54 protein-coding genes (1 of these 54 cut by a window edge) are annotated in these 56746 nt (G+C 70.2%); 23 read left to right on the top strand and 31 right to left on the bottom strand.

From position 1 onward, the window contains the following. Window positions 1-27: the 5' portion of a HAMP domain-containing sensor histidine kinase gene (locus ABZV42_RS33855; protein WP_356055241.1), read on the bottom strand. The gene continues 1308 nt to the left of window position 1, outside the view; 27 of the gene's 1335 nt are visible here — the first part of the coding sequence; it begins with the start codon at window positions 25-27; the stop codon falls past the left edge of the window. A 154-nt stretch (window positions 28-181) separates the two neighbouring features. On the opposite strand from ABZV42_RS33855, the gene ABZV42_RS33850 reads away from it, so the two are divergent. From ABZV42_RS33850 to ABZV42_RS33825, 6 genes are all read left to right on the top strand, one after another. After that, window positions 182-820, top strand: a complete 639-nt coding sequence (locus ABZV42_RS33850) for a hypothetical protein (RefSeq protein ID WP_356055239.1) — start codon at window positions 182-184, stop codon at window positions 818-820. 5 nt (window positions 821-825) lie between these two features. Continuing rightward, entirely contained in the window at window positions 826-1584 is a 759-nt protein-coding gene (locus ABZV42_RS33845; RefSeq protein WP_356055237.1) for an ABC transporter ATP-binding protein, read from the top strand. Beyond that, window positions 1571-2233: an ATP-binding cassette domain-containing protein gene (locus ABZV42_RS33840; protein WP_356055296.1), complete on the top strand. Its 663-nt coding sequence runs from the start codon at window positions 1571-1573 to the stop codon at window positions 2231-2233. Before ABZV42_RS33845 ends, ABZV42_RS33840 begins: the two co-directional genes overlap by 14 nt. Then, on the top strand, window positions 2230-4881 hold the full coding sequence (locus ABZV42_RS33835; protein WP_356055235.1) for an FtsX-like permease family protein: 2652 nt from the start codon (window positions 2230-2232) through the stop codon (window positions 4879-4881). Before ABZV42_RS33840 ends, ABZV42_RS33835 begins: the two co-directional genes overlap by 4 nt. A gap of 59 nt (window positions 4882-4940) precedes the next feature. Continuing rightward, window positions 4941-5669 (top strand): response regulator transcription factor, encoded by a 729-nt coding sequence (locus ABZV42_RS33830; protein WP_355984187.1) that lies wholly within the window; start codon window positions 4941-4943, stop codon window positions 5667-5669. Between the two features lie 106 nt (window positions 5670-5775). Continuing rightward, a complete protein-coding gene (locus tag ABZV42_RS33825; RefSeq protein ID WP_355984186.1) occupies window positions 5776-6162 on the top strand; it encodes a VOC family protein in 387 nt (128 codons plus the stop codon). Between the two features lie 53 nt (window positions 6163-6215). On the opposite strand, the gene ABZV42_RS33820 is transcribed toward ABZV42_RS33825, so the two are convergent. Together ABZV42_RS33820 and ABZV42_RS33815 are read right to left on the bottom strand one after the other, a co-directional pair. Continuing rightward, window positions 6216-6860, bottom strand: a complete 645-nt coding sequence (locus ABZV42_RS33820; RefSeq protein WP_355984185.1) for a GAP family protein — start codon at window positions 6858-6860, stop codon at window positions 6216-6218. 272 nt (window positions 6861-7132) lie between these two features. Next, window positions 7133-7993: a methyltransferase domain-containing protein gene (locus ABZV42_RS33815; RefSeq protein ID WP_356055233.1), complete on the bottom strand. Its 861-nt coding sequence runs from the start codon at window positions 7991-7993 to the stop codon at window positions 7133-7135. Between the two features lie 94 nt (window positions 7994-8087). On the opposite strand from ABZV42_RS33815, the gene ABZV42_RS33810 reads away from it, so the two are divergent. Then, window positions 8088-8696, top strand: a complete 609-nt coding sequence (locus ABZV42_RS33810; RefSeq protein WP_356055231.1) for a TetR/AcrR family transcriptional regulator — start codon at window positions 8088-8090, stop codon at window positions 8694-8696. Between the two features lie 137 nt (window positions 8697-8833). Here ABZV42_RS33810 and ABZV42_RS33805 read toward each other — a convergent pair whose 3' ends face one another. From ABZV42_RS33805 to ABZV42_RS33795, 3 genes are all read right to left on the bottom strand, one after another. Continuing rightward, window positions 8834-9397 (bottom strand): GNAT family N-acetyltransferase, encoded by a 564-nt coding sequence (locus tag ABZV42_RS33805; protein WP_355984182.1) that lies wholly within the window; start codon window positions 9395-9397, stop codon window positions 8834-8836. 157 nt (window positions 9398-9554) lie between these two features. After that, window positions 9555-9953, bottom strand: a complete 399-nt coding sequence (locus ABZV42_RS33800) for a nuclear transport factor 2 family protein (protein ID WP_355984181.1) — start codon at window positions 9951-9953, stop codon at window positions 9555-9557. A 155-nt stretch (window positions 9954-10108) separates the two neighbouring features. Beyond that, entirely contained in the window at window positions 10109-10867 is a 759-nt protein-coding gene (locus ABZV42_RS33795; RefSeq protein WP_356055230.1) for a helix-turn-helix domain-containing protein, read from the bottom strand. A gap of 275 nt (window positions 10868-11142) precedes the next feature. Here ABZV42_RS33795 and ABZV42_RS33790 point away from each other — a divergent pair, with 275 nt between their 5' ends. Continuing rightward, entirely contained in the window at window positions 11143-11958 is an 816-nt protein-coding gene (locus ABZV42_RS33790) for an alpha/beta hydrolase (RefSeq protein WP_355984179.1), read from the top strand. Between the two features lie 386 nt (window positions 11959-12344). Continuing rightward, window positions 12345-12545: a DUF397 domain-containing protein gene (locus ABZV42_RS33785; RefSeq protein ID WP_356055228.1), complete on the top strand. Its 201-nt coding sequence runs from the start codon at window positions 12345-12347 to the stop codon at window positions 12543-12545. Window positions 12546-12812: 267 nt separating this feature from the next. Here the strand turns inward: ABZV42_RS33785 and ABZV42_RS33780 are convergent, their stop codons facing one another. Together ABZV42_RS33780 and ABZV42_RS33775 are read right to left on the bottom strand one after the other, a co-directional pair. Next, entirely contained in the window at window positions 12813-13226 is a 414-nt protein-coding gene (locus tag ABZV42_RS33780; protein WP_356055226.1) for a hypothetical protein, read from the bottom strand. Window positions 13227-13355: 129 nt separating this feature from the next. Beyond that, window positions 13356-14216 carry a helix-turn-helix transcriptional regulator gene (locus ABZV42_RS33775; protein ID WP_355984176.1) on the bottom strand — a complete coding sequence of 287 codons (861 nt, stop codon included), beginning with the start codon at window positions 14214-14216 and terminating at the stop codon, window positions 13356-13358. 587 nt (window positions 14217-14803) lie between these two features. Between ABZV42_RS33775 and ABZV42_RS33770 the strand changes: the two genes are divergently transcribed. Continuing rightward, window positions 14804-15370, top strand: coding sequence for a hypothetical protein (locus ABZV42_RS33770; protein WP_355984175.1), 567 nt, complete (start codon window positions 14804-14806; stop codon window positions 15368-15370). Between the two features lie 34 nt (window positions 15371-15404). Here ABZV42_RS33770 and ABZV42_RS33765 read toward each other — a convergent pair whose 3' ends face one another. Further along, the gene (locus ABZV42_RS33765) at window positions 15405-16187 is read right to left on the bottom strand and encodes a VOC family protein (RefSeq protein WP_355984174.1); all 783 of its coding nucleotides are present in this window, start codon (window positions 16185-16187) and stop codon (window positions 15405-15407) included. Between the two features lie 477 nt (window positions 16188-16664). Between ABZV42_RS33765 and ABZV42_RS33760 the strand changes: the two genes are divergently transcribed. Beyond that, window positions 16665-17333, top strand: coding sequence for a DUF4097 family beta strand repeat-containing protein (locus ABZV42_RS33760; RefSeq protein ID WP_356055224.1), 669 nt, complete (start codon window positions 16665-16667; stop codon window positions 17331-17333). 244 nt (window positions 17334-17577) lie between these two features. On the opposite strand, the gene ABZV42_RS33755 is transcribed toward ABZV42_RS33760, so the two are convergent. From ABZV42_RS33755 to ABZV42_RS33685, 15 genes are all read right to left on the bottom strand, one after another. Then, on the bottom strand, window positions 17578-18570 hold the full coding sequence (locus tag ABZV42_RS33755; RefSeq protein ID WP_356055222.1) for a ScbA/BarX family gamma-butyrolactone biosynthesis protein: 993 nt from the start codon (window positions 18568-18570) through the stop codon (window positions 17578-17580). 52 nt (window positions 18571-18622) lie between these two features. Next, a complete protein-coding gene (locus tag ABZV42_RS33750; protein WP_355984171.1) occupies window positions 18623-19096 on the bottom strand; it encodes a flavin reductase family protein in 474 nt (157 codons plus the stop codon). A 282-nt stretch (window positions 19097-19378) separates the two neighbouring features. Further along, complete coding sequence (locus ABZV42_RS33745; RefSeq protein WP_356055219.1) at window positions 19379-20494, bottom strand: LLM class flavin-dependent oxidoreductase; 1116 nt, start codon at window positions 20492-20494, stop codon at window positions 19379-19381. A 127-nt stretch (window positions 20495-20621) separates the two neighbouring features. Continuing rightward, on the bottom strand, window positions 20622-21905 hold the full coding sequence (locus ABZV42_RS33740; protein WP_356055217.1) for an ATP-grasp domain-containing protein: 1284 nt from the start codon (window positions 21903-21905) through the stop codon (window positions 20622-20624). 253 nt (window positions 21906-22158) lie between these two features. After that, entirely contained in the window at window positions 22159-23511 is a 1353-nt protein-coding gene (locus ABZV42_RS33735; protein ID WP_355984168.1) for a PLP-dependent aminotransferase family protein, read from the bottom strand. Between the two features lie 2 nt (window positions 23512-23513). Continuing rightward, window positions 23514-23807 carry a YciI family protein gene (locus ABZV42_RS33730; RefSeq protein ID WP_355984167.1) on the bottom strand — a complete coding sequence of 98 codons (294 nt, stop codon included), beginning with the start codon at window positions 23805-23807 and terminating at the stop codon, window positions 23514-23516. A 110-nt stretch (window positions 23808-23917) separates the two neighbouring features. Then, window positions 23918-24673: an SDR family NAD(P)-dependent oxidoreductase gene (locus ABZV42_RS33725; protein ID WP_356055215.1), complete on the bottom strand. Its 756-nt coding sequence runs from the start codon at window positions 24671-24673 to the stop codon at window positions 23918-23920. Continuing rightward, the gene (locus ABZV42_RS33720; protein ID WP_356055213.1) at window positions 24670-25971 is read right to left on the bottom strand and encodes an MFS transporter; all 1302 of its coding nucleotides are present in this window, start codon (window positions 25969-25971) and stop codon (window positions 24670-24672) included. The genes ABZV42_RS33725 and ABZV42_RS33720 overlap by 4 nt, the downstream gene beginning before the upstream one ends. Then, window positions 25971-27152 carry a transposase gene (locus ABZV42_RS33715; RefSeq protein WP_355984164.1) on the bottom strand — a complete coding sequence of 394 codons (1182 nt, stop codon included), beginning with the start codon at window positions 27150-27152 and terminating at the stop codon, window positions 25971-25973. Before ABZV42_RS33715 ends, ABZV42_RS33720 begins: the two co-directional genes overlap by 1 nt. 211 nt (window positions 27153-27363) lie before the next feature. Next, window positions 27364-29064, bottom strand: a complete 1701-nt coding sequence (locus ABZV42_RS33710; protein WP_356055211.1) for a hypothetical protein — start codon at window positions 29062-29064, stop codon at window positions 27364-27366. Beyond that, window positions 29061-29984: an FAH family protein gene (locus ABZV42_RS33705; protein ID WP_356055209.1), complete on the bottom strand. Its 924-nt coding sequence runs from the start codon at window positions 29982-29984 to the stop codon at window positions 29061-29063. The genes ABZV42_RS33710 and ABZV42_RS33705 overlap by 4 nt, the downstream gene beginning before the upstream one ends. Window positions 29985-30053: 69 nt before the next feature. Then, window positions 30054-31256, bottom strand: coding sequence for an enolase C-terminal domain-like protein (locus tag ABZV42_RS33700; RefSeq protein ID WP_355984161.1), 1203 nt, complete (start codon window positions 31254-31256; stop codon window positions 30054-30056). Next, the gene (locus ABZV42_RS33695) at window positions 31249-32139 is read right to left on the bottom strand and encodes an alpha/beta fold hydrolase (protein WP_355984160.1); all 891 of its coding nucleotides are present in this window, start codon (window positions 32137-32139) and stop codon (window positions 31249-31251) included. The genes ABZV42_RS33700 and ABZV42_RS33695 overlap by 8 nt, the downstream gene beginning before the upstream one ends. Window positions 32140-32152: 13 nt before the next feature. Continuing rightward, window positions 32153-33979, bottom strand: coding sequence for a GH3 auxin-responsive promoter family protein (locus ABZV42_RS33690; protein WP_355984159.1), 1827 nt, complete (start codon window positions 33977-33979; stop codon window positions 32153-32155). 596 nt (window positions 33980-34575) lie between these two features. Further along, on the bottom strand, window positions 34576-35217 hold the full coding sequence (locus ABZV42_RS33685) for a hypothetical protein (RefSeq protein WP_355984158.1): 642 nt from the start codon (window positions 35215-35217) through the stop codon (window positions 34576-34578). A 642-nt stretch (window positions 35218-35859) separates the two neighbouring features. On the opposite strand from ABZV42_RS33685, the gene coaD reads away from it, so the two are divergent. Then, a complete protein-coding gene (gene coaD, locus ABZV42_RS33680; protein ID WP_355984157.1) occupies window positions 35860-36417 on the top strand; it encodes a pantetheine-phosphate adenylyltransferase in 558 nt (185 codons plus the stop codon). Window positions 36418-36667: 250 nt separating this feature from the next. Here the strand turns inward: coaD and ABZV42_RS33675 are convergent, their stop codons facing one another. The 6 genes from ABZV42_RS33675 to ABZV42_RS33650 all read right to left on the bottom strand — a co-directional run bounded on the left by ABZV42_RS33675 (window position 36668) and on the right by ABZV42_RS33650 (window position 42468). After that, a complete protein-coding gene (locus ABZV42_RS33675) occupies window positions 36668-37198 on the bottom strand; it encodes an SRPBCC family protein (protein WP_355984156.1) in 531 nt (176 codons plus the stop codon). Window positions 37199-37774: 576 nt separating this feature from the next. Beyond that, window positions 37775-38578, bottom strand: coding sequence for a carbon-nitrogen family hydrolase (locus tag ABZV42_RS33670; RefSeq protein WP_355984249.1), 804 nt, complete (start codon window positions 38576-38578; stop codon window positions 37775-37777). A gap of 49 nt (window positions 38579-38627) precedes the next feature. Continuing rightward, complete coding sequence (locus ABZV42_RS33665; protein WP_355984155.1) at window positions 38628-39395, bottom strand: SDR family NAD(P)-dependent oxidoreductase; 768 nt, start codon at window positions 39393-39395, stop codon at window positions 38628-38630. A gap of 219 nt (window positions 39396-39614) precedes the next feature. Then, window positions 39615-40358 (bottom strand): TetR family transcriptional regulator, encoded by a 744-nt coding sequence (locus ABZV42_RS33660; protein WP_355984154.1) that lies wholly within the window; start codon window positions 40356-40358, stop codon window positions 39615-39617. Window positions 40359-40831: 473 nt separating this feature from the next. Continuing rightward, entirely contained in the window at window positions 40832-41791 is a 960-nt protein-coding gene (locus ABZV42_RS33655; protein WP_355984153.1) for an NAD-dependent epimerase/dehydratase family protein, read from the bottom strand. Next, on the bottom strand, window positions 41788-42468 hold the full coding sequence (locus ABZV42_RS33650) for a ScbR family autoregulator-binding transcription factor (RefSeq protein WP_356055207.1): 681 nt from the start codon (window positions 42466-42468) through the stop codon (window positions 41788-41790). Before ABZV42_RS33650 ends, ABZV42_RS33655 begins: the two co-directional genes overlap by 4 nt. Window positions 42469-42590: 122 nt before the next feature. Here ABZV42_RS33650 and ABZV42_RS33645 point away from each other — a divergent pair, with 122 nt between their 5' ends. From ABZV42_RS33645 to ABZV42_RS33635, 3 genes are all read left to right on the top strand, one after another. Next, window positions 42591-43751, top strand: coding sequence for a ScbA/BarX family gamma-butyrolactone biosynthesis protein (locus tag ABZV42_RS33645; RefSeq protein ID WP_355984151.1), 1161 nt, complete (start codon window positions 42591-42593; stop codon window positions 43749-43751). A gap of 565 nt (window positions 43752-44316) precedes the next feature. Continuing rightward, window positions 44317-44694 (top strand): hypothetical protein, encoded by a 378-nt coding sequence (locus ABZV42_RS33640; RefSeq protein ID WP_355984150.1) that lies wholly within the window; start codon window positions 44317-44319, stop codon window positions 44692-44694. A gap of 438 nt (window positions 44695-45132) precedes the next feature. Next, complete coding sequence (locus ABZV42_RS33635) at window positions 45133-45942, top strand: hypothetical protein (RefSeq protein ID WP_355984149.1); 810 nt, start codon at window positions 45133-45135, stop codon at window positions 45940-45942. Between the two features lie 157 nt (window positions 45943-46099). On the opposite strand, the gene ABZV42_RS33630 is transcribed toward ABZV42_RS33635, so the two are convergent. Beyond that, window positions 46100-47437, bottom strand: a complete 1338-nt coding sequence (locus ABZV42_RS33630) for an MFS transporter (protein WP_355984148.1) — start codon at window positions 47435-47437, stop codon at window positions 46100-46102. Window positions 47438-47583: 146 nt separating this feature from the next. On the opposite strand from ABZV42_RS33630, the gene ABZV42_RS33625 reads away from it, so the two are divergent. The 8 genes from ABZV42_RS33625 (at window position 47584) to ABZV42_RS33590 (ending at window position 56657) form a co-directional block, all read left to right on the top strand. Next, on the top strand, window positions 47584-48189 hold the full coding sequence (locus ABZV42_RS33625) for an ABATE domain-containing protein (RefSeq protein ID WP_355984147.1): 606 nt from the start codon (window positions 47584-47586) through the stop codon (window positions 48187-48189). A gap of 228 nt (window positions 48190-48417) precedes the next feature. Beyond that, on the top strand, window positions 48418-48963 hold the full coding sequence (locus ABZV42_RS33620) for a putative immunity protein (RefSeq protein WP_355984146.1): 546 nt from the start codon (window positions 48418-48420) through the stop codon (window positions 48961-48963). 1804 nt (window positions 48964-50767) lie between these two features. Further along, window positions 50768-52993 (top strand): glycoside hydrolase domain-containing protein, encoded by a 2226-nt coding sequence (locus ABZV42_RS33615; protein ID WP_356055205.1) that lies wholly within the window; start codon window positions 50768-50770, stop codon window positions 52991-52993. Between the two features lie 24 nt (window positions 52994-53017). Next, window positions 53018-53494 (top strand): hypothetical protein, encoded by a 477-nt coding sequence (locus ABZV42_RS33610; protein WP_355984145.1) that lies wholly within the window; start codon window positions 53018-53020, stop codon window positions 53492-53494. Beyond that, window positions 53491-54249, top strand: a complete 759-nt coding sequence (locus ABZV42_RS33605; RefSeq protein WP_356055203.1) for a twin-arginine translocation signal domain-containing protein — start codon at window positions 53491-53493, stop codon at window positions 54247-54249. Before ABZV42_RS33610 ends, ABZV42_RS33605 begins: the two co-directional genes overlap by 4 nt. 530 nt (window positions 54250-54779) lie before the next feature. Further along, window positions 54780-55019 carry an SDR family oxidoreductase gene (locus ABZV42_RS33600; protein ID WP_355984143.1) on the top strand — a complete coding sequence of 80 codons (240 nt, stop codon included), beginning with the start codon at window positions 54780-54782 and terminating at the stop codon, window positions 55017-55019. Window positions 55020-55308: 289 nt separating this feature from the next. Next, window positions 55309-56268, top strand: coding sequence for a hypothetical protein (locus ABZV42_RS33595; RefSeq protein WP_355984142.1), 960 nt, complete (start codon window positions 55309-55311; stop codon window positions 56266-56268). Beyond that, the gene (locus ABZV42_RS33590) at window positions 56262-56657 is read left to right on the top strand and encodes a GntR family transcriptional regulator (RefSeq protein WP_355984141.1); all 396 of its coding nucleotides are present in this window, start codon (window positions 56262-56264) and stop codon (window positions 56655-56657) included. The genes ABZV42_RS33595 and ABZV42_RS33590 overlap by 7 nt, the downstream gene beginning before the upstream one ends. Window positions 56658-56746: the final 89 nt, after the last annotated feature.

Genomic DNA, 56746 nt, shown 5'->3' with positions numbered 1-56746 from the left:
GGCTACGCGCACCACTCGCTGTCTCATGCCTTCATGATGCGGGCGTGCCGGCCGGCTCCATGCGACGCGGCGCCGCTTTTGCCTCCGTCTAACCCTCGCCGGGCGCAACGTTAACCCGCCTTTTCCTAGCGTCGCTCTCATGACCAGCCGGCACGGGCACCTCCTGAGAGGGGCAACAACCATGGGACGACTTGCACGGGCGTTCACTGCCGTCGGGGTGACGGTCGCGGTCGCGGCGATCGCCGGCTGTTCCGGCTCCGGCGCGCAGGGTTCGGCACCGACGGGATCCGCGGCGGGCCGCGGCGGCGGGGCGCAGGCGGCGGCGCCCGCGCCCACCGAGTCCAATCCGCCCGGTGACATCCCCGACAACCAGGTCTACGTCCCCTACCGGCCGACCGGCGGAGCCTTCACCGGTTTCACCGTGAAGGTGCCCGAAGGCTGGGCCCGCACCGTTCAGGGGGACACCACGGTGTTCACGGACAAACTGAACTCCATCACCATCACGCCGGTACCGGCCACCGTCGTTCCGACGACCGGCTCGGTCACCACCACCGTCGTTCCGAAGCTTCGCGCGCGGACATCGAAGTTCGCCGCCCCGAAGGTGTCCGAGGTGAACCGGCACGCGGGACGCGTGGTGCTGCTGACCTATCAGGGCGACTCGGCCAAGGACCCGGTCACCGGCAAAGTGGTGCGCGACGGTTTCGAGCGCTACGCCTACTACCGGTCCGGTCATGGAGTGGACCTCACCCTGTCCGGCCCGGTGAACGCCGACAACGTCGACCCGTGGCGCATCGTCAGCGACTCCGTCACATGGCGGTGAGAACCGTGGCCGAGACCCCACGCGACCCTGCCCGCGTACGACCTGTCGACGACGGCGTTCTCAGCGCACGCGAGCTGTACCGCTTCTACCGGACCGACGAGGAGGAGACGCTCGCACTGCGCGGAGTGTCGCTGACGGTGCGGCGCGGTGAGACAGTCGCCGTCGTAGGCCCCTCGGGAGCGGGCAAGTCCACCCTGCTGGCCTGTCTCGCGGGGCTCGACGAACCCTCCGGCGGCGAAGTCCGCGTCGACGGCATGCGCATCAGCCACCGGCCCGAGGCGGAACGGGCCCGGCTGCGATCCCGTCACATCGGCGTCCTGCTCCAGACCCGCAACCTGCTGCCGCACCTGAGCGTGCGTGACAACATCCGGCTTCCGCAGCGGGCCCGTGGCCGCAGGCCCGCCGTCACGGCCGACGCACTCCTGGCACAGGCGGGAATCACCGAGCGGTCCCACGCCCTGCCCCGCCAGCTGTCCGGCGGAGAACTCGCGCGGGCCGGGCTCGCCGTCGCCCTGGCGAACTCTCCCGCCGTCCTCCTGGCGGACGAACCCACGGGCGAACTCGACGGCGACACCGAGCGACTCGTCCTCGCCATGCTGCGGCAACGCGCGGCCGAGGGCTGCGCGGTGCTGATCGTGACGCACAGCGCGGAGGCCGTCAGGATCGCCGACCGGGTCATCGCGCTGGACGACGGAAAGGCCACCGACCGGCCGACGCCTCCACCCGGTGCCGTCCTGGAGGGAACACATGATGCCGCCCGATGACGCACTCGTGACCTGTGCCGGCACGGCCCTCACCTTCGGCCGGGACGCGCGGGCGGTGGTGGCGGTGCACGGAGCGAACCTGACGATCCGTCCCGGCGATCGGCTCGCGATCGTCGGCTCGTCCGGCTCGGGCAAGACCTCTCTGCTGCACCTGATCGCCGGACTCGAACGGCCCACCACCGGAACCGTCACCCGGGCCGCGGGCCTGGAGCCGAGCGAGATCGGGCTCGTCTTCCAGAACGACAGCCTCATTCCCGCGCTGAACGTGCTCGAGAACGCCGCGCTCCCGATGATCCTCGCCGACCGTCCCGAGACAGAGGCGCAGCAGGCCGCTCTCACGGCACTCGCCCAGGTAGGCGTCCAGAACCTGGCCGACCGGCTGCCCGAGGAGATCTCCGGAGGCCAGGCCCAACGCGTGGCCGTCGCCCGGGTGCTGTCCCAGGCCCCCCGCCTGATCCTCGCCGACGAGCCCACCGGCCGCCTCGACCACGCCAGCGGGGCCCGCGTCCTGGACGCACTGCTGGCGGCCGCGGACCTGACGCGGGCCGCACTCGTCGTCACGACCCACGACCCGTCGGTCGCGGCCCGCCTCGCACAGCGCCGCACCATGCGCGGCGGCCGACTGCTCGCGCCCGAGGAGACGCCATGATCACCGCATGGGTGGCGGGCCTGGCCCGTCACCGCACCGGACGGCTCCTGGCCGCCCTCACTGGCGTCGCGCTGGCCGTCGCCCTGGTCGCCGCCCTCGGCTCCTTCCTCACCGCCTCGCAGGCGACCATGACCCAGCGCGCCCTGCGTTCGGTCGCCGTCGACTGGCAGGTCCAGGTACAGCCCGGTGCCGACCCGAACGCGGTCCTGTCCCTGGTCCGCAAGACCCCCGGCACCCAGACCGCACTCCCGGTCGGCTACGCGCACACCACCGGCTTCAGCGCCCACGCGCAGGGCAGCACCCAGACCACAGGACCCGGAATCGCACTCGGCCTGCCCGACGGCTACCGGAACCGGTTCGCCGACGAGATCCGTACCCTCGCCGGCTCCCCGAACGGCGTCCTGCTCGCCCAGCAGACCGCGTCCAACCTCCACGCGGCCCCGGGAGACACCATCGACATCGGTCTCCCCGGCGTCGGAAGGCGCCAGGTCACCGTGGACGGAGTCGTCGACCTGCCCCAGGCCGACTCCCTCTTCCAGACCGTCGGTGCGCCCAGCCAGTCCCAGCCCACCGCGCCGCCGGACAACGTCGTGCTCCTGCCCGCCGCACAGTTCGCGGCACTCACCCACGGCGCCACCGCGACGACGACGCAGATCCACGTCGCCCGCGACCACACCCACCTGCCCGCGGACCCCGCTGCCGCCTTCACCGACGTCACCGGTGCCGCCCGCAACCTGGAGGCCCACGCCGCGGGCACCGCTCTCGTCGGCGACAACGTCGGCGCCGCCCTCGACTCCGCCCGCCAGGACGCCCTGTACGCGCAGGTCCTCTTCCTCTTCCTCGGCGTACCCGGCGCCGTCCTCGCCGCCGCGCTGACCGTCGCGGTCGCCTCCGCGGGCGGTGAACGCCGCCGCCACGAGCAGGGACTGCTGCGCCTGCGCGGACTGCGCCCCGGGCAGATCACCGCGCTGTCGGCCCTGGAAGCCGCCCTGATCGGCCTGCTCGGCGGCCTCCTCGGGTTGGGGGCAGCCGCCCTGACCGGGCGCCTCGCCTTCGGCGCCGCGTCCTTCGGTGCCGGGGCCGCCACCTGGCCGGCCTGGTACGGCATCGCCTTCGTCCTCGGGGCCGCGGTGGCCTCCGGAGCCGTGCTCATACCCGCGCTGCGTGATCTGCGCACCGTGACCGTCACCGACACCCGTAAGGAAAACGGTCCCCAACGCACCCGCAACCCCTGGTGGATGCGCTACGGCCTGGACTTCGTCCTGCTGATCGGCTCGTGGCTCGTCTTCCGCGCCTCCTCAGGCAACCAGTACGCCCTGGTCCTCGCGCCCGAAGGCGTCCCCACCATCTCCGTGTCGTACTGGGCCTTCCTCGGCCCGGTACTGCTGTGGATCGGCGCCGCCCTGCTCGTCTGGCGCCTCACCCTGCTGGCCCTCACCCACGGCCGCCCCGCACTGGCACGACTCGCCCGCCCGCTGACCGGGAACCTGGCCGGCACGACCGCGGCCACCTTCTCGCGCAGAAGCCGCACGCTCGCCCGGTCGGTGGTGCTGCTGGCCCTCGCCGTCTCCTTCGCCGTGTCCACCGCGGTGTTCAACGCCACCTACCAACAGCAGGCCGAAGTCGACGCCCGGCTGACCAACGGCGCCGACGTCACCGTCACCGAACCCGCGGGCACCCACGTCCCACCCGGTCGGGCATCCACCCTGCGGGTCAGCGGCGTACGACACGTCGAGCCGCTCCAGCACCGCTTCGCCTACGTCGGCTCCGACCTCCAGGACCTCTACGGCGTCCGCCCGGACACCATCACCCGGGCCACCTCGCTACAGAACGCCTACTTCGCCGGCGGCACCGCACAACAGCTCATGCGCAGCCTCGCCCAGCGTCCGGACAATCTGCTGGTCAGCGAGGAGACCGTGCACGACTTCCAGCTCCGGCCGGGCGACACGGTCAACCTCCGCATCCAGGACGCCCGCACCAAGGCCCTGCGCACGGTCCCCTTCCACTACGCCGGAGTGGTCAAGGAATTCCCCACCGCCCCCAAGGACAGCTTCTTCGTCGCCAACGCCTCGTACATCACCAGGACCACCGGCAGCGACGCGGTGGGCGCCTTCCTCATCGACACCGGCGGCAGCCGACAGCACCAGATCGCCGCTCACCTGCACCGACAGCTCGGCAGCAGCGCCACCGTCACCGACCTGACCCAGACACGCGGCACGGTCGGCACCAGCCTGACCTCCGTCGACCTGGCCGGCCTCACCCGCATCGAACTCGCCTTCGCCGTACTGCTGGCCGCCGGTGCCGGCGGACTCGTCCTGGCCCTCGGACTCGCGGAGCGGCGTCGTACCTTCGCCATCGCCACGGTCCTCGGCGCGACGGGACGACAACTGCGCGGCATGGTCATCAGCGAGGCGCTGCTGCTGGCCGCGACCGGCTTGGCCACAGGCGCGCTCATCGGATGGGCCCTGTCACAGATGCTCGTCAAGGTCCTCACCGGTGTCTTCGACCCCCCGCCGGCCACACTGGCCGTCCCCGCCACCTACCTCGCCCTCACCGGGTTCGCCGCCGTCGCCGCCGTACTGGCCGCGGCCCTCAACGGCATCCGCAGCTCCCGGCGCCCCGCCGTGGAGGAACTGCGCGACATGTGAACCACACCCGACAAGCCACAACGATCGAAGAGCTCGCAAAGGGACCTACGCTGTCGCCCATGGGCACGTCCACGACGCCGGACCGAAACCACCTGCGCGTACTCGTCGTCGAGGACGACGAGACCATCGGCCACCACCTCGGCTCCGGCCTGCGCGGCAACGGCTACGCCGCGGTCTGGATCCGCACCGGCGTCGCGGCCCTGACCGAAGCGGGCACCGCCTCCTACGACGCCGTCCTCCTCGATCTCGGTCTGCCCGACATCGACGGGCTCGACGTCGCGCGAGACCTGCGCACCCGCTTCCCGGACCTGCTGATCGTCATCCTCACCGCACGCACCGACGACATCGACATCATCGCCGGCCTGGAGGCAGGAGCCGACGACTACCTGGTCAAGCCCTTCTCCCTGACCGTGCTGCTCGCCCGGCTGCGCGCCCATCTGCGCCGGCGAACGGTCACGTCCACCGAGCAGACACCGCTACGGCTGCACGACCTCGTCGTCGATACGAAGGCCCGCCGGTGCGTCCTCCACGGCGAGGAGGTCAGCCTGCGCCCCAAGGAGTTCGAGCTGCTGGCCACGCTCGCCCGACACCCGGGAGCAGCCGTCGCACGCGAGACCCTGATGGCCGAGGTGTGGGACGAGAACTGGTTCGGCCCCACGAAGACGCTGGACGTCACGATGGCCGGCCTGCGCCGTCGACTCGCCGAGGCGGCCGACGCGTCCGGACGCCCCTGCCGGCTGCCGCGCATCGTCACACTCAGAGGACACGGCTACAGGCTGGAACTCTGATAGTCCGGGATCCCCCCAGGGCCCGTATAAGTTCCACGATCACCACCGAACCGCTTGAGCAGATCGTTGCCCGGTGGCTCAAGCCCGATGCACCGGAGACCGGAAAATGAAGATCCACCTGTCGAGCGTCTGCGTCGACGACCAGGACAAGGCCCTGCACTTCTACACCCAGGTGCTGGGGTTCGTGAAGAAGCACGAGGTCCCGCTCGGCGAGCACCGCTGGCTGACCGTGGTCTCGCCCGACGACCTCGAGGGCACCGAACTGGTGCTGGAGCCGGACAGCCATCCCGCGGTGCGGCCGTACAAGGAGGCACTGGTCAAGGACGGCATCCCGGTCACCTCCTTCGCCGTCGACGACGTCCACGCGGAGTACGCCCGCCTGCGCGAACTCGGGGTGCGGTTCACGCAGGAGCCGGCCGAGATGGGGCCGGTGACCATCGCGGTGCTGGACGACACCTGCGGCAACCTGATCCAGATCGCCCACAGGAACTGAGCTCTCGGTTCCATGCCGCCCGGTCCTTCCGGCCCGTCGGCGCGAACCCCGTGTCAGTCGACCAGTTCGTAGATGCTCCGGGCCACCAGCCACAGGCCGATGAGCAGGGAAAGGGTGACGACCAGTTGCTCCTGGTGCTGCTCCAGCCAGGTGCGCAGGGCGTTCAGCCGGGTGTCGGCGGCCGTGGGCGCCCAGACCGTGTACATCTCCATGACGATGAGGCTGAGCGTGGCCAGCAGACAGTAGCCGGTCAGCGCGAGCCAGTCGGTGAGGGTGGAGAGGTCCGCGTCGACGGCGGTCGCGGCACCGGCACCGACCAGCGCCCATGGCTGGAGCAGCCAGGCCAGGCCCGCCGCCGTGGCCGGGGTGGCGTTGTCGATCCGGCTGGTCCAGCGGGGCGGGCCGTGCGGGCGGGGAGGTCGGCGGTGCCGGTGCGCGCCGTACAGCACCATCGCCAGACCGATGGCGAGTTTCACGGCGATCACGGCGGTCGACGGCACGGTGTGACGGGCCGGGGGCTGACCGCCCGTCAGCAGCACCACACAAGCGATCACCGCGACCAGATTGGCCAGCCAGGACAACAGGAACGCCAGGCCCTGGCGAACACCGCGCCGCGAGGAGAGCAGCAGGATGAACGCGCTGTTGTGCAAAGGCCCCAGGGTGATGGCCGTACCGATCACGAGCAGGTCGAGGACCATCGGATCAATCGCTCCTGGATGAGGCCGTACGCCGCTTGCGGAACGGGCGGCCGGGTCGGCGCGGGCGGGCTTCGTTGCCGGAGTGCGGCAATCTGACCTTGCAGGGGGTGATCCGGCTGGTCAAGCAAGCCACGCCCGCGGCCTTGGCCACGCGGTGAAGGTTTCCCTCCGGCCGCGCGGGCCGGTTGTTCCAGGTCGCTACGGCCTGCCCGCGTCCGCCTTCGCCGCCCCCTTGGTGTCGGACCGGTGCGCCGCGAGGGCGGACGACGAGGTCACCGGCGGACGGCCGTGACCAGCCACGCCCCTGTCCGCATGCGTACACCGGTCGTCTGTTCGTACGGAGCGAGGGCGGCGCGGAGCGCACCCCGCAGACGCTTCGCCCCGTTCATGTCGCCCGCGGAGTCGAGCGTCTCCACCAGGTGCCGCCCGGGCCCGGACCCGAGCAGGTGCTCGGCCGCGTCGTCGGCGTCCTGCCCGAAGGTCCCGAGAGCGTCGACGGCTTCGGCGCGTATGTCGTCGAACCCGGCCTTCCCGAGAACATCTCGCACGACGACCGGGTCGGCGAGCGAGAACATGCCCGGGCCGGCGGAATCGCCGGAGGCTTGCGACGCGGAAGGCAGCGCCGCGCTGACCGAGCCGTACACCTGGGCCCACTCGCAGCGGGCGGGGTCCGCCATGCACACGAAGGCGAGCCGTCCGCCGGGGCGCAGTGCGCGGGCGATGTTGCCGAACGCGGCGGCCGGATCCGCGAAGAACATGATCCCGAAGCGGCTCACCGCCACGTCGAAATCAGCCTCCGGCAAGGGGTGGACCTGGGCGTCGCCCTGGTCGAAGCCGATGTTGACGAGACCCTGCTCCGAGGCCAGCAGGCGTGCCCGTCCGAGCATGGGGCCGGACAGGTCGAGGCCCAGGGCCGAACCCCGGGCGGCGGCGCGGGCGGCCAGCCGGGTGGTCTGGCCGGTCCCGCACCCGACATCGAGCACGCGGTCCTCGGGGCCGATCCCGGCCGCGGTGAGGAGGGGCTCGTTGAAGCCTTCGTTGATGGCGTTCCAGCGGTCGTGGTGGTCGCTCCAGTGTCGGCCCTCGTCGCCGTTCCAGGCCTGGGACTGTGCGGTGTTGACGAGCTCGCGCATGGGATCGCTCCTGCCGGAGAGCTAGTATGGGCGTCTGCCCATACAACGGTATGGGCGTTTGCCCATACTTGCAAGCGTCGTCCGGGAGGACCTGATGTCACCACGCGGTGTAGCGATCCCCGATGTCAGGGAACGGCTCTTCGCCGCGGCGGAGCGGGTGCTGGCCCGGGAAGGCACGGCCGGTCTGACCAACCGGTCCGTCACGGAGGAGGCGGGCTGCGCCAAGGGGCTGCTCTACAACCACTTCGCGGACCTGGACGACTTCGTGGCCCAACTCGTCCTGGACCGGTTCGCGCGGATCGCCGCGGAGGTGGGCCCGCTGCCCGATCGGGCGGGCAGCGGCAGCGTGCACGAGAACCTCGCAGCCGCGGCGCTCGCGATGCTCGGCACGAGCGGCCCCGCGATCGCCGCGGCCGCCGTCTCCCGCCACGAGGTCGCCCAGCGCGTGGCCCGGTCCTGGGCGGACGGCGCTCCCGGACCGGGCGCCGTCGAGGACGCGATGACCCGCTACCTCGAGGCCGAACAGCGCCTGGGCCGCGTGGCCCAGGGCGCCGACTGTCCCATGCTCGCCCTCGCCGTGACCGGCACGGTCCACCACCTTCTGATGCACCCGGGACCGCAACCGCAGGACAGCGCCCCACTGATCCGGCGACTGATCACGGCCCTGGTGGCCACGCCGGACGGTTCCACGGCGTCACCCTGACGTTTCCCGACGGGGAGCACGGACCCTGCGGTGCTGAGGGTCAGTCAAGTCCGGCTACGACCAGGCCACTTGGCTCGGGCTGCCGTCCGCGTACCGATGCGGTGGGCGTAGATGCGGAGCGGCCGTCTTCGCTGTGGCTACCGCCGCTCCCACTGCTCCTTCGTGATCTCGTACCGTACGCCCCCGTGTTCGGAGCCCTCGACCATCTCCATGTCGGGGGGAGTGGGGAGCGTGCCCGCGAGGGACATGTCGAGCTTCTCCATGATGTTGCGTGAGCCGTGGTTCACGGACATCGTCTCGGCCCAGACCATGCGCACACCGAGATCCGTGAACGCCTTGCCCAGCAAGGCTCGCGAGCCCTCTGTCGCGTAACCCCTGCCCCAGGCCGCCTGCCGCAGCCGGTAGCCGAGTTCGACCTCGTCCAGCGGGCCCTGCGGCTCGGGACGCAGGATGAACCAGCCGATGAACGCGCTCCCGTCCTTCTCGTGCGCGGCGAACAGCCCGAGGTCGCCGCCCCACTTCTCGTAGCCGGCGAGGATGTTCGGCACGTAGAGCTCGCGGACGATATCCGGCTCGGTGGGAGTGCCGCCCGTCAGATAGCGCATCACCGCAGGGTCGCTGTCCAGCTCGATCAGCAGCTCCGCGTCATCGGCGGTGAAGCGGCGCAGGGCGAGGCGCTCGGTTTCCAGGTAGGTGTCCACGGGCCGATGATGCCCGAAGCGAGTTGGGCAGCCGAATGGTTTTCTGGGCGACCCAGGGGTGTTGCCCGTGACGTCCGGTCAACTGGGCTCGCTCACGGGGACTTGGCCTTGGGCTTGGACCTGGGCTCGGGCTGGAGTGTGGCGGGAGTGCGTGAGGTCAGGGATGGTCGTGCCAGGCGACTGCCGTGATCTGCCAGCCGTGCGGGGTGCGGACGTACTGGATGGTTTTGGTTCCGCTTCCTTCGAAGGGCTTGCCGTCCAGGGTGCCGGATTTGCGGTACTGGCTGGTTCGGGAGGCGATGTCGCCGGTGGTCTGTGTCTGTTCGGCGGTCTCCCATTCCGTGAATTCGACGAGACGGCCGTCGGCCAGCAGCTGTTCGCGGGGTTCGATGAACTCGTCCACGGTGTAGACGGTGAAGTCCTGGCCGGTCTTGACGATCACGCCGCCGGGGAGCATGAGCCGACGGATCCGGGCCACGTCGGCAGGTTTGCCGCCCCGGTTGTCGAAGGCACCGAAGAACTCGGCGGTCAGCGCGTCTATCTCGGTCTTGGACATGGCAGGACGGTAACAGCGGGGGGTACCGGGCATCCTCTGCCGGGGCCGGGGCCCCGGTGGCCGGCGGCTGTGTGCCGCCCCGGTGTGCGGCCGTGCGGTCCGGCCGCAGCCGCGCGCCCCGCTCTTCGGGCCGTGAGGAGCGGGGCGCTGCCGGGCTAGCCGTGGTCCGCGTCGGTCCGGTCGGTGCTGTCGTCCGGGGTTGTCCTGGGGCTGGTGTGGAGGACTTCGCGGGCCTGTTCGGCGGCGCGGGTGATGCTTTCGCTGATGAAGTCGAGGAAGCGGGCGACATTTTCCAGGCGGGCGGCGGCGGGAGTGTCACGGCCCAGGACGGCGACACCCTGGCGCGCGGTCTTGACGAGTTCGTCGTTGGCCCGGGCGCTGGCGATCGTCGCCTGGTAGAAGAGCTCGTTGTCGACGAGGTAGCGGTCGCGGCGGCCCTCGTCGCGTTCCCGGCGGACCAGGCTCTGGCTCTCCAGGAACGTGATGGCCTTGGAGATGGACGCCGGGCTGACCTGGAGGCGCTGGGCGAGCCCGGAGGCCGTGAGGCTGCCCGTGTCGGCGGTGAACAGGCAGGTCAGCACCCGGGCCGGAATCTTGGGCAGGCCCGAACCCATGAGGACGGTGGTGAAGGTCTCCTCGTACTCGGCCACGGCCTCCGCATCACGTCCGTGCGCCAGCGGTGCCGACTCCTGTCCGTGGGAGGGGGCGGTCCTGCGCCGGTGGGCGCGGCGTTCGGTGGCGCGGTGGGCCAGGTTGGCGCGGTAGGCGGTGGGACCGCCGTTGCGCATCACCTCGCGCGTGACCGTCGAGGTCGGACGGCCCAAACCCCTGGCGATCTCGGCGTAGGGGAGGCTGTCGGCCAGTCCCAGCGCGATCTGCTGGCGTTCCTGCTGGGTGAGTCTGCCTCCCGGCATCGCGGTCTCCTCGGTGATCCCTCGCGGCGGTCCTGATTCCCCTCACTATAGCGTTCACCTCTCACCCATTGCAATGATCGACGTGAGGGATGTTGCGTTACTCCCGCCATCATTGCAACAGTTTTACGTCTTTGAACTGTAGGTCTGTCAATTTGATGCAACGAGTACATTGCCTTGAGGTGGAAAGCAACGTAGCGTTTCCAATGTCAGAAACGAACGCGGGTACCCCGAACACCCCGGGCATCCGAATGCCTCGACGCGAGCAGGAGAAGACCATGAAGAAGAACAGAACCGCCCGGACCGGCTCGACCTGGACCGGTATGGTCCCGGTCGACGACACGGCCCTTGCCGTCACCGACACCGGCGGCCCCGGCATCCCAGTCGTCTACCTCAACGGCCAGTTCGCCACCCAGGGATACTGGCGGCGGGTCATCGCCGAACTGGGGCCCGGCTGGCGCCACATCACGTACGACGAACGGGCCCGCGGCAAATCGAAGCGCTCGGCGGACTACTCCTTCGAGGCGGCGGTGCGGGACGTCGACGCCGTCCTCGCGGCCCGGGGCGTGGACCGTGCGCTGGTGGCGGGCTGGTCCTACGGGGCGTTCGTCGGAGCGCACTGGGCCCACCGCAACCCCGGACGCGCTCTGGGCGCGGTCCTGGTCGACGGCGCCCAGCCCTACGACTGGCTGGACGAGGCCATGGAGCAGCGGATCCGCAAACTCTTCCGCAGGATGGGCTGGTTCCTGCCGCTGCTTCGCCCCACGGGCCTGACCCCGCGGATGAACGCGGAACAGATGGCCGACACCAACATCGAACTCGGCAGGCTCGCCCGCGAGCGCGAACTGGCCCCCGTACTGGACGCCATCACCGTCCCGGTGCGCTACGTGGTCGCCTCGGGCACGTCCCTGGGAAGCAAGGGGGACGAGCAGGAACGGATCCGGGCCGCTCTCGACGGGGTGACCGCCCGCAATCCGAACATCCGGATCAGCGCGAAGGCCGTCAGCAACCACGATGCGATCCTGAAGAAGGACTTCGCGGCAGTCGCGGAGGCCGTACGCGAGGTCGCCGCCCTCGACCGGGGCGGGAACTGAGGGCACGGGCCGGCCGCCGGCAGGATCCTGGTCCGCTCGCGAGAGCAGGGGAGGAGAGCCGCGCCCGCCACCCCGGCCGACACCCCGCAACCTCTGGCTGCGGGGTGTCAACCCTGTTCCAGGGGTGCGCTGTTGCGGATGGCGGGTGGCGGATGGTGCCTAGCGGGGGACGGCCACGCGCTGGTACGCCCACATCGGCCTGTTCCCGTATGGCGCTCCCGTTCAGGCAACCGTAACCTTGGCCGTGGTTGCTGTGGGTAGTCTTTCGTGCGCTGCTTGTTGTGTACGAGCCGAGTAATCCGGCCGTTGCTCTGCGGTAGTGCACAGTCGTCCACTAGCGTTGCCGTGCATCGTCCGGGGCGGATCGGGGGATCGGGGGAACTGAGGTGGTGCATGAGGGGAAACCCTTGTGGCGCAGGAGCAGCAGGTGTGGCAACGAAAGCGAGTGCGTGGAGGTCGCGGTGGAACGTGACGGCGTCCTCGCCCGCGACTCGAAGACACTTGCCGGGCCCCCTTTGACGTTCACCGCCGGTGTCTGGTCCGTGTTTCTGGACGCCGTGAGGGCAGGGGAGTTAGAGAACCCGTGACGTTCTTGACCAGCCGGCTGCAAGGGGGAGGGGGACGGATGGACGCCGGAGCATCGGCCGTTCAGCGTCCGGGCCGAAAGGTCCGCAGCCGGTCTGTGGCGGTGGGCGGAGCGATCGGGTTCACACTCGTCGTCGGCGTTGTCGCCACCTTGGCGGCAGCCGCGGCCACCACGCTGGTCGACAGCGTTGTCCTCAAGAGAATTCTCTGGGTCTCCGTGGCCGTGATCGTGGCGGTCAGCGCCGGCCTGTGGCGCGCGGGCGTTTCTCCTACGGCGCCCCCACCTGATTCTGATCGCCTTCCGTACGGTTCTCAGGCGGGTTCTCCGCGATAGCGCGCGCCGCCCGTCGGCGTATGGACCACGCTTTCAGCGCCCAGACCGCCGCGGTCGACAGGCCGCCGCCGACGACGGTCAGGATGCTCGTGCCGACCGGCCGCCACGACAGTTTCAGCCGGCCCGCCTTGTCCACGACGAACGCGGTGCCGGCCACGACGCCCATCACGACGATCGCCAGCCCCATCAGGGCTATCACCCCGGCGAGAGCGAGCATCCGCAGCCTGTTCGCCCCGTTGAGCTCCGCGAGCTGCCGGTCGCGCTCGGCGCGGGCGTTCTCTATCGCGATCAGGTTCTGTGTCGCGGCCGGGTCCTGGATGGCCTGTGCCTTGAGCACCTCGTCGGTCATGTCGTCCGCCGGATCCGGCCCGCCGGGCGTATTCGTCTGCACCCACTCCAGAAGGCGCTGCCATACAGGCCTGGAGACCACGCTTTGGTCCTCCCCCTGCCGCTCGTCACCGTTGACGGGGCCCGGCTGTTAACGGACGCCGAGGTCCTGCTGGACACGGCTGATCAGGTCGGCCGACTCCGACTCGCCGAGCGCAGCGTCGGTGATCGCCCGGAAGCATTCCTGGTAACGGGCCAGCAGACGCAGGTCCTCACCGCCGGTCATGCTGCCGGCCGCGTGTTCCAGATAGAGCAGATCGTCGTCGTCGGGAAAGCCCAGCAGGACGAAGCTGCCCAGTGTGCTGTAGTGCGCTCCCGCCTCGAACGGCAATACCCGCACGGACACTTCCGGGCGACTTCCGAGATCGAGCAGGTGGCCCAGTTGCTCCTCCAGCACGTCCTTGCCGCCGATCTGACGTCGCACGGCTGCCTCGTCCAGTACGAACACGCAGGCGGGCCTGCCCGAGTCGTCGAACATCCGCTGCTGTCGTTCCATGCGCAGGTCCACGAGCCTTCGGAACGTCTCCTCGTCCAGGTCGCGGGGGGTCAGGAGGGCCTCGGCGTAGCCGCGGGTCTGCAAGTGCCCAGGCACCACGATGGGGTGATAGGTGTGCAGGGATTCCGCCGCACCCTCGTACCCCAGGTACTGGGCGAACTGCGGCCTGATGACCTCGTGGTATCCGGACCACCAGCTCGGCCCCTTGCTGCCTCGCGCGGCCCGCTCCAGATCCTCCACCCGCTCGGGATCCGTGACCTCGTACAAGGCCAGCAGCGCTCGAAGATCACTCACTGACACGCCGACCGTGCCGGTTTCGACCCGGATCAGTTTCGACTGGGACCATTCGATCCGCTCGGCCGCCTCCCGCTGACTCAGTTCCACATGCTCACGCGCCCGCCGCAGCGCAAGGCGCAGCTTGCGTCGGTTCAGGCTGGGGTCAATCTGATGTGTCATGGCCGCTCCTTCTCCGCGCACGTACCCGGATCTTCATCGGCCATGCACAGAAAGTTCTTAGCTCTTCGCCTAGCTCATTATGCTCCGAGCTTTCTGCATAGAGCCAAAAGGCGCAGAGGGTGGAGCGTCGCACCTCGGGAGGGGCTTCGGCGGCCTGTGCTGCGGAACCGCCTGCCTCACCTAACGTCACAGTCCGTTTCTGTGCTCCCGGAAGACACCGCCTTTTTCGCGTGGTTGGCGCACGAGGGAGCGCGCCAAGGGCGCGTAAATCTCGGAACGCGACACTCCGTACGCCGGAGCGCGCGTGACGGCCGGCGTGCGACGTCGATCGGCCGGTGCTGCCTCCCGACGTAGCGTTCACGTTCGCTTCATTGCAATGAAAGGGGTGACGCCTGTTGCGTTAGAAGTGTCATCATTGCAACGAATTATCGGCATCTAGCTGGGATAATGGTGAATGCATGCAAGAACTCTGTTGCTACATCCATGAACGCAACGTAGCGTTTCCAATGTAAGAAACGTCGATCGAGAGGCTTCGTGGGCCGAGGGCGTGCGTTTCGTGGAGCGAGCGGTCAAAAGGGGTGGAGATCATGGAAGCAGCACAGAGTCGACGGCAGGCCGCCGCTCCGCGAGCCTTCGCCGCCTTCGCCCGCTTCGTGCTCTGCGGCGGGGGAGTGGGACTCGCCTCCAGCTTCGCCGTGGCGGCCCTGGCCCGCTGGATTCCCTGGGGCCTGGCCAACGCCCTGATCACCGCGGCTTCCACCGTCCTGGCCACCGAACTGCACGCCCGCTTCACCTTCGGTGCCGGCGGACGCGCTACCTGGCGCCAGCATGTGCAGTCGGCCGGGTCCGCCGCGGCCACGTACGCGGTGACCTGTGGGGCGATGCTCGTCCTGCACCAACTGGTGGCAGGGCCCGGCGCGTTGCTCGATCAGGTCGTCTATCTGTCCGCCTCCGCGCTCGCCGGTGTCGCCCGGTTCGCCGCGCTGCGACTCGTCGTCTTCGCGCGCAACCACACACAGGACGCCCTCGCTACCGTGCACCACGAAGCCGCGCGGGACACCGCCGCCGCCCGCACCTCCCGCCACGTACCCGCGACCGCGGCGGCCCGTGTCCCGGTGCCGGCCGGTCAGGCGACGCTCTGCCGCGCCGCCTGACCGCTTCGCCGGGAGGGTCACGCCGGCCGGAATGCTACATCCGCGGGTTGGGCTTCAGCAGGGCGAACGTCGCACCGAAGGGGTCCGCGAGCCAGGCGATCCGGCCGACGTCCGGGACGTCCGCCGCCGGCATCAGGACGGACCCGCCGTTCGCCGCGGCCGTCGCGGCCGTGGCGTCGGCGTCCTCCGCGTGGAAGTAGGGCACCCAGCGGGGCTGTTCGGCGTCGCCGTCGCCCATCGGCGCGACCCCGCCGAAGGAGGCGTCCTGCTGGTCGCCGTCCTTGGTGCTCAGTACCCGGTACGTCATGCCGGGCACATCCATGTCCTGGCTGCGCCAGCCGAAGAGGCCCTGGTAGAAGCTGATGGCGGCGAGAGGGTCGGCGACGTGCAGCTCCGCCCACAGAAGCGTGTTCGGGGCGGAGGCGATCCCCAGTCCGACCGTCTTGCCGGGCTGCCAGAGCGCGAACTCGGCGCCCTGTGGGTCGGTGGCCTGTGCCAGATGGCCCTCGCCCATGACGTCCATGGGCTCCATCCGGACGGTGCCGCCGCCGGCCGTGATGGCCGAGACGGTGGCCTGGATGTCGTCCGCCTGGAAGTGGATCATCCATGCGGACTTTGCACCCTCCTGGGTCAGCGGACCGAGCGCGGCGACGGTCTTCCCGCCGACCTGGAAGAACCCGTACCCGCCCGCTTCCGGTCCGGCGGAGACGAACTGCCAGCCGAAGACCGCGCTGTAGAACGCGGCGGCCGCCTCGGTGTCGGGGCTGCCGAGGTCGAGCCAGTTGGGCGATCCGAGGCTGAAGTCTGTACCGAGCATGAGGAGTCCTCCGGGGACGACGGTCGATCGGGCGGGGGCAACGATGCCGACCGGGCCCGCGTCAGGCCACCTGTGCGCGTCGGCGGCTCACCCGGTTCACCCGTACGGACCAACCTGCGCGCAGTACCGGGCGCCCGGGGCGCGACCGCTCCACTCATGCCGTGGTCGGTGCCGCGGTCTGGCGCCGTTCGCCCCGGCCGCGGTCCCGCCCGGTGTCGCCGCTTGCGGGCCCGGCGGGACCTGATGCCCCGCCGACCTCGTCAGCCATAGCGTTCACCTTCATTCAATGCAACGGAATCTGTGCAGGGATGTTGCGTTAATCGCGAGTCGGTTGCAACGAAATATAGGCTATGAACTGTACTTATGAGATACTGACGCAACAGTGATGTTGCCGAAACCGTGAATGCAACGTAGCGTTTCTGTCATCGGAAAGCAGCGGGCCAAGCAGGGCGCGCGATGCCTGAGAAGGAGAGCACGATGCAGAAGTTCGACACCCCCGCCCCCGTCTCGGCCGTCGTCGACATCCCCGCGGGGCGAATCCAGTTCATCGCCGCCGACCGCGCCGACACCACCGTCGAGGTCCTGCCCGCCAACCGTTCCAAGAGCCGTGACGTGAAGGCGGCCGGACAGGTCCGGATCGCCTACGCCGACGGCGTCCTGCGGGTCGAGGCCCCCGAGGCGAAGAACCGGATCCTCGGCCCGTCCGGGTCCGTCGAGGTGACGGTGCAACTGCCGGCCGGTTCCCGTGTCGAGGCGAAGGCGGCGGCCGCCGAGTTCCGTGGCGTTGGGCGGCTCGGCGACGTCACCTTCGAGGGCGGCCACCGCTCGGTGAAGCTCGACGAGGCCGACAGCGTCCGCCTGGCCGGCCTGGACGCCGACATCACCGTCGGCCGCCTCAACGGCCCCGCCGAGATCAGCACCCAGAAGGGCGACGTGAGTATCACCGAGGCCGCCCGTGGAGCTCTCACGCTGAGCACCCAGATGGGCGACATCAGCGTGGGCGCCGCCCCCGGCGTCTCCGCGACCCTGGACGCCGGCACCACGTACGGCCGGATCAGCAACACGCTCAAGAACGCCGACGACACCCCCGGCCTGACGATCCGGGCGACCACCGCCCACGGCGACATCACCGCCCACAGTCTCTGACCGGCATCGCCGTCCGGCGACTTCGCCCCGTCGCACCCCACGCCCGGCCGGGTCCAACTGATCGCGCGCTGAAGGCCGTTCGCTTCCTACCGAGGCACCCCCGCCCAGAACGGTTCCGTGACACCTGTCATGCGAAACGGCGTGCGCCAGGCACTGGGAAAGGCGATGTGCCGGTCCTGCGGTCCGCATCGACGCCTGGGGCCTGCTCGGTGGAGTCACCGTCGCCCGCGGGTGACGTCACCTGTCAGTCGCACAGGGCCGCGACCACCAGGCTGTCGAAGACCAGGACTCCGTTCTGGGAGGCGGTCACGCGGACCGCGGTGTCCTCGGCCGCGTCCTGCTGCGGGAGCGGGGTCGCGGCGATCTCGCACGCGATGTCCAGCTCCACGGGACGGTGGAACGCGCTGCGCACCTCGACGGGCAGAACCCGGTACGGGGCGCAGACGGCCTGGGCGGCCTGGCGGGCGGCCTCCAGCAGCAGCATGGCGGGGACGTGGTCGACGGGGTGGTCGAAGAGCGCCGGGTGACTGGGGTCGACCCGCAACTGCCAGACGTGGCCGCCCCGGCCGGAGCGTGCGGTCGGAACGCCGAGCACCACGTCCCGTACGTCGAGGCGCCCCACGACGGGCGGCGGCAGGGCCTCGGGCAGCGGCGGCAGGCTCGTAGGCGGACCGAGACGGTCCCCGCGCAGCCGGGCGTACGCGGCGGGCGGGAGGATGTCGAGGCTGATGCGGCCGGCCCCGACGAAGGCGTCGTCGTCACGCAGCAGTTCGGCCTCCACGGTCATCGCCGTCGCGGCCCCCGCACCGGCGCCCGGGGCCGCGCCCGGGTCGGGGGAGCGGGCCACCTCCAGCCGGATCTCGGCCGGCCGGCTGCCCAGGAGGAGCGCGGCCGGGACGACTTCGATGTCCAGTTCGCCGATGACCCACTGATGGCCGCGGGGAATCCCGTAGTAGGTCTGGCCGACCAGCAAGGACGCCTGTCTCAGCGACTCGGCCGCCAGCAGTGGGTCGTACCAGGCACCGGCGATCGGCGCGTAGAAGGCGTGACCCCGGGGCCACTGGGCGCCGAGGAAGAAGGTGTCGGCACCGGTCCGCTGCCAGTCGGTGATCAGTACGTCGGCGATCGCGCTGCGGTCGACGAGGTGGCGGGGTGCGGTACGCAGGTAGGAGAGCCCGCCCCGGCCGGGACCGTGGTCCGGTGCCAGGAACGCGCGCGAGGGATCGGTCAGAGACACGCGGGTCTGCCCTTCTCGTGGCCGGTGGTGGGGCGGGCGCCGGCGGCCCGGGTCAGGCGACCAGTTCGGCGAAGCGTCCGGCGTGGAAGACCAACGGGCCCTCACCGTCGGTGACGGCGCCCTCGACGGCGTCGGCGATGACCAGTTCGTGGTCGCCGGCCTGGTGGATGGCGGTGATACGGCAGTCCAGCCAGCCCAGGCCGTCCCCGGGTATGGGGTGCCCGGCCCGGGTGAAGTCCCACTCGCCGCCGCCGAAGCGGTCGGCGCCCTTGGTGGCGAAGGTCCGGCACAACTGCGCGTGCTGCCCGCCCAGGATGGTCACGGCGAAGCTTCCCGTCTCCCGGATCGCGGGCCAGGTGGTCGACGTGGACGCCGCGCACAGGGCGATCAGCGGCGGGTCGAGGGAGACGGAGGTGAAGGAATTGACGGCCATGCCCACGGGGCCCGTCTCGGTCTGCGCGGTGATCAGGACGACCCCGGTGGTGAACCGGCCCAGGATGTTGCGAAACGAACGCTGCTCCAGCATGTGCTCTCCCGCTGAAATACCGGCAAGGCGCCGACGGACGAAGAAGACGGACGAAGAAGGCGAAGAAGAAACGGACGAAGAAGAAGTAGGCGAGGGACGGACACGAGAAAACGGGGGGGGCAGGGCCGGCGCGGGGGCGGGACGTGCCGCCCCCGCGCCGTGTGAGACCCGCGCCGCGAGGGCCGCGCGGCCCCGTCCCCGCGCCTGCCGTGTATGCGTCGAGCCATGTGAGACCTGCCCTGCGGGCGCCGCGTGGACCCGTCCCCGCGCCGCGAGCGCTGCTCAGCGGGCGCCGGCGCGGCTCGCGATGGCCCACTCCACCGCTTCCTGCGGACGGGCCGCGGAACCGGTGAGCTGCGGGGACACATAACGGGCCAGCAGCTCCAGGCTGCGGTTGGTCTTCTCGTACGAGGTCCAGTCGGCCACGTAGACCAGGAGCTTGCCGAAACCGCCGGTGGCCTCCTGCATGCGCCGGATGCCCTGCACGACGTCCTCGACCGAACCGACGAGCGCGCCCCCGGCCTCCACCCGGGCCTCGAGCGCCCGCTCGCGCGGGGTGTCCGGGCTGATGACCTCGCGGCCGGCCGCCTTGCCGAAGTACTCGAACAGCCAGCGGTCGTAGCCCTCACGGACATCGGCGAACGCCTCGGCGCGCGTCTCCGCGACATGGACCGGAAGCGCGATGCGCCAGTCCTCACGCCGCAGGGTCCGACCGTGCTCGTCCGCCGACTCCTGCGCGTACTTCCACTGCTGCGCCAGGCCTATGTGGTCCGGGGCGCCCGGCGTCATCAGCGCGAAGGGCAGCGCGAACGACGTCATGCTCAGGCCGTACTTGCCGACCAGGCGCGGGCTGGACGAGGAGGTGCCGCTGGTGGCCATGGCCACCTCGATGCCGTCGGGCTGGAAGCGGGGCAACTGAAGCTTGGCGTCCTGGAGTTCGTACCAGTCCGTCTTCTGCGTGATACGGGAGTCGCCGTTGACGAGCTCCAGGACGGTCGGCAGGGCCTCGTCCAGACGCTGGCGCTGCACGTCGGGCGCGAGACCGAACATCTTCGCGTCGAAGGGCACGCCGGGGCCGACCCCGAGGATGTAGCGGCCGCGGCTGAGGTGGTCGAGGTGGACGGCCCGGCTGGCGACATGGAAGGGGTGGTGCCCCGAAAGCGGCACGACACCGTGGGCCAGCTTGATCTGGCTGGTGCGCTGCGAGGCCGCGGCGATCATCGTCTCGGGGGCGCCGACCAGGCCCCAGCCGAGGGTGTGGTGCTCACCGAACCACGCCTCGTCGAAGTTCAGGCGGTCCGCGTGCTCGACCAGGTCGAGATTGCGGCGGACGGCGAGGTGGGGGTCCTGGCCGGTCTCGTGGACGGGGGACAGGAAGAGACCGATACGGCTGTGCACAGCATTCCTCCGAGGAATATGAAGACGGATCAGAAAGTGGAAGTGGATCTGGATCTGGAAGTGGATGTGGGTCTGGATGTGGGGGTGGAGGTGAAGACGCGTGGGAAGACCCGGGGCGCGGCTGCGGTTACGGCTGCGTGTGAGGCAGTGGGGTGACGCGGTACACGGAGTCCTTGAGACCGCGGACCTTTTCGTAGTCGGCGTCGAGCTGTGCCTCGTCGCGCGCTGTGAGATAGACGCGCATGGAGCTCGTCAGCAGATCGGTGGTGGGGCGGATCCGGGAGCCGGGAGCCAGTTTCGGCCCGGCCAGGAAGACGCTGTCGAGGGAGCGGATCTCGTCCACCGCCACGGTGTCGACCGCGTCGACGACACCGTCCTGCTCGGTGGGGGTGTTGTAGACGACGCCGGGCTGGAGGCGGTCGTAGACACGGCCGCCGTACTCCCGGCGGAACTCCTCGGGCCGTACGTAAGCCTGGGCGGCGAGCCCCGCCTGGTTGTGGCCCAGGCACACGTCGTGGAAGCCGGCGTGGATGTTGCCGTTGAGCCGGGTGCCGATCTCGACCAGCGCCGGGCCCTGTTCGGTCATGATGACCTCGGCGTGCGCGGGCCCCCAGCGCACGCCGAGTGCGGCCAGCACCTCGCGTACGTACGCCACCAGGGCCGGCACCGGACCGGCGTCCGGGGCCAGGAGGATGTCCCGGTTGTAGATGTTCTTGCCCGAGGGCAGGAGCGTCTTCTCGTACTGCCACACACCGCAGGCGTAGTGCTCGCCGTCGCTGCTGACCGTGTCGACGATGTACTCGGTGCCCTTGAGGTACGACTGGACGAGGATCTCGGTGTTGGCCGAGCCGAAGATGTCCTGCGAGGCCAGCCCTGTGGCGGCCGCGGCCGCCACCTCTTCGGCGCTGCCGCAGATGTACACACCGTCCGAGGCCGCCGAACTGAGCGGCTTGACGACGACCGGATACACGCCCCGGTCCTCAGCCCAGCGGACCAGTTCCCGCGGGTCGCCGCTCTTGAACTGGTCGGCGCAGCGCACACCGGCCCGCCGCAGTGCCTCGATCATCTCGTACTTGTCCCGGCGGGCCGCCGAGAGACGGGTGCCGTTGGACGGAACCCCGAGCGCCTCGCTGAGACGGTCCGCCAGCGGTACGGCGCCCTCCTGGCCGGCGACCACACAGGCCGGGGCGTACGGACGGAGCCGCTCCAGCAGGGCCTTCTCGTTGCCCTCGACGATGTTCTCCTCGTACGCCGACAGGCCGGGCGCGAGCATCGAGGGGATGAGTTCCGGGGTGCTCTGCACATGGACGACCCGTGCACCGGTCTCGGTGAAGGCCGCGGGGTAGAAGTTTCCGGCGGAGTAGCCGTCGACCACCACGACGGTGGGCCGCTGACTGCTGGTCTGGCTCATGCTCGTCCTTCTTCTGACGCGACTCGTGGTCGCTCGTCCATCGGGGGAGTGATCCGGGGCGTCAAGGCCGTCCGGGCTTCGGGGCACGCGGGCACAAGGGGACTGCGAGGCGTGCGGGCACAGGGCGGGTGCTCCGGGGCGTCAAGGCCGTCCGGGCTTTCGGCGCACGCCGGCACAAGGGGACTGCCGGCACGAGGGGACTGCCAGGCGTGCGGGCACGGCGGGGCTGCGAGGCGTGCCGGTGCGACGGGTGCTACGCGCGGGCTGACTCAGTAATGAAGCGGGCCAGGCGCGCGATGCCCTCGCGGATCGCCTCCGGCGCGAGGTTGCTGAAGCCGAGCCGGAGCTGCCGCTCGCCGCCGCCGTCGATGTGGAACATGCTCATCGGCGCCCAGCTGACGCCGTAGTCGCGGGCGCAGCGTTCCATCTCCGCCAGCCCGGCCTCGAACCCCACCTCCACGGTGAGGAAGAAGCCGCCGCGCGGGGTGTTCCAGCGCACCTGGTGCTCGGCGTACCGCTCGGGCGGGAAGTGCTCGGCGAGGCAGTCGAGCGTGGTCCGGAGCCGCTCCAGGTACACGGCGGCCAGGTCGCGGGTCGCCGGGCGCAGGGTGTGGCCGTTCTCGACGAGGATGCCGCCGACCACGGCCTGGGACAGGGAGGACGATCCGACGCTGAACATGGCCTTGGCCCTGGACAGTTCCTGTGCCAGCGTGCGCGTGGCTCCGTCGGCGCCGGTGACCGGCTGGTCGGCCACGAGGTAGCCCAGACGGGCACCGGGGAAGGCCGACTTGGCGAACGAACCGAGGTAGACGACACGGCCCGCGGTGTCGAGCGACTTCAGGGTCGGCATCGCCTCGCCGTCCCGTGCGAACAGCCCGTAGGGGTTGTCCTCCAGGATGACCAGGTCCTCCTCGGCCGCCACCTCCAGCAGGCGCCGGCGGGCCTCGAGCGGCAGCACCGTGCCGGAGGGGTTGGAGAAGTCGGGGACGAGGTAGAGCGCGACCGGCCGCCTGCCCCCGGCCCGCACGGCGCGCGCCGCCGCGGCCACCGCCTCCGGGTCCAGGCCGTCGGGGCCCTCACTGACCCCCTCGACGGGGATGTCGAGCATCCGGGCCGCGCCGCGGATGCCGACGTACGCCGGGGAGACGCTCAGCAGGACGTCGTCGGGACCGGAGAACAGCCCGCGCAGGGCGACCAGCGTGGCCTCCTGGAAGCCGTGCGTGATCATGATGGCCTCGGCGGGGACGTCGATGTTCTCGTCCTTGCGCAGCATCTGGGCCACGTCGTCCTGGATGAAGCCGTTCACCGGTCCGTACTGGAACAGCATCCGCGTGACGCGCTGCTGCGGGACGCCGCGCTCCAGCAGGTGCTTGACGTAGCGGTCGATGTGGAAGGAGAGGTCCGCCAGGTCGTGGTTCCCGTCGTACGGCGCTCCCGAGGAGAAGGAGAGGGCGTCGGGGAACTTCATGGCGGTCTCGCTGAGGATCCGCATCGAGTCCATCGCGGGATCGGCGATGGCGGCGTGCAGCGCTTCCTGACGCAGGGTCATCCAGCCGCTGTCCGCCGCTTCCGACGCCGGTGCCGCGGGCGATGTCGTGGTGCTCATGGTCACTTCTTTCCTTCCGCGATCCAGCTGCCCTTGCCGGGCGACCACTGGCGGATACGGGTGCCGGCGACGATCCCGCCCTGTACGTAGGGCTCGGCGTCCAGCACCTTCTGGAGTTCGGCCCGGTCCTCGACCTCGTAGAGCAGCAGGCCGGCGTTCTCGTCGGCCAGCGGCCCGCCCAGGAGCAGCACGCCGCTCCGGGCGAGGCGGTGGAGGTTCTCGGCGTGCGCGGGGTGCAGCCCCTGGCGTCCCTCGCGGTCCACGCTGTACTCGAATTCGACGACGAACTTCGCCACGGTTGTTTCCTCTTCGCTCTTCCTGCTCCTGCCGGCCTGCTCGGACCAGCGGGCTTTCTCGGTCCAGCCGGACTTCTGGGTCCAGCCGGTCTTTCTGGTTCAGCCGGACCTCACATGTAGAGGCCGCCGTTGACGTCGATCACCGCGCCGGTGGAGTAGCCCGCGCTCTCGGAGCACAGGTGCAGAACGCTGCCGACCGCCTCGGCGACCGTTCCCATGCGCTGCATCGGCAGCTTGGAGAGCACCGCCCGCTTCTGCTCCGGGTCGCGGCGCTCCCAGGCGCCGGCCACCCGCTCGGTCGCGATGGGGCCATGGGCGACCACGTTGACCACGACCCCGTCGGGGGCGAGCTCGTAGGCCATCTGCTTGGTCATGCCGATCACGGCGGCCTTGGCGCCGACGTAGGCGGCGTTGTTGAAGTGGCTGTAGGTGCGGCCGCCGGCCGAGGCGAAGTTGACGATGCGTCCGTAGCCGTCCTGCGCCATCCGCGGAGCACACGCCTTGATCGCGACGAACGTGCTGACAACGTTTTCCATGTGGGCCTGGCCGAAGTGCTCCTCGGTCAGGTCCGCGTATCCGATGACCCGGGTGTCGCCGCCCACCCCGTTGACCAGGATGGAGGGGGCGTGCCGGTCGACGATGTCGGCGAGCTGTGCCTGTGCGGCGGGGATGTCGGTGATGTCACCGACGACCACGTCGACCTTGGTCCGCTGCGCGAGTTCGGCGGCGAGGCGGTTCACGGCCTCCTCGTTCTTGTCGAAGAGGACGAGGGCGTGGCCCTCGCGGGCCAGGCCGCGCGCGACGTCCTGGAGGATTCCGCCCGCCGCGCCGATCAGGAGGGCGGTGCGCGAGGTCTGTACGGTCATGTCGATTCCCTGGGTTGCGGTTGAGGTTGGGGCTGGAGCTGGTCGGGGTGATGGGGCCGGGGCCGGGAGGCCGCGCCCGGCGCCGTCGCGGCCTCGGCGGGGGCCGGCTGCCGCGCGGTGGTGGCGGCGAAGCCGGGGATCCGGATCATGGACTTGAAGCCGGCGGCGACGCCGAGGCCGACGACGAGCAGGCAGATCCACAGGAACGGGTATCCGTAGGCGTTCGCCACGGTGATCCCGATGGGGCCGCCGATGACGAAGGCGGCGTTCCAGGCGAAGAAGTAGGAGCCCTGGTAGGTGCTGACGCGTCCCTCGGGGGCCCGGACGGCGATGAAGGTCGCCGACATGGGCGCCCACAGGACCTCGCCGAGCGTCCAGACGACGGTCGCCGCGGTGAACAGGGTGATGTCGTCCGCCAGGGCGTTGAGGCCGAAGCCGACGGCCATCAGCGTGGCCGCGAGGACCAGCGGCATCTCGTCGCCCAGCCGTTTCACCGCCCGGGGCACCAGGGGGAGCAGCGCGATGGAGAGCACCGCGTTGATCGCCAGCACGATGCCGATGTCTCCCGGGCTCAGCCCGGAGCGGCGCATGTCCAGCGGCAGGGCCGAGTTGACCTGGAGGTAGACGCAGGCCAGCAGGAAGACGAGGGCGAGGAAGGCGACCAGGACCGGTGAGCGATAGGGCTCGGCGATGCTGCGGCCCGCGCGTCGCAGTGCCGAGGCCCCGCCCCCGCCGGGCTCCTCGGGGCGCATCTCGTCGGCGGGCAGCGCCCAGACGAGGAGCGCGTAGACGGCGCTGCCGGCGGCCCAGACGATGAAGAGCGCGGGCGGGTAGAAGGAGAGCAGGAATCCGGAGATGACCGGGCTCAGCGACATCCCGACGTTGAATCCGACGAGGAAGAGGCTGTAGGCCTTCGAGAACTGCTCGGGCGGGACGATCTTCGCGATCAGCCCGGCGCCGGCCGGCCGGTCCACCGCCGACAGGAACCCGGTCGCCAGCGAGAGCAGACCGAGCACGTACACATCGGTGGTCACGAGGAACAGCAGGGCTGTCACGGCCGCGAGCGGCTGGGCCGCGATGATCGTGCGCCGTGGCCCGATCATGTCGGCCACCGCGCCGCCGACCAGCCCGGAGGCGAGGATGCCCGCCCCGAACAGGCCGACCATGACCGGTGTGGTGCCGGCGTCGACCAGATGGTCCTGCTCCAGGAAGAGGATCAGGAAGGCCGGGGCGAGGATGCCCAGCCGGCTGACGGTCTGCCCTGACCAGAGCAGCCAGAACGCCTTGGGAAGCGCCATCAGTTGGGGCCCCTTCGAGTGGTGGTGAGACTGCTGTACGCGAAGGCGGCGGAGACCAGCGTCATGTGGTGGTGCCATCCGGGGTACGACCGGCCTTCGAAGGCGCGCAGGCCGAAGTCGTCCTCCAACTGCCGCACGGTGTCGGCGGTGCCGGCGTGCAGGGCCGCGAGTTCGAGCAGTTCGCCCGGCGGCCGGTTCACCAAGCTGGTGATCCAGGTCCGCCCGAGGCGCCGGGTGTCCGGATCCCGCTCGGCGAACACGCGGTACGTGGGCGGCTGCCCGGCGGCGTGTAACGGGCGCGGCGTACCCGGTTCCGGCTCCGGCAGCCGGACCGGGCCGGTCAGGACCTGCGCCGTGCGCTCCTCGCCCCGTCGCGTCCGTACCGTCACGGAGTGCGGCGACGCGGCTTCGCGGCGGGTGAGGATCTGCCGGGCCGTCAGGGCGGTCGGGGCGCCGGGTCGGTCCTGACGGGTCGGCGCCGCCAGCACCGGCAGGGCGGCGGGTACCGCGACGACGAAGTGGCGTCCACGGGAGCTCAGTGCGCGCACGATCTCCCCCGTGTCCGCGTAGCCGTCCAGGTCGGCGACCACCGGAACCTCGGCGAGCTGCCCGCCGTCCGGCAGGCTCCCGACCAGGTCGAGGGTCTGCGCCTCGGCCGAGTGGGGTCCGTTGCCCTCGGGGATGCGGGCCCGCCGGCGCAGCGCCGGGTCGTTGGACCACTGGTCGGGCAGCAGCAGGCGCCAGTCGACGGGCACGTCCTCGGTGTCCGTGGACAGGAAGGCGCCCACGCCGACCTGGCAGTTGAGGGTGCGGCCGGCCTGGGGCACGAAGCGGCGGTGCACGCCGCAGGACCGGTCGCCCCGCTTGGGGACCACGGCCAGGCCGATGGTCCAGGCGCGGGGTGCGGTGTGCCGCTGTACCCACCGGGTCAGCTCGGCGCGTACGGGCTCCCACGCCCACGGGCTGGCGTTGATGAACTGGTGCAGAGACTGCGGGGCCGTGCACGAGTCCGACACGGTGGCCGCGAGGCGCCGCACCGTCTTCTTGCCCGGCGTGGTCAGGAGCCCCTCCATGTAGGCGTGGGCCCACCGACGTTGGTCGGCCCGGGGCAGCCGCCCGAAGAGCTCCTGCGTGAACGCGGAGACCGATGCCCGTGCCCGCGTGTTCGGCTTCGTCGCCATCGCTCGTGTCCCTCCCGGTGGTCCTGCTGGTCCCGGCCCCTTGAGCGGCGCCACAACAGAAAGAATAGAGAACGATCGCTTTGTTTTCGACTCCGGGGTGAGGACTGCCGGATACTTAGCGAAGTCCGTCCCCGCGCCCAGCCGATGAACACGGCCTGACCTGCGAATACGTAGAGAGGGCGCGGAGTTGGTGCACGGCGGTGCACGGCGGTCAGGCGACGAGGTCCAGGGCGCGCGCGGTGAGCTCCGCCGCGAGCTGCGACGCGGTGAGCCCACCGACCCCGGCGCCCGACGCCACCCGCGCCGGTGTCGTCTCCGAGGGGCAGGGCATCCCCAACGACAGCGTGAGGGCCCCCTTGAAGCGGGACAGGTGCAGGACACCGAGCCGTCGGGGGGCCGTCAGCTGCGCGGCCGCTCCGTAGGAGATGCCGCACGCGGTCGCGGTCTCGTGGCCGCCCGTCATGTGAGCGGTCTCGTGCGGGGGCGTTCCGTACGGGGTGGGCGTTCCGTACGGGGTCGCGGTCCCGTAGAGGGTGTTCCCGTACGGGATGGCTGTGTACGGGACGGCCGTGTACGGGACGGCCGTGTACGGGACGGCCGTGTACGGGACGGCCGTGTACGGGACGGCCGTGTACGGGACGGCCGTGTATGGGGTGGTCGTGAACCGGGTCACCAGGGCCGCGTGGTGGCCGAGCGCGGTGTCGGCGCAGCCCTCTTGCGTGACCCGGAAGCCGAGTCCGCCGTCGGCCGAGTCCGCCGTCTCGTCCTCCACCGCGCGCCGGATACGGGCATGGTCCTGCCGGGCCGGGCGCCAGGCGGCGTCGGCGGCCCGCACCGCAAGGCCGTACGCGCGGGCGTGGTCCGCCAGCTCGCCCCCGTCGCCGGCCCGCACGGTCGCCCCTACGACGTTGACGAAGCAGCCCACCTCGGACACCCGCACACTCTCCGCGTACCGTCGCCGCAGCGAGACCTCCGTCAGCAGCGCCACCTCCTCCTGGCCCGCCGCCCGCGCGCACGAGTCGGCCAGCGCCGCCGCGAAGAACTGACCCGCGGTGATGCGGTGGCGCCGACACCACGTCGTCAGGCGCGCGCTCTCCCGCGCGGTCAGCGACACCGGTGCCACGCTCCCCGCACCGCCGGGCGCCGCCACCGTGCCCGCCGCACTCGGGACTGCTCCTTGACCTGTTCCCGGGCCTGCTCCTCTGGCTGTCTGCCCCGCCGCGCGGTGCGCGAGAGGGGCCCTTGGGGCCGGGACGGGTCCCGGCCCCAAGGGCCCCTGGTCCGTGATCGGGTGCGAGTGCGAGTGCGAGTGCGAGTGCGGGTACGGGTGTGGGTGTGGTGGTGGCGGTGGCCGGTACGTCAACTCATCCGCGTCGGGGGCCGGTTCCTGCCGGTAGCCCGGCCTGCCGCAGCCGGCCGGGCCCGGTCCGAGCAGGGCGTCAAGCAGCGCCCGCAGCAGCCGTGCCGTGGACGGGCCGTCGCACAACGCCGGGTGACAGGTCAGCAGCAGATGCGTCGCGGCGGCGGCCGGATCGTGGCCGACCCCCAGCCGCCACAGCGGACCCCCGGCCGTCAGGACGCCCCCGGCCCGGGCCGCGGCGTCCCCGTCCCCGATGCCCTCGTGGCCGGGACCGGGGACGGCCGCCGTGCACATCTCCTGGCGGAGCTGGTCCGGCGTGAGTCCGGGGACCTCGCGGAACCACAGGCTCCCTCCCTCCTCCACGATCCGCAGGGACAGCGCGCGAAACCCCCGCGCCCACCGCGTCACCGCCGCTTCCACGTACGCCGGGGAGAACACGGCGGCCACCGTCAGGCGGGTCGCGGCCTGGGTCTGCCCGCCCGTCAGCCCGTGGCGCCAGGCGCAGGCCGCCTCGGTGCCGCTGAGCCTGCGCAGCACCCCGGCCGGCGTCATCCCGCCACTCGTCCCGCGACAGGCCGCGTCGCCTGCGGGCCGGGCCATGAGACCGTGTTCGTCAGGCTGATCCCGTGACTGTCGAAGTCGAGCGTGACGCGGTCCCGGTCGGCCATCGCGAACCCTCCGTGGAAACTGCTGCGATCGGCGCCGAGGTACACGTAGTGCACCCGGCCCGGGTGCAGCAGTGCCCCGTGGGAGAACAGCCCGGACATCATGTCCTCAAGACCGAAGTGCAGCGCCTTGGTCCCGGTGGCGAACTCGCCCTCCCAGACGCGCGCGCCGTCCCGCTCGATCGTGACCCGGCCGGTCACCGACCGGGGCGGCTCGTCCAGGAACAGCCAGGGCGCCACCCCGGCGTCGCAGAGCTTCGCGTACGACAGATGCCCGGCGTGGCGCCGGAACCGGCCGATGTCGGTGAGGTCGTTGCCGAAGGTGTAGCCGGCGTAGCGCGGGCTGCCGTCCTCGTCGGTGACGTACACCAGCACCACTTCGGCCTCCTCGCACAGTGCTACGGCGCCCGGCGGTACGGACAGCGGTTCGCCGGAGACCTTCAGGACCTCCCCGAGGCCCTTGACGAACCAGTTGGGCTGCGTCTGCGTGGCGGCGTCGACCTTCACGTTGTGGGTCTGCATGAAACCGCTGACCATCGCGTCCCCGAGGGACGCGGGCAGCAATGGGGGCCGCAGTACGAGGCCGTCGAGCCCGGTGGCGGGGACGATCAGCTCCGGGCGGCCCGCGGCCAGTGCCGCCCGCAGCGCGGGGCCGTCGCCGCCCGCCGCCGCCACCGCGGCGACGACCGAGGCGCCCAGATCCTCGCCGGGGCGGACCGGGTGGATACGGACGGCCTCGCCGTCGGCGGGCAGGTCGAGGCCGAAGTGGCGTTCACCTCGGTAGGCGCATTCGAAGAACACGTTCATGGCAGAGGTCTCCTTGGATGTCGTACGGATGTCAGGGCAGGGATGGCGTACGGATGTCGGGTCCGGATGTCAGAGGGAGTCGCGGGCGGCGGGACGCGGGGCGGCCACGGGCCGCCAGGAGCCGTTCTCCTCGGGGAGGGTGAGCACGGCCCACGACGCGGCCGCGTCGTTCAGCCGCATGCCGAAGCCGGAACCCGGCGCGGGCGAGAGGGTGTTGGCGCGGCGGTCGACGACCGGGCGCGGCGAGACGATCATCTCGGGGAAGAAGCGGTCGCTCTGGCCCGCCTCGACGGTCAGCGCGTCGCGGTGGCAGAAGGCCAGTGCCCGGCCCGCGTTGATCAGCGGGCCGACCTCGGCCACCTGGACGCCGATCTGGAACGCGATGCCGTGCCGGCGGGCGTGTTCGACGAGTCGGGCCGCGCGCAGCGGGCCGCCGTTCTTCGCGACCCGGATGTTGAAGGCGTCGCAGGCCCCCGCCTCGACCGCCGTCCGGGCGTCCTCGGGCGTGCACAGGGACTCGTCCAGCATGATCTTCAGCCCCGCCCGGCGGCGCAGGTCACTCAGAGCGGCCCAGGAACCCTTGGGCAGCGGCTCCTCGACGTAGTCCGCCCCGGCGTCCCGCAGCCGCCATGCGTGGGGGAGCGCGGTGTCCTCGCTCCAGCTCATGTTCGCGTCGACCATGACCGGCACGCCGTCACCCACGTGCGCGCGCACCTCCCGGACGCTGCGGGCGTCGCGCTCGATGTCCTCGGACGCCTTGATCTTGACGAAGTGGAACGGGCCGCGGGTGGCCAGGAACTCCTCGGCCGTGATGCTCAGATCCAGCACCTGCGAGACGGGCAGCGCGGCCGCGGGGGCCGCTCCTCCCGTGGCCGGTCCGGCGCCGATCAGCTCCGCCGCGCCGAGCCCCAGCCGTCGGCCGAGCAGGTCCAGGACCGCGGTCTCCAGCAGGCACAGGAGGTTGTTCCCGCCGGTGATCCCGAAGACCCCCGCGAAGCCCTCACTCCGTATCCGCTCCAGGAGTTCGGCCGGCGGCTCGCCGCGCAGGAGGGCGAACACCCGGTCCAGCGGGGTCCGGCGCAGCGCGTCGAGGACGGACTCGCTGCTCTCGCCGGTCACATACGTCCGGGGCGCGCACTCGCCGATGCCGCTGTCGCCCTCGCAGACGAGCCGCAGAACCAGACTGTCGGAGGCGGCGCGGCGCGCCGCGGGGTGGTCGAAGCGGGTGTGCATCGGCTGGCGCACCCGGTGGAGCACGGCCGCCTCAGCCATTGCGGTCGAGCCCCTGGAGCAGGGCGTGGGTCGAGGTCCAGTCGACCAGGTCCGCGCTGACGCCGGTGAAGAAGAGATAGTGCTTGTCGGAGGGCAGTTTCATGATGGTTCCGCGGTCCGGTGCCAGCGCGGCGAACACCTGGTGGGCGCTGTCGAGATCGACGATGGGGTCGCTCATGCCCGACACGAAGGTGGCCGGGACCGCCGGGAGCGCCCGGGTGCCCGGTTCCAGGTAGCGCCGTTCGAGCTCGAGCAGGGTGGCCCGCGAGCGGCGGGTGATCAGGCGTACGGCGAGGTCGTCGTGGTCGATGAACTGCCGGTACTTGGGGTCGTCGGTGAAGTCCGCCGACCTCAGGCCCGCGTCCCACGGCTCGGTGCCGGTCTCGGCGGCCAGCGCCCGCAGTTCGTCCTCGCCGAGCGTGGCGTGCATCCGCCCCAGCCAGGAGGAGCAGAACACGGCGGCGTCGTAGCGGGTGGTGAAGTCCGGGTGGTGCATGAGGGCCGCCATGAAGGAGCCGCCCAGGCAGTGGCCGAAGAGCGACAGCGGCACGTCGTCGCCGATCAGCTCCCGCACCCGGGCCAGCGCGGCGATGTAGTCACCGAGCAGCGTCTCGGCTTCGGGCAGGTCCCCGCGTTCGCCGGGGCTGATCCCGCTGCCGCGCCGGTCGAGGACGAAGAAGGCGATGTCGTTGTCGGCGAAGCGGGGGCCGACCTCCCACATCCAGCCCGCGTGGCTCTGAAGGCCGTGGAAGTAGAAGACGGCGCCCTTGACCCGTTGGGGGTGCTGGGGCCGCCACAGATGCAGGGCGAGGTCGACGCCGCCGGACGGCAGGTCGATTATCTCGCGACGGGTGTTCTGCGGGGGCCTCTTGGTCTCGATCATCTCGTTGTTCTCCTCAGCGTCCGAAGCGGCCTGCGGTGGTGACCGCGGCGATGGTGGCGGGCGTGGCGGTGGTGGTGAGCCGGATGTCGGCGGGGATGGTGGCGGTGGCGGTGATGACCGGCGTACCGGCGGTGATCACGTCGGTCCGCTCGGTCTCGTCGGTCCGCTGGGTCTCGCCGCTCCCGTCGATGCCGGCCATGAAGTCGACGTCTTGGTGGAACGGCTTGTACTTGTACTGGGTGGCGTTGCCGACCTGCCTGCGGGATTCGGCGTACGAGGTGATCGCGTCGAACGGAACGGTGCGCACCCCCAGCGGCCCGAGCCGGCCGCTGTCCCGCTTGGAGGCGTACTCGATGTTGACCTCGCACAACTCCCGGTCCACGGCCTGGGAGAGGGCCCGGTCGAGGTCCCCGCCCGGGACGGCGACCTCGGCGGCGACGACGTAGTGCGGCGGCTCCGCCCACTGCGGCCCGCACATGTACAGGCCGGTGTCGAGGCCGAGCCCGGCCATGCCCTGCTTGATGGCCTGCGTGACCTCGGCCTCGGTGATCTTCTCTCCGGTGAAGGAGTGGTAGACGCCATCCCGGTGGACGAAGTGCAGCCACGGGGTGCCGTCGACGATCCGGTCGACCCGGTAGATGTCGCCGGTCCACAGCCGGTAGAGGCCGTTGCCCTGAGTCATGATCAGGTGGTAGTCGCGGCCCGCCTCGACCTCGTCGAACAGCAGCGTCCGCACCGGGGTGCCCGCGTCGACCAGCCCGCCAAGCGGTACGTCGGCGGGGACGAACTCGAAGAACGCCTGGCCGACCGCGAGCGGCTGGCTGTCCAGCGAGTCGTCCACCGGTACGGAGGTGACACCCTCGGTGCCGCAGCCCATGAACGGCAGCTTGCTGACACCGGGCAGCACCGCGTCCAGCTTGGCGCGGTACAGCTCCGCGCTGGAGGACAGCCAGCAGCTGTAGAGGGTCAGCGACGGCCATACGTCCGTCAGGCTGAACTCGCCCTTGGCCAGCACCGATTCCAGATGGCGGGCCGCCGCCTCGTCCGGCTCGGACCACGGCCGGCCGTCGAGCGTACCCTCGCGCAGATCCCGTACGAGCTCCGTGCCGTGCTCGGCGACCAGGTCGCGCAGCGAGATGAGCGTGCTCGGGTTGATGGCCGAGATGTAGTGCAGGTCCTTGCCGACGAGATGGCGGATGCGGTGGTACATCCGGCCCGCGTGGGTGGAGGGCGCCTGAGCGTTGAACCAGGGGGACTGGTACCACGGCGGGTTCCAGTCACGGCTGTTGATCTGCGGGTGCCGGTTGCTGATCGCTTGGTGCTCCACGCCGTGCACGAAGTCGTACACGTCCTCGCGGACGGTCTGGGTGTCCAGGGTTGCCCAGGGGTGGGCGAGCAGCTCGGGGTGGTGCAGGAGGTAGGTCCCCCACATGGCCTTCATGGCCGGAATGCGGTAGGTGAGCAGCCAGTGCAGGGTGTACGGGACCCGCTTGGGCACTCCGGTCGTGCCGCTCGTCTTGAGCCAGCGCAGCACGGGGCTGCACGAGAGCACGCCTCCCTTGGTGCGGGTCTCACGCTCTATCTCCGGCAGGAAGTCGGCGTAACGCCTGATTGGCAGGACCGAGCGGAAGCGGGAGGGGTCCTCGACGGTGACGTTGTAGCCGCGCGCCTTCCAGTGAAGGGAGTCGGCGCAGACGCCGATGATGTCGCGCAACACCCGTTCCTGCGCGGACTTGGGGTCCTTGAGGTCCGCGAGCAGGTCGTCGCGGGCCTGGAGGCACTCCTGCACGAAGGGGTCACGGCGGTCGTTCCAGTGCTGTTGCCAGTCGGTGGTGTTCATCGGGTGTGGTTTCTCCTTGCGGATGGAGATGGCTGTGGAATGGCTGTGACTGTGAAAATGGCTGCGGTTGTTGACATGGATGTGGATAGGTGTGGGTGAATGGGCCCGTGCGTACCTAAATATGAACAAAACGGTCACGTAGGGCATGGGGGTGCCTGCTATTTCGGGCATCCGAGGGTGGAGAGAGGGCGTGACGGGGTGGTGCGGCGCGGGGGAGGGCGGTGGCCGGGGGCGAACGACCGCCCCCGGCGGGTCAGTTGCGGGGGGCGGGGATGCCTGGGTGCGGCGGTGTGCCGGTCGCGCTTACGGTCGTGGTTGTGGCTGTGGCTGTGCCGCGATCGGGGCCAAGGCTGTGGCCGTGGCTGAGGTCGGCCTCGTAGCCGAAGTCGAAGCGGAAGCGGAAGCCGTAGTCGAAGCGGAAGCTGGGGGTGTGGTCGTTCGGGCGAGCTCGGACAGTTCGTCGAGGTCGTACAGGGCGCGCCGCGCGGTTCCGTAACGGGTGATCTTGCCGCGCCGGGCCCACTGGCGGATCGTGACCTCCCGGACGCCGAGGACGAGTGCCGCCAGTTCGGTGGGCACGCGCCGGGCGCGGGCGCTCACGCCGCCTCCCGCAGGGCGAGCCACTGACGTGGGGTCAGGACGTGACCCGCGGCGCAGACGGGCCCGCGCAGCAGCAGGCCCTCGCCGCCCCGCCGGGGCAGGAACACCTCGGCCGTGCAGCCCGGTTCGACGCACTGTCCGAGAGGTACGAGGTCGGCCGCCGGAGCGGTGTTCTCCCGCCGCAGTCCCGCCGCCGCCCGCGCCATCCCGTCGGCGAACGTGCCGGCCTCCGGGCGGGTCACCAGCCAGCCGACGTGGCGGCCGAGGAAGGCGGCCATGTCGGCCACCGTCCGGCGCGGCGGTGCGGCGTCCGTCACCTCGTCCACCACGAGCCGGGACCAGGCGGACAGCTCGGTGACCACGCCGCGGCGGGCCTCCAGGGCCGCGGACCGCACCGGCAGAGCCGCTTCCCGGCTGCCGGTGATGCGCTGCGCGGGAGCACCACCGGAAGGCTGGCCCACCTCGGACTCGCTGTGTCCGTGCAGCTCCGGCAGCGCGGCCAGGTCACGCACCACGGCCCGTCGGCACAGGCCGCACAGGCGGCTGCCGGGCTCGGCGCGCCGTCCGCGCGGGCGGGCGGTGTCGCCGTCCGCTCTGCGGCAGCGCGTCGAGGTGCACGGGGACGTTTCGTCGGCCACGGCCAACTCCTAGCGTTTTCGGTGTCGGTGAACAAGAAAGCGCCGCACGAGGCGGCGCTTCGGGAAGAGGTGACGAGCCGCCGTGCGGCGCGAACGGGCTTGTGGGACCCGGCGGTACGGAGAGCGTCCGGAAGAAGACATACGGGCTCGGGAAAGAGCGTTACACGGCTGCCTTGCGGCCACAAGGGCCGACCGCCTCCGCGGCCGAACTACCCGTCTACTTGGGCAAGTCCGTCGCAGCGGTCCCGGCACAGGGGCCGCAGCTGCCTGACGCGGGGCCACTGCCCTGTCGCACGGGCGCCGTGACCACCCGGCATGAGTGCTGTGTCCGTGGCGGTCCCGGCAGTGCCGTACCCGTGGCAACCCCGGCGCGCCGCTGCCACCTTGGTACCGACGCTGTGCCGTGTCGGCCCGGCCGCCGTGGTCGACTTCGCTGTTGGATCGACGTGTTGAAGCGGATGCGGATCGAATAGGAGTGGACGCGTGCCGGGGCGGGCCTTCCGCCTGTCGTACGGCGTTCCGTGGCGGATGGTGCAGGACCTGCTCGGTCACGCCAGCTGGAGACCATAAAGGCGGCGTACCGGGCCCCGACCCGCTTGGCACTTCACTACCGGGGCCGGCCGCTTGTTACTCTTTCCGATCATGCGAGCCCTCTTCCCAGGATCCTTCGACCCTGTCACTCAAGGGCACCAGGACGTACTCCGGCGCGCTGCCCTCCTGTTCGACGAGGTCATCGTGTGCGTGATGTTCAATGCGAACAAGACCGGCCGCTTCCCCATAACCGAACGGCTGGACCGGCTCCGCGTGGCAGCGACTGACTTGAGCAACGTCAAGGTCGACTCCCACACCGGCGGCCTGCTGGTCGACTACTGCCGCCGGGCCGGAATCGATGTCGTCATCCGCGGAGTCCGTGGCGTTCGCGACCTGGACTACGAAATGCCGATGGCCCGCATGAACCACGAGCTGGCGGGAGTCGAAACGTTCTTCATGGCTGCCGACCCCGCCCTGGCCCACATCTCCTCCACCCTCGTCACCGCGATGAGTCAACAAGACCGGGTCCCGAATGGTGATTTGAGCGAGCGTCTTCCAGTAGGTGAGGCGGCAGCGAGGGTGAGAAAGGCCTCGAATAAGTTGCCCCGGAGGCGAGATGACGTGCTGACGCCGGCCGCAGGACTGGAGCCAGGCAACCCCTCGCGATGACCGTGCTCGCCTCGCCCCGGCCAAACCGCTCTGCCGCCCGGAGCTGTAACTCCTCACGGGTCAGAGGCCGTTCGGCGGTCCAACCGCCACCTTCTGCATTCAGCATGCTTCCGTGATGCCGCGGAAGTCACGAACCGTCAGCCTTCTACGACACCGCGAGTTCACCGTCAGTAACGGACGAGCAGGGGGCCGTACTGGAGCCGCAGGTCGCCGCGATCAACGACCGGCTGTGACACCCCGTAACAGGTCCTTAGCTGCCTACCTCGGCAAACGCCTTGATCCCGCGAAGGGTGGCCTCCATTCCGGCGCGCAGTTCCTTCATCCGGAGGGTAATGATCGCCTCCTCCCGATTCGGCCAGCGATCGAGGGCCAGCGTGACTCCGCTGCGGCCCGGCCCGATGAGAGCCGACTGTCGCAGCCGGGTCCCCCCGCCCTCGGCCTCGAGTTCGTAGGACCAGGACGCCATGGATTTCGCCGGATCCAACGTCGGTTCTCCGTATCGGCCGTCCGCATCCGTGACGACCCAGGCGAACACCCGCTGTTCGTCCAGCTCGACCACGTGGGAGATGGTTCGCCACTCGCCGAGTTGCTGGTGATGGTTGTAGCCCTCGAAGCACGCACCTACCAGAGGCCGTTCCGCGCCATCGAGCCAAGCGACGCGCTGTAGTTCCGGGCTGAGCAGGGCAGGCAGACGAATGTCGGTCACCAGCTCCCAGACCCGCGACACGTCTGCCTCGACATGAACATCGCAGTGCACGCTCGGGCCATCAGCAAATCGCATGTCGCCCCCAATGTCAGACTCCGGAATTGTCCACGGCCTTGATCCACTTTCGCAACAGGCCTTTTAGGCCACGACAGCGGCCGATTGCCCACCATCTCAGCGCTGGTCAGCCTTCCACGCCGACAAGCTCGAACCCTTCGCCGGTCCGGATCCGTACGAAGTCACCGGACGGTTGTCGCAAGGGCCCTGCAACGATCTTCTGACCGAGACCTCCAGTCGCGGGTGCTTCGACGCCCTTCTGGCGGGCAACCCCGACGTTGCCTGGATCACCGTCGGCAGGCCGGTGCGCGGCGTCGAGCAGCGCCCCGTTGTCGATCTGCCCTGGGTGCTCGCCAAGCGGTCCGACGACCCGCTCGCAGCCCGGCCGCGCATCGATACCTCGGGCCTCAGGGGGCATCCGCCTCGTCCGTGACCAGGGCTGCTTCCAACACGCCGGGCTTGGCAGTGAAGTCGCCCGTGGCCCGGCGCCGGGGACCGGGACTGGGAGTTGGGGGTCCGGGTGGGCCCGGCAGGGACCTGCTTGGGTTCCGCTCCGGACCTGCCCGGGTCCCGTCCCCGGTCCAGTCCACGTCCGTCCTACGCGGGCTGCGGAACAGGTACGCCCAGCACACGATCGCGCAGCACGGGAAACTCCTCGCGGGTCCGGAGGACCAGGCCCGGGTCCAGTTCCACCCGCAGCGCCTGCTCCCCGGCACCCGCCTCGGCTACCACCTCGCCCCACGGGTCGACGACCACGCTGTACCCGGCCTGTTCCACCCCGGCATGCGTGCCCGCGGTGTTGCAGGCCAGTACGTACGCCTGTGACTCCACCGCGCGGGCGCGCGCCAGCAGCGACCAATGGGAGCGCCGCCGCGCGGGCCACCCGGCCGGGACGACCAGAAGATCGGCGCCCACGTCGACGAGCAGCCGGAACTGCTCGGGGAAGCGCAGGTCGTAACAGGTTGCCAGGCCGGCGGTCAGCCCGGTGCCGGTCAGCGGGGCGGTGACGACCTCCTGCCCGGCTGTCATCAGGGCGGCCTCACCGCGGTCGAAGCCGAAGCGGTGAATCTTCCGGTACGTGCCGTGCAGGCCACCGTCGGGCCCGAAGAGCAGCGAGGTGTTGTGAAGCGCCCCGTCCGGGCTCCGCTCGACGATCGAACCGGCGTGCAGCCACACCCCGGCATCCTTGGCCGCCGCCCCCATGGCCGCGGCCGTCGAGCCTGCCAGCGGCTCCGCGTGAGCGTCGAACCGCTCGAAGTCGAAGGCGCCGACGGGCCACAGCTCGGGCAACACCACCAGATCCGCATCGCGCTCGGCCCGGACCAGGTCCGCGACACGCTCGCGGCGGGCGCCGACCGTCTCGCCGGGGTCTACATCGATCTGAAGGAGCGCCGCGCGCACCGTCGTACCGTTCATGGTGGATTCCGTTTCCGTGTGAGGCGTCATGTCATCAGCGCAGGTGGGAGGCGCCGTTGAGGTCGAGCACGGCTCCGCCGGCCCACTCCGCCCGGTCGGAGGCCAGCCAGGCCACGGCCGCGGCGATGTCCGAGGGGTCCGCCACCCGCCCGTACGGGCTCTGCCCGCGGATGGCGTCGCCGTCGGGTCCGGTGAGCAGGGGCTCGGCCAGCTCCGTCGCGACGAAGCCGGGTGCCACGGCGGTGACCGTGACGCCGTGCGGGGCGAGGGACTGTGCGAGCGACTGGGTCAGGGCGTGCACGGCCGCCTTGCTCGCCCCGTAGGCGGGGGCGTCCGGCTCGCCCCGATAGGCGCCGCGGGAGCCGATGTTGATGATCCTGGCGCCGCGAGGGCCTTGCGGACGGTGCATCAGGTGATCGACCAGGCACCAGGTGAGCTGGGCGCGGCCATGCAGGTTGACGTCGATGATGCGTCGCCAAGAGGCCTGCCAGTCGGCGTACGAAGTCCCGGTGACGGGCTGTTCGGCGTAGATCCCGGCGTTGTTCACCAGCACGTCGACGGTGCCCAGAGCGGTCACGGCCGCCGCCAGCACCGCCGCGGCCTGGTCGGGGTCGGCGAGGTCGCCTGACACGACGGTGTGACCGTCGCCGGGCAGCGCGTCCGCCACGGCCCGCGCGGCGGAGGTGTCCGAGTGGCAGTGCACGGCCACGGCATGACCGGCGGCGGCCAGTTCGGCGGCGACGGCGGCTCCGATGCCGCGGGAGGCACCGGTGACGAGCGCGTGGCGTCGGGCGGTGGTCAAGGGGACGCTCCTTCATGTGGCGGGTGCGACGGGGGAGTCCGGCAGGCGGGCAGGCGGGCAGGCGGGCCGGCGGGGAGAGCGAGGGTGCCGGGGGCGCGTCGTGGTGGGGCGGGGGAGGGTCGGTGGTTCGGGTGGTTCGGGTGGTGCGGGTTGGCAGGGCTGTAACCAACAGGTCGTATCGAAAAGGTAGTTGGGTGTGGCAGGGCAGCAGTCGAGGCGTCAGAGCGACCCATCTGACTTCCGGGCGTGGGAGCCGTCCGCGGTGAGGGCGCTGTTCTCGGCGGAGCAGCCACCTCCCGTCAGGGCGGAGCTTCCGGTGAGGGGAGAGTCTCCCGCGAGGGAGGAGCTTCCGGTGAGGGGAGAGTCTCCCGTGAGGGCGGCGTGGAGCCCGCCGCAGGTCAGGAACGCCCACAGCGCCCGCAACTCCTGCGACGCGCTGCCGCCTGCTGCCCCGGACCGCACCGATGCCTCGGCGCCGGCCATCAGATAGGCCACCAGCAGTTCCATGTCCCGCAGATCCCTGTCGCAGGGAACCTGGATCCCGTCGGTCTCGGAGCGGGCCCGCTCCAGCAGGTCCCGCAGGACGCGGACCCACCCGGCGGGCCGCTGCGCCGGGCCGGCCGTCTGCTCCTGTGCCAGGCGTCCGGCCGCCCGAACGGTGACGTCCCGCTCCAGCAGCCGGGCCAGCTCCATCGTCAGGTCGATGACCACTTGGACGCCAGGGCGCGGTACGGCGGCGATGGTGCCGAGGGCGGCGAGAGTGGCCGCGTCGCCGGCGGCGCGTACGGCTTCCGCGAGGTCGCACTTGGTGGGGAAGTGGAAGGTCAGCGCGCCCATGGTGGTGCCGGCCGTCCCGCAGATCCGTGAGAGGGAGGTCCCGGCGTACCCGTGCCGGTCGAACTCCGCGGCGGCGGCGGCGATCAGTGCGTGGCGGGTCTGTTCGGCCCGCAACTGTCTCACCACGCCGGGACCTCCGCGCCACGACAGAGCCGTTCCCGCGTGACGGGGGTTGCCTGCGGGAGAGAAGGAGGGGGAGGGGGAGGGGTCCGCTGTTCTCGACCGGGCTGCACGGTTCCTCCGGGCTGCTAGAAGGCGTTGCGCCGGTCGGGCCTGAGCGGCCCGGGGCGTCCGGTGCCGGGCGCCGCGTGGTGGAGGAGACGGTTTCGGCGGCACCCGGGCCGCCACCGGCTGCTCGGCCACGTACGTACCGGCTGTCGGTGGGACGGGCGCGGTGCTCCTCGGCCCTCTTCCGGCAGTGATCCGGGGCCGCCGGACCGGCGGCTCTCCCGGACCGGGCAACACGATTACGGTGCTTGCTTCGGTGTTTCGGTGCCCCGGAGCCTATCGGCGAGCGGAGCCGGTGCCGCCCCGCTCGCGTACCTGCCGAACGACTTTGGCACCTTGCGCGCATCCGTCGTACGACGCCCGCGCATCGCTCACGCGGCCGCCAGGTGAACGCGGTACCAGGACGCGGACTCGGCGAGACGGGCCAGCGGGCCGGGGCCGGCCGGGCAGCCGGTGATCCCCCAGATCTCCTCGCTGCCGTACCAGTGGTCGCGGGCCAGCAGCGAGAACTGACGCTCGCTCATGCTCCCGGGCACCTGACGTAGCCGCCGCAGACAGTTCTCCCAGGTCCAGTCGGCGGTGACGGGGTCCAGCAGGCCGCGTTCCGTCAGCGCGGCCATCAGGTCGCGGTTGCTGACGGGCACCGGGTGGCTCGCGTGGTGCACCGCCGGGCCCGCCGGGGTGCCGGTTTCCGCGAGCGTGACGATCAGCCGGGCCAGGTCCTTGACGTCGATCACCGACAGCAGCCCGCTGCCGCCGTCCCAGTGGGCGGGGACCCTGGAGCGCAGTTCCGACAGGGCCGGCACCACCCAGCGGTCACCGGCGCCGAGGACGAGTCCGGGCCGGAGCACGACCGCCCCCGCCTCCAGAGCGAGGCGCTCCCCGGCGAGCCGGGTGACGCTGGCCGGGGATACGGGGGCGGGTCGGATTTCGTCCACCGCGATGCCCCGGTGCGGGCCAGGCCCGTAGACCGCGGCGGTGGACAGGTGCACGATCCGTGCGACGCCGGCGCGCCGGGCCTCGTCCAGCAGCGTCCGGGTGCCATGCACGTTGACGGCCTCGCACGCCTCCGGGCTGCCGGAGACGCGGGAGGCGAGGTGGACCAGTACATCTACTCCGCGCGCCACGCCGCGCAGTGACGCCGGGTCGGACAGGTCCCCCGGCACCCAGGACAGGCCGGGCGGCGTGTCCGCGTCGCCCGGCGGAGCCGCCCGCGCGAGGGCGCGGACGCTGATGTCGCGCCCACCGGCACGCTCGCGCAGCACACTACGCAGGACCTCGGATCCGACGAAGCCGGTGGCGCCGGTGAGCAGCACTTCGAGGGGTTTCACGCCGGGGGCTCCGTCTTGGCGGCGTCAGAGCCAGTGTCGGTGTCGGCGGCGGCCGTCGCGGATGTGATGCCGCTGTACAGGGACAGGTCCAGCTCCGCGATGACCTCGGGCGGGGCCAGCGCCGGCAGCAGACATCGCCACATCGAGGCGATCCGCTCGGGCAGGTCGGCCCGGCCGGTGGAGATCTGGGACATGATCTGTGTGCCGGTGTAGGCGCCCACCAGCACCCGGGCGAACTCCGCCTCCTGGACGTCCGGCAGGATCTGCCCCATCTCGCGGGCCCGCTCCAGCTCCTGGCGGAACTGGTCTGCCCACCACTCGTAGATCGCGTAGTCCTGGAGCTCGGTCGCTCCCTGCTCCACGGCGAGCCGTACGCCCGCCCGGAAGAGGATGTTGCTCTGCATCTCGACCGCCAGGTAGGCGGTCATGTCCAGGAGTTGCTGGAGGCCGCCTCCGCCTTCCGGAAGCCGCAGGTCCGCGGCCTGTTCCAGGATGACCGCGCGCGCCAGTTCCTCCTTGGACTTGAAGTGGAAGTACATGGCTCCGGTCGTGGCGCCGGCCCGGTCGAGGATCTTGTTGATGCTCGCGCCGGAGTACCCGACTTCGTCGAAGACCTCGGCCGCCGCGCGCACGAGTGCTCCCCGGGTCCTGACCGCACGCTCCTGCTGACGCGCCATCAATTGATCTCCTGATCCACTCGACAAACAAAAAGAACGACCTCTATGTTATTCGAGCCGGGCCCGAGAGACCAAACGGGACCGGCATTCCGTCCGTGCTGAACCCAGGGGGAGATTCAGTCATGCCGTCGAACACTGTCCGGGAACACGTCACCACCGCTGTCCGGGACCACGTCACCGCCGCCGTCCAGGAAAGTGGCGCCTCTGCTGTCGGGGAACACGCCACCGGCTCGCTCGCACCTGTACCGCAGAACTACACGCACAAGACGAGGCCGGAGGAGGTGCTGCTTCGCGCATGGGAGCGCACCGGCCCGGACGCCTTCACCATCACCGCCCGATGGCCCCGCGACCACGGCTTCTACCGCACCCGCCACGGCCTGCTCGACCCGATGCTGCTGAGCGAGACGATCCGCCAGACCCTGCCACTGCTCTCTCACGGTGCCTACGCCGTGCCGCTCGGCCACCAGCTCCTGTGGCAGGACCTCGACTGGCACCTCGTGGACCCGGCCCCGGAGATACCCGCCGGCCCCGTTGACATGCGCTCGGGCCTGGAATCCGGCACCGAAGAACTCATCGCACCGCGCGTGTCGGACTCAGGTCCCGAGGGGCTTGTCGCACTGCGCGCGGGTTCGGAATCCGGTCCCGAGGCGCCTGTTGCCCTGCGCACGGGTTCGGATCCCGGTCCCGCCCTCGTCGAACTGCGCATCACCTGCCCGAAGGTCACCTACCGCCGCGACCGCGCCTCCTCGATAGCCCTGGCCGTCGAGGTCCTGCGCGACGGCGCCCCGTTCGCCACCGCGCACTCCCGCTTCACCATCCAGGACCGCGCCGTCTACGAGCGTCTGCGCGGCCGGTACGCCGACATCGGCGCCGTCCGTGTTCTGCCGCTGTCGCCCCCGGCGTCCCCGCGCCCCGTGGGCAGGGACGGCTTCGAGGACGTGGTGCTGTCTCCGACGCACACTCCCGACCGCTGGCAACTGCGGACGGACACCACCCACCCGATCCTGTTCGACCACCCGGTCGACCACGCCCCCGGCATGCTGCTGCTCGAGGCGGCACGCCAGGCTGCCCAGGCACTGGCCCACCCCACGCCCACCGTCGCCGTCGGGATGGAGTCCGTCTTCTCTCGCTACGCGGAACTCGACGCCCCGTGCTGGATCCTGGCCGACGCCTTGCCGGCCGACGCCCTCGGCCGTACCCGTGTCCGCGTCACCGCCCGCCAGGACGACCGCGACATCTTCAGCTCAACCGTCACCCTGGCTCCGGTCTCCGTCCACTCGTAGTCGCGTCCGGTTCCGCCGGCGACATTCGCGGATCTCCTGGTAGCGCCGCTCCGCGGCGGGCCTGAACCACGAGTGCACTCCACCGGTTGTTCGCAGGCGCCGGCGTTCGTCGGGTGAGAATGTCTGCGCGGAGGCGTCCACAGCCCCCGCGCAGACACTCATCCTGACCGACGCGTTGTTCTTGCGTTCGAAGCTGGACAGCATTCCGAGGATGAACGCCCTTGCCGTCGCCCGCGGTTCCATTCGGCGAAACCTGCCCGCGATACGGGCCATGGCCTGGTCGAACATCGCCTGCGAGCGGGCCACGTCCATGCTGCGGCCCGCGGCCATCGGACGATCCTCAGGAGTCCCCACAACCCCTGCTGATCACGCGTTGGCCGTTCTCATACTCACCCGGGCCCGGCGCAAAATCGCGAGGGCCGACCGGATGGGGATGGCGCTCTCGCCCGAGGCGGTTGATCCACCTGGCAATCCCTTTGTGCGGCCCAGCAGTTCACCCTTAGCGTGCAAGCCCATAGGAACGGTGCGCCAGGGCAGCGCGCCACACGAATGAGGAGCCACTGCCATGGGAACCATGGTCTCGGTCAGGGGCTGGCTTCAGTGTGACGAAGGACAGCTGGCCCAGATCAAGGAGATCGTGGAAGCGGACGATCCGGAGCGCACCTACAGCGGGGGCTGGGCCTTCCCCGCCCGGCAGTACAACTACGTCAGGTGGGCCTTCTACGGGGGCGACATCCGCGCGGTGTCCCTCGACTGGTTCGAGGAGAGGTTGCGCCAGATCGCCCAGATCCCGGCCTCCTACCCGGATGACGAGTACGACGAGAGGCCCCGGGGGCTGTTTCTGGTCAGCCACGACGTCGACGGCATGAGCGAGTGGAGGGTCCACAACGGCGGCCTGGTGATCGGCCTCCCGGATGGGGACTACCACTACCTCGACGCCTAGCTCGATCACGAAATCACACTGGAGTGCTGGGCCAGGAGGGTGACTCGCATTTGCCGGGACTAGACGATCAAGAGCCGGTTCGCGCCCTCTGCACCCCGGCTACCGCCCCTCCCGCCGCGCCCGGTCGGCGGGTGTGCGGGGACGTGCGACGACGTCAGCTTGAAAGGCCCGTGCCGCGTCAGCCGCAGGATCCGGAATGGTGCCGTCGTCGTATCGGCTGTGGTTCCGACGCCAAGACTGTCCCCTACGACTTGCGTATCGCCCTCGCAAGCCCCCGCAGCACCCGTCGCTCTACGCCAGGTCGAGGCAGGGCTGTCGGCGCCGGGCCATAGCCACAGCACCTTGAGTGTCGTCCGCGCAGCAACCCTCGACTTCGCGTCCGTCAAGGGTGCGGCTGGCTGCATAATGCGGCACTCGGTACAGAGGAAGAGGAATCCGGTGACCCGTCGCACCAACACGTCCTGCCTGGGCGTGGCCGTCAAGGGCTATCTGCTGCTGAACCTGTGGATCACCGTCGGCTACACCCTGGCACTGCCGGTCACCCTGCCCGACCTGATGGCGTCGCAGAAACCGCCGTTGCATGTGCAGGGCCCGGTGCAGTACACGGTCCTCTACGGCATACCCGTCGTCGCCGCCGCGGGCGTGGCCTTGTTCGCGAACCGTCGGCGGCGCCGCCCCCGATGGGTCTTCCTCGCCCGTGCGGCAGCGGTGCTGGTGCTCGGTCAGATCGCCGCCCACTGGGCCGCGGTCCGGTTCGACGCGCCCGAGTGGAGCGCGCGCGCCATGGCGCAGTGCGGTGCGGCGGGGCTCACGGCGTACCTGTGCCTGCTGGCGGTGCGCTTGTGGGACAACGGCGGCCTCAACTCGGGAAAGCGCCGCCCGGGCCCGGGTGAGATCTGGCACGCTGTGGTGCCGTTCCGGGACACCGATGGCCGCAAGGAACGCTACTGCGTGGTCATGAGCAACCGTCGCCACCACGCGGAAGTCCTCAAGATCACCAGCCAGAACAAGGACCGTCGCGACGACCACATCCGTATGCCGGGCGACGGCTGGGACTTCACGGGCAAGGACCACTGGGTCGAGATCGGTCTCCAGCCGCTCAAGGTGCCCTACCAGGACTTCACCGACGGCCGCCCCAAAGGCCGTTGTCCCCGGCCGGTCTGGCGTCGGCTGCGGGACGGGCGCCCTGTAGCCACCGGGTCCGGCACACCGACCGCGTGGTCCCGTGTCATGCAGTACCTCGGGTGACGCGGTCGGGTCTTCGAGCCCGGCGAAGGCTGTCCGGCCCGCCATGATCTGCACCCGCCTGCCCCATCCCACCATCCCCTCTATCCCGCCCAGCCAGCTCTGGTTGTTCTCTCGTCGATGCTTTCGCTTCGCGCTCGGCGTGCGGCGCGGGCCCGGCTCACCGTCCGTGGTCGGCTTCCAGGTCCCTGCCCCCGCGGTCGCTGACCTCGGCCGGTGCCGGGGTTCGAGGAGCCGTGCCTGCTGTGCCCGCGACGCCTGACGCGACTGCCGCGCCCGCTGTGTCCGCTCGGACCGGGCGGCTTCGAAGGACATGGCGGAGCAGGGCCAGGCCGGCGAGGACCGCGACCAGTACGCACACCCCGTTCCAGCCGAAGGCGGTGTACGCGCGGACGCCGAGCCACGAGCCGGCGCTTCCGCCCAGGAACGCGCAAGTCATGTAAGCGGTGTTGAGGCGGGCGCGAGCCTCGGGGCGCAGGGCGAAGATGCGGGCCTGGTTGGCCACCTGGCCCGACTGCACGGCGACGTCGAGCAGCAGCATGCCCGCTCCCAGGCCGACGAGTCCGACGACCCCGCCCAGGCTTCCGGTCAGCAGGAGCACCCCCGCCGCGACGGCTCCGATCATGCATACGAGGTTCACGGCGTCCGGACCGTCCCGATCGCTGCGCCGGCCCGCGACCGGGGTGGCGAACATGCCGGCCGCGCCCACGAGGGCGATGATGCCGACCGCCGGAGTGCCCAGCTCGTACCGGGGGCCGGTGACGAACAGGGCGAGCGCGGTCCAGGCGGCGCTGAACGCGGCGAACGCGAGTACCTGGTACTGGCACGAACGACGCAACAGCGATTCGGTACGCAACAGTTGGACGGAGGACGCGAGCAGTTTCGAGTAGGGCTGACTGGTGCTCGGCGTGGTGCGGGGTAATGCCACCGCCATCACGAGGGCGAGAACCAGGGCCAGGCCAGCGGCGACCAGGAAGGGGGCGCGCCAGCCGAGCCATTGTCCGAGGGTCCCGGAGAACGTGCGGGCGAGCAGAATGCCGCCGAGCAGGCCGGAGAGCAGGGTGCCTGTCACGGCGCCGCGCCGTTGCGGGGAGGTCAGCCCCGCGGTCATGGGGATGAGGATCTGCGGGACCACCGTCGTCAGACCGATCAGAGTGCCGGCGACGGCCAGGACGGTGAGGGAGGAGGCCGTTCCGGCCAGGACGAGTCCCGCGCAGGTGATGAGCAGCAGGGCGGTGACGAGGCCGCGGTGGCGCAGCCGGTCGCCGAGCGGCACCACCAGGAAGATGCCTGCCGCGTAGCCGAGTTGGGCGCAGGTGACCACGAGGGCCGCGGAGGCGGAGGTCACGTCCAGGTCTTCGGCGATCAGCGGGCTGACGGCCTGCGGGAAGTAGACGTTGGCCACCGCGATGCCGCAGGCGATGGAGAGAAGCAGGATCAGCGGCCGGCCAGGGGCCGGAGGAGTGGCAGGGGAAGGGCTGTCAGGGCTGTCGGACATCACGCGCACCTCGGCCATGGAAGGGGCGGAAAGTGGAAGGGCGGAAGGGAGAAGGAAGAGGACCGGACAGGCATGTCTGTGTGGAACCTGTTTAACCGGTTCCCGCAACGTACCAGTTAAACCGGTTCCGCAGTAGGGTGGTTGTCATGGCTCCCACTTCCGAACCGGCGACCGCTCGATTCCGCAGCGGTGCGGGCCGGCTGTGCCTCGACTTCATGCGCACCCTGCGGCTGCGCGGCACGGACGACGCCACCGAGGAACTGGCCACCGCTCAGGATCTGGCCGACTGGGTCGCCCAGTTGGGGCCCTATCCCGCCGACGTGGTCATCCCGGTTCCGATGGCGGCCGTCCTCGACCGGGCGCGGGCACTGCGCGAAGCGGTCCATGTGCTGCTGACGGTGGCTCGTGGCGACGGCGGTACGGCCGCCTGTCCTCCGGCGGAACGCGAGCTGTTGAACACGGCCGCCGCGGGAGCGACACCGGTGCCGCGGCTCGACGAAACGGGCACGGCGATGTGCGGAGCCGAGGATCCTGTCGGCGCGGTGCTTGCGGACATCGCGCGCGATGCCATCACGCTGGCCACGTCCCCCGCCCTGGCCCAGGTGCGCGCCTGCTCCGGACCTCACTGCGCCGCCTGGTTCCTGGACACGTCCCGTCCCGGCAACCGGCGTTGGTGCTCGATGGAGACATGCGGAAACAAGTCGAAGAAGAGCACCTGGCGCACCAAGCAGGTGACCGCACCAAGTACGTGACCGGCGCGAAGCACGTGAGCGGCACGAAGCACGTGACCGCGCCCAGCTCACTTGACAGCCGTCACGGCAGGCGACCGCACCCAGCGGCATACGGCAATCTGCGCAGTTGCGGAACGCCGGCGATCGCCAGTACGAGAATGGTGGCGCCGAGCAGCCCGCCGATCACCGGCGTTGCCCTCGAAGGGGGAATTGGCGCCCCAGCCCGGCAGGTTGGCCGAAGATGGAGGCGTGCCAGGTGACGAGGGCGAAATCGCTCTGAGCAAACAAGACCTTCGTGAGGTCACCGCGTTCGCGGCGGCGTGCGCGGAAGCGGTGCTCGAGGTGTTCGAGACGGATCGGCCGGACGACACACGGCCTCGAGACGCCATCAGCGCCGCGTGGGAGTTCGCCCGGGGCGGCGAGCGGGGGAAGCTCTTGCGCGACACCGCGTGGGCAGCCCTCAAGGCGGCCAAGAGCGCGGACACCGAGGCGGCGCGGGAGGCCGCTCGGGCGGCGATGTCCGCGGCAGGCGCCGCCTACTTGCATCCGCTGGCCAAGGCGACCCAGGTCAAGCACATTCTCGGAGCAGGAGCTCACGCGGCCAGAGCAGCCGAACTCGGCGCAGGACACGATCCGGGCATCGGCGCCGAACATGTGGAGCAGGCTGCGCATCGTGCGACGCGCGTCGTGGTGGAAGTGCTCGAACGCTTTCCGGCGGCGCCGGAGGGTGGCGGACGGGTGGGTGAACTGACGCGTCTGCTGGACGTTCACCTTCGTTCGCACCTCCATCGCTGAACAACTGTCAACGTCCTTACGAAGCCTTTTCGTTGATGATGGCCGGCGGTAACGGACCGGTCCGGCACCGACCCGGCGTCGCCCAGGGACGCATGCGATGCCGGGTCGGGTGGGCCTGGGGCCCATCTATTTTTTACTCAGGCATTTGATGCGCCGCCGCAACCGGCGGTCGGCATACGGTGCGGGAACGGCCCGGACTTCGCCCTTCGCGCGCTCGGTGATTTCCGGTCAACCTCTGGATTTGATCGCGAGTTCAGCCAACCATCTGCGGCCTGGCGGAGCAAGCAACATGTGAGCCTCGTTCGCCCTGGCGATCCGGACTCGCCCACTCAGCCCTATCTTTTTCGGCCATGCGGGCTTTGATGCGAGCCGATGAATCCGATGGTGAGCCGTCACCAAATCTCGAGGTCGGGCCGATCCGGCCATCTGTATGCCGGCTGCGTACATTTGCTATCCCATGGCCAAAGCTTTACGCGGGCGCTCGGGACCGATGCGGTCCGTTCGGCGCGAGTTGCGACTCGCTTGCCTTCCATGCCTCGTATTCGTGGCGCCATGAGTGCATTTTTGCCACCCGTTGACAAAGGGCACTTTCTGGCGCAGGGTCGTGATCACGCCGCCGTCTGTCCTGACGGCGGCATCATGGGGGATGGGGATCCGTGGTGTCTTTCCGTATGGACGGAAAACTCTCGACCGTCAAGGTTGCGCCCTTTGTTGGCCTTTCTGGCAGCGGCGCCTGGAGTCCGGTCCTTCTGTCCGCCCAGTGAGTCGGCTGACACCGCCAGATGTGACACGTTCCGGACCGGCAGCCCCGGAGGCCTGAAATATTCGTCGGCGACAGCACCGAAGGGACTTCCCTTCGGCGTGCCCGTACGCATTCTGCGGAGCGCCCCGAATAATCGGTCGACACCTTCATGTGTTCTCCGCAAGGCTCAAGTTCCTGTGCGTCGGAAACGGTCGTACGTGCCTGCCGCAAACCGAGGGCCGGACCGTTTCCGTGGATTCGACGCGTCATGATGCGCTGTTCGTGTCGTGACGAGAGACAGCAGGTTGGGGGACGAGAGTGACCAGGAGAAGACGAATGCGCCGCTTAACCGTTGCGGCTGTTCCCGTGGCAGGCGGTGTGCTCGCGGCCGGCGGTGGCGGTCGCGGTTCACCGGGGAGGGGGACGGGGGCGGGGTGGTCGGCCGGACGGCAGTCTTGCCGCACCCTGCGTCTCGGCCGCAGCGACCCATGCAGCCTCCATCGTCGTATCGGCCTCCCTGTCCATCGAGAACCACCTGCTGAAACGCGACTGGTAAGCGCAGATCCGCTGCGCATCGAAACTCCTCGTCCGGCAGCGCTTGAAGCGCTGAGGCCGGCATCTCCCGGCCGGAATGGCGCCGACCGCCCTGCGAGCGGAAAGTCGCGAGTGATGCCTCGCGGCTCGCGAACGCGGGCATCTGATTTCACTCCCGCGCTCTCCCGTCCGGCGTAGGGCGGAATCCAGGAATCTGGGCGGAATCCGGACGGACTCCGGACGCCTTCCGTGTCCCGCCGACTGCTCCATGAGCCCGCCATCGGCGCGAACAGCTGAACTCTTCTCTCCCCGGTGGTGAGGCGTGCCGCCGCTGCGACATGCCGTCGGCGAGGACGAAAACCGGTCAGCGCCTGATTTCGCCTCTGCGCGAAACATCGGCCTTCTCCGTTTTTCCGCCCGTCCCGAAGTCCGCCACCCCGTAACCCGTAACTGGAAATCCGTGGGTCATAGCTCGTAACCCATGACCCACAACCAATAACCCTTGACCTTAAGGAGCATGACCACCCCATGGCCGACGAGATGGTGCTGCGCGCCCAGAAATTCGTCAACAGCGTCTACGGCAGCAGGATCGGCGTCACCGTCAACGAGGACGGGAAGACGGGCTGGCCCGTCATGTACGCCCTCACCAGGGCTCTCCAGTACGAACTGGGAATCGCCACCCTGTCCAACACATTCGGACCGGGCACACTGTCGACGCTCGCCTCCAAGTACCCGAAACTGAACGCCTCCACGATGCCCTCGGCGGATTTCTGCCGGATCATTCAGTCCGCCATGTACTGCAAGGGCTACGACGGCGGTGACATCGACGGCACGTACAACTCCCGTGTACAGTCCGGGATTTCCAGCATGAAGGTCGACATGGGGGTCAACGTGGCCTTCCCCGGTGGTGACTTGACGCCCAAGGTGTTCAAGGCCCTGCTGAACATGGACGCCTACGTGACCGTCAACTCCGGGACGGACTCGATACGCAGCGTGCAGCGGTGGATGAACGGCCGCTACGTGAACCGCGCGGACTACTTCATCGTCCCCTGCGACGGCCACAACTCGCGCGACGTCTCCAAGTCGATGCTCTTCGCCATCCAGTACGAACTCGGCATGGCCGACGGTACGGCGAACGGCGTCTTCGGCCCGGGCACCCAGAACGGCCTCAAGAGCCACGCCGTGGCGAGCGGTACCACCGGCACCTGGGCGCTGCTCTTCTCCGGTGCCATGATCCTCAACCAACGCGCGGTGGCCTTCGGCGACTTCACCGCGGACACGCAGGCCGCGGTCAGGACCTTCCAGTCGTTCGCGAAGCTCCCCGTGTCCGGAGCCGGTGACTTCTCGACCTGGGCCTCGCTCCTCGTCTCGTACGGCGACCAGACCCGCAAGGGCGAGGCCTGCGACGGGGTCACCAAGATCACGGCCGCCCGGGCGGCAGCCCTGAAGGCCGACGGCGTCAAGTACGTAGGCCGCTACCTGACGAACCCGAGCACCACGTCCCTGCCCGAGAAGGCGATCCAGCCCGGCGAGCTCCAGGCCATCGCCGACAACGGCCTGCGCTGTTACCCGATTTACCAGACCTACGCCCGCGACGCCTCCAGCTTCAGCTACCCGGCCGGTCGTGCCGCCGGCCAGGCTGCGGTCAACGCCGCCCTCGACCACGGCTTCAAGTCCGGTGCGCGGATCTTCTTCGCCGTCGACTTCGACGCGCTCGACGCGGACATCACCAGCAACGTCCTGCCACACTTCAAGGGCATCCAGGACGCCATCACCGACGACGGCAACCGCTTCAGGATCGGGGTGTACGGGCCGCGCAACGTTTGTACGCGCGTCGCCGAAGCGGGTCACACCTCCGCCTCGTTCGTCTCCGACATGTCGTCCGGCTTCTCCGGGAACTTCGGCTACCCCCTGCCGCCCGACTGGGCCTACGACCAGATCGTGACCCGTACCGTCGGCTCCGGCGACGGCAAGATCGAGATCGACAACAACGTCGCCTCGGGCCTCGACATCGGCGAGAACTCCTTCAACAAGCCGCGCGGGATGCTTCCCGACGTCCTGTTCGACGGCAATTTCCTCAACGCCCTGCACGACGACATCGGCAAGTACATGCAGTCGATCGGCTTCCCCGACGACGGCGGCAACAAGATCTTCACCCACACCCAGTGCTTCGAGACGATCCTCGCCAACGACCCGGTGGTCACGGCCCAGTCGACCCGGTACGGCATGCGCAAGGCGCTGATCCAGACGTCGGCGTACTGGGAGATGCGCCACTACGACATCGTCGACCAGGGCGTGGACGCGGCCGTCGCCTACTACCACACCGGCATCGGCGGGGGTATGACGCCGATTCGGGACTCGTCCACGGGCATCGCCCAGATCAGCGGCGAGGTCGGAATCCGTGCCTGGAACCACTGCATCAACAAGGGTTACGTCTCCGGCACCATTCTCGACCCCGCCAAGGACGACGACATCTGGACCATGTGGCAGAAGGTCAACAAGGACAACGCCTTCAGCCTTCAGACCGTGTCGCTCATCCACCTGTGGGACGCGGAGGGCAAGGAAGGGGGCCACAACCCCCCGGGCGGCGAGACGGTCCTGCGCTCCATGCGCCTCGACTACACCGAGACGGAGATCTTCGAGGTGCTGCGGCGCTACCAGGGCTGGGGAGACGAGGCGGTGGCCCACGCGACCAAGCGCATGGGGCTGTACCAGGTCTTCGAGAAGTACAACGGCATCATCCGGAACCAGTGACCTCCAAGCGGTTAGCGAGACTCCATGAACAACGATCAGCCCAGCCTGGCCGTGATCCTGCCGATCATCCTCATCGGTTTGATCGTCGCGGTGACGTTGGCGGTGTACGGCGCCAGTTCACTGGCCCGGCGCGGCATCCGGCGCGCGAGCCTGGGCGTCCGGCTGCGCGCCGGCGCGGCCCTGGCCGGGGCGGCGGCGGCCCTGATGTACGCCTGGGGCGCGGTCCATCTGGTCCGGGACGAGACGATGACGACCCAGGCGTGCCGGGACGCGGTGCCCGCGGCGCAGGCGGCACACGTCTCCGGCGTCGACGTCTCCCTCGTACCGCTGCACCTGAACTGCCATGTGACCGGGGACGGTTCGTACGCGGCCGCCGTCCCGCAGTACGTCAACCCCGCCGTGCTGGGGCTGGCGCTGATCGCTCTCGTTCTCGGAGTCTTCGCGGCCCTTGAATCCGAGCGGCGATCCAGGACCGACTTCACGAAAGAGGACATCAGTTGAACACCCCTCAGCTGTCACGCCGTACGTTCTTGACCCGAACCGCGGTGATCACCACCGCCGCGCTCGCAGCGTCCCTGCCCGCCTCCCAGTTCCTCACTTCTCCGGCCTACGCCGCCGACCGTGGCCCCGACCCGGTGAAGGTCCGGGAAGCCGTCCGCAGAGCGAAGGCCCGGGACAAACGCGTCCAGACCGGCAAGCCTTCGCGCAACGGCTGGGAGATGGAGCGGGGCGCCGACGAAGGTGGCAATGTCTTCACCCGGCCCGTCCCCGGCACCCCGCTGGCCGGTGTCGCCGTGCGCATGGGCGAGGTGGAGACCTTACTCGTCCATGTCGTCCGGCGTTTCCACTACGAGATCGACGCCCTGCACAAGGGCGACGTGGTGGGCTGGCGCTCTCCCGGCACGGTCCGCAAGGGCCTGGCGGAATCCAACCAGGCGTCCGGCACCGCGGTGCAGATCCGCCCGGGGCACTACCCGAGCGGGGCCCGGGGCGGCTTCTTCCCCCAGCAGGAACTGGTCGTCCGCGACATCCTCGCCGACCTCGAAGGCATCGTCCGCTGGGGCGGCGACGACTCCAAGCCGGACGAATCCCTCTTCTACATCGACGTCGTACCTGGCGACGAGCGCCTGACCCGCGTCGCGGACAAGGTGAGGACGTGGAACTACACCCCGGGCAGGGGTTCCGGCGTCGTGGTCGATCCGCTTCTCCCCAATCGCCGTTCCGCGGCCAAGCGCCTCGCCGCACGGCAGGCATGACGGAAGCCGGCAGCCGGCCGCAGGCCAGGACCTCCGGGTCCGGTCCAGCTTCGAACCCTCCGCGGCGGCCACACCTCGGCTGACACTCACCGCAGGCCACGACCGTCCCGGATGTCCGTACGGCGTGCGACGCCCGCACGGCCCGTGGCCCACAACCCATGTGGGCCACGGGTCGGCCAGGGGTCCGCCATGGAATGCCGCCGAACCGGCTCGACGACTCGGGCGGCCCGTCCTGCGACGCAGGTGCGGAACTGATCGACATCGGCTCCGACGCCGTTCCGTTCCGTGCCGGTCCAGGTGTGCGATAAGGTCGATCTTGAACTGGTCGGCGGAAGTCGTACCGGTCGGTGATGCGTCGGTGGTCCAAGGAAAGACGTCCCGCTTCCTGTGGGGAAATGCAGGTGCAAGGCCTGCCCGGCGCTCTGTGGAGACCCTGTCCCGTGTTGTGCGGGGCAGGGTCTCTTTCTGTCTGCGGCCGGGCTCCCGTGGCCGGTCCTGGCCAGGGTGGTTCCCGGCGCCACCCCCTACGGGTGGCGATCGAGCTGGCGCCCGTGCGAGTGAACGTGATTTCCCCCGGCTGGGTGGACACCCCCCTCTGGGACCAGCTCGGCATGGACAAACAGGCCGTCTTCGCCGAACTGGCCGAGCGACTCCCGGCTTGCCGTGTCGGCAACCCCGATGACGTCGCGCAGGCGTTCCTCGCGTTGATGCGCAACGGATTCATCACCGGAACCGTGCTGCACGTCGACGGGGGACATCGCATCACCTGATCCGGGACGCGGAGACCGGCCCCGCGTTCGTCGCGGGTGCGGGTGGAAGCCGCCCACCGATCATCGACCCTCGCCGTCAGCCGTCAGCCGTCAGCCGTCAGCCGTCAGCCGTCAGCCGTCAGCCGTCAGCCATCGGCGTGAGCCGTCAGTTGTCAGTCGGCCGCGGGCTGCGGCCCGATCCGGCCGGCAGTCGCCTGGCGCCACGGCCAATCGGATACCGGCTTCCAGGGCGCCCGTCCGTGTGTCATTGTTCTACTTGAATGCGAACAACGATGTGAGGGGGACTCAGTTGACCATCATCCGCAGGTGCGCCCTGGCGGCCGGTCCGTTCGTCGTGGCCACCGCTGCCTACGCCGCCGTCTTCCGGGCGAACCACGAACGGCTGCTCGTACGGATGGCCACCCACTTCTCCATGGACGGCACGGCGGACGGCTTCATGAGCCGGCATGCCGCGTTGTCGTCCGGAGTCGGTCTGATCGTCGGCGTCGGCCTGCTGTTCACCGTCCTCGCCGCGGTGGCCAGGAAGAGCTCGGGAGTGCGGGTGACCGTCGCGGTCGGCGCCGGAACGGCGGTCCTCCTCGGCTACGCGCTGATCGCCACGGTCGTAGCGAACACCGGTGTCCACGACCCGGCCGACGCACGGCTGCCCATGTGGCAAGTGGCCGTGCTGCTGCTCATCATCGGAGTGGCCACCGGCGCGCTGGCATGGTGGCTGGGGAGGACCGCGCCGCGATCCGCGACCGCCCCGGTGCTCCCCTCGCTGCCGCTCGCCGAGGGCGAGATGGCGGCCTGGAGTCGTACCGTCATCACCCGAGCACTCCTGCTCCCGGCCGCCGCGGTCACGCTCGGCGGCCTCGTCACCGCGGTGTTCGGCCCCTGGCAGGCGGGACTGCCCCTGGTCGCCCTCGGCCTGGCCTGCGCACCGATAGCCGCCGTACGCGTCACCGTCGACCGGCGCGGACTCACGATCGCCTCGACCTTCCTGCCACGGCCCCGGCTAGCCCTGCCCCTGGACGGCATCGTCGACGCCGGCAGCGCGCAGATCGACGCCATGGGAGACTTCGGCGGCTGGGGATACCGGATCCTTCCGCACCGGCGGGGCGTGGTGCTGCGCTCGGGGGAGGCACTCTCGGTCCGTACGGTGAAAGGACGCGAATACGTGGTCACCGTCGACGACGCGACGACCGCGGCCGCACTGCTCAACGGTCTGGTGAACCGTCAAGCGGGGGAGCGTGCGCGGGGATGCTGATCCGTGTCCAGCCAGGCTCGCCCGTACCGCTGGGCGAGCAGATCGCCGCCTGCGTACGAGGGGCGATCGCCGACGGCAGCGCGGCCCCGGGGGAGCGGCTGCCGCCCGCCCGCCAGGTCGCCGAATCGCTGAACGTCAACGTGCACACGGTTCTCCGCGGATACCAGCGGCTTCGTGACGAGGGACTGATCGAGCTGCGACGCGGCCGGGGCGCGGTGGTCACCACCGCCCCCGGCATCGCGAATCACGCCCGGCTCACCGAATCCGTGCACGACCTCGTCACCCAGGCCCGCGAACTCGGCCTCACCGACGAGGAATTGATCGCCCTGGTACACAACGGCCTGGGCGGCGCACCCGCCTCCACGCCACCCACCCACCTCGGACAGTGATTCCTAATGTGGTCTGTCAAGCCGCGCGTGCAGTGGGTGGCGTGGCTTCATACGTTCGTCCATCGCGGAGGAGGGCCCAGAGGACGTTG

Origin of the sequence: Streptomyces sp. NPDC005281 (genome assembly GCF_040607495.1) — a bacterium.
Lineage (GTDB): Bacteria > Actinomycetota > Actinomycetes > Streptomycetales > Streptomycetaceae > Streptomyces.
This window is presented reverse-complemented; position numbering and strand designations above follow the sequence as displayed.

Bases quoted from the DNA above. Each gene is read 5' to 3' on its own strand.
- ABZV42_RS33850 (WP_356055239.1), top strand. From the start codon at position 182: ATGGGACGACTTGCACGGGCGTTCACTGCCGTCGGGGTGACGGTCGCG.
- ABZV42_RS33840 (WP_356055296.1), top strand. From the start codon at position 1,571: ATGCCGCCCGATGACGCACTCGTGACCTGTGCCGGCACGGCCCTCACC.
- ABZV42_RS33835 (WP_356055235.1), top strand. From the start codon at position 2,230: ATGATCACCGCATGGGTGGCGGGCCTGGCCCGTCACCGCACCGGACGG.
- ABZV42_RS33830 (WP_355984187.1), top strand. From the start codon at position 4,941: ATGGGCACGTCCACGACGCCGGACCGAAACCACCTGCGCGTACTCGTC.
- ABZV42_RS33825 (WP_355984186.1), top strand. From the start codon at position 5,776: ATGAAGATCCACCTGTCGAGCGTCTGCGTCGACGACCAGGACAAGGCC.
- ABZV42_RS33820 (WP_355984185.1), bottom strand. From the start codon at position 6,860: ATGGTCCTCGACCTGCTCGTGATCGGTACGGCCATCACCCTGGGGCCT.
- ABZV42_RS33815 (WP_356055233.1), bottom strand. From the start codon at position 7,993: ATGCGCGAGCTCGTCAACACCGCACAGTCCCAGGCCTGGAACGGCGAC.
- ABZV42_RS33810 (WP_356055231.1), top strand. From the start codon at position 8,088: ATGTCACCACGCGGTGTAGCGATCCCCGATGTCAGGGAACGGCTCTTC.
- ABZV42_RS33800 (WP_355984181.1), bottom strand. From the start codon at position 9,953: ATGTCCAAGACCGAGATAGACGCGCTGACCGCCGAGTTCTTCGGTGCC.
- ABZV42_RS33795 (WP_356055230.1), bottom strand. From the start codon at position 10,867: ATGCCGGGAGGCAGACTCACCCAGCAGGAACGCCAGCAGATCGCGCTG.
- ABZV42_RS33790 (WP_355984179.1), top strand. From the start codon at position 11,143: ATGAAGAAGAACAGAACCGCCCGGACCGGCTCGACCTGGACCGGTATG.
- ABZV42_RS33780 (WP_356055226.1), bottom strand. From the start codon at position 13,226: ATGACCGACGAGGTGCTCAAGGCACAGGCCATCCAGGACCCGGCCGCG.
- ABZV42_RS33775 (WP_355984176.1), bottom strand. From the start codon at position 14,216: ATGACACATCAGATTGACCCCAGCCTGAACCGACGCAAGCTGCGCCTT.
- ABZV42_RS33770 (WP_355984175.1), top strand. From the start codon at position 14,804: ATGGAAGCAGCACAGAGTCGACGGCAGGCCGCCGCTCCGCGAGCCTTC.
- ABZV42_RS33765 (WP_355984174.1), bottom strand. From the start codon at position 16,187: ATGCTCGGTACAGACTTCAGCCTCGGATCGCCCAACTGGCTCGACCTC.
- ABZV42_RS33760 (WP_356055224.1), top strand. From the start codon at position 16,665: ATGCAGAAGTTCGACACCCCCGCCCCCGTCTCGGCCGTCGTCGACATC.
- ABZV42_RS33750 (WP_355984171.1), bottom strand. From the start codon at position 19,096: ATGCTGGAGCAGCGTTCGTTTCGCAACATCCTGGGCCGGTTCACCACC.
- ABZV42_RS33740 (WP_356055217.1), bottom strand. From the start codon at position 21,905: ATGAGCCAGACCAGCAGTCAGCGGCCCACCGTCGTGGTGGTCGACGGC.
- ABZV42_RS33735 (WP_355984168.1), bottom strand. From the start codon at position 23,511: ATGAGCACCACGACATCGCCCGCGGCACCGGCGTCGGAAGCGGCGGAC.
- ABZV42_RS33725 (WP_356055215.1), bottom strand. From the start codon at position 24,673: ATGACCGTACAGACCTCGCGCACCGCCCTCCTGATCGGCGCGGCGGGC.
- ABZV42_RS33720 (WP_356055213.1), bottom strand. From the start codon at position 25,971: ATGGCGCTTCCCAAGGCGTTCTGGCTGCTCTGGTCAGGGCAGACCGTC.
- ABZV42_RS33715 (WP_355984164.1), bottom strand. From the start codon at position 27,152: ATGGCGACGAAGCCGAACACGCGGGCACGGGCATCGGTCTCCGCGTTC.
- ABZV42_RS33710 (WP_356055211.1), bottom strand. From the start codon at position 29,064: ATGACGCCGGCCGGGGTGCTGCGCAGGCTCAGCGGCACCGAGGCGGCC.
- ABZV42_RS33705 (WP_356055209.1), bottom strand. From the start codon at position 29,984: ATGAACGTGTTCTTCGAATGCGCCTACCGAGGTGAACGCCACTTCGGC.
- ABZV42_RS33700 (WP_355984161.1), bottom strand. From the start codon at position 31,256: ATGGCTGAGGCGGCCGTGCTCCACCGGGTGCGCCAGCCGATGCACACC.
- ABZV42_RS33695 (WP_355984160.1), bottom strand. From the start codon at position 32,139: ATGATCGAGACCAAGAGGCCCCCGCAGAACACCCGTCGCGAGATAATC.
- ABZV42_RS33690 (WP_355984159.1), bottom strand. From the start codon at position 33,979: ATGAACACCACCGACTGGCAACAGCACTGGAACGACCGCCGTGACCCC.
- coaD (WP_355984157.1), top strand. From the start codon at position 35,860: ATGCGAGCCCTCTTCCCAGGATCCTTCGACCCTGTCACTCAAGGGCAC.
- ABZV42_RS33675 (WP_355984156.1), bottom strand. From the start codon at position 37,198: ATGCGATTTGCTGATGGCCCGAGCGTGCACTGCGATGTTCATGTCGAG.
- ABZV42_RS33650 (WP_356055207.1), bottom strand. From the start codon at position 42,468: ATGGCGCGTCAGCAGGAGCGTGCGGTCAGGACCCGGGGAGCACTCGTG.
- ABZV42_RS33645 (WP_355984151.1), top strand. From the start codon at position 42,591: ATGCCGTCGAACACTGTCCGGGAACACGTCACCACCGCTGTCCGGGAC.
- ABZV42_RS33640 (WP_355984150.1), top strand. From the start codon at position 44,317: ATGGGAACCATGGTCTCGGTCAGGGGCTGGCTTCAGTGTGACGAAGGA.
- ABZV42_RS33630 (WP_355984148.1), bottom strand. From the start codon at position 47,437: ATGTCCGACAGCCCTGACAGCCCTTCCCCTGCCACTCCTCCGGCCCCT.
- ABZV42_RS33625 (WP_355984147.1), top strand. From the start codon at position 47,584: ATGGCTCCCACTTCCGAACCGGCGACCGCTCGATTCCGCAGCGGTGCG.
- ABZV42_RS33615 (WP_356055205.1), top strand. From the start codon at position 50,768: ATGGCCGACGAGATGGTGCTGCGCGCCCAGAAATTCGTCAACAGCGTC.
- ABZV42_RS33610 (WP_355984145.1), top strand. From the start codon at position 53,018: ATGAACAACGATCAGCCCAGCCTGGCCGTGATCCTGCCGATCATCCTC.
- ABZV42_RS33590 (WP_355984141.1), top strand. From the start codon at position 56,262: ATGCTGATCCGTGTCCAGCCAGGCTCGCCCGTACCGCTGGGCGAGCAG.